The organism is Nostoc sp. TCL26-01, from assembly GCF_013393945.1.
In the GTDB taxonomy this organism is placed as follows: Bacteria; Cyanobacteriota; Cyanobacteriia; order Cyanobacteriales; family Nostocaceae; genus Trichormus.
This window is the reverse complement of record NZ_CP040297.1, coordinates 5,686,863-5,744,533: the sequence shown is the minus strand read 5'-3', so window position 1 is coordinate 5,744,533 and position 57,671 is coordinate 5,686,863. Positions and strand designations below refer to the sequence as shown.

Annotated in this window: 47 protein-coding genes and 1 pseudogene (2 of these 48 cut by a window edge); 26 read left to right on the top strand and 22 right to left on the bottom strand. The window is 41.3% G+C overall.

Annotation, left to right across the window (positions count from 1 at the left end; all coding sequences use genetic code 11):
* Both FD725_RS24815 and FD725_RS24810 read right to left on the bottom strand, forming a co-directional pair.
* Positions 1 to 1,351, bottom strand: partial view of an NAD(P)H-hydrate dehydratase gene (locus FD725_RS24815; protein WP_179050611.1) — the 5' portion only. It extends 200 nt beyond the left edge of the window; 1,351 of the gene's 1,551 nt are visible here — the first part of the coding sequence; the start codon lies at positions 1,349 to 1,351; its stop codon lies beyond the left edge, outside the window.
* Positions 1,352 to 1,506: 155 nt separating this feature from the next.
* Positions 1,507 to 3,159: a Ppx/GppA phosphatase family protein gene (locus tag FD725_RS24810; RefSeq protein WP_179050610.1), complete on the bottom strand. Its 1,653-nt coding sequence runs from the start codon at positions 3,157 to 3,159 to the stop codon at positions 1,507 to 1,509.
* 383 nt (positions 3,160 to 3,542) lie between these two features.
* Here FD725_RS24810 and FD725_RS24805 point away from each other — a divergent pair, with 383 nt between their 5' ends.
* Positions 3,543 to 4,424: a 4-hydroxybenzoate solanesyltransferase gene (locus tag FD725_RS24805; RefSeq protein ID WP_179050609.1), complete on the top strand. Its 882-nt coding sequence runs from the start codon at positions 3,543 to 3,545 to the stop codon at positions 4,422 to 4,424.
* A gap of 384 nt (positions 4,425 to 4,808) precedes the next feature.
* Positions 4,809 to 5,387 (top strand): hypothetical protein, encoded by a 579-nt coding sequence (locus tag FD725_RS24800; protein ID WP_179050608.1) that lies wholly within the window; start codon positions 4,809 to 4,811, stop codon positions 5,385 to 5,387.
* Positions 5,388 to 5,459: 72 nt separating this feature from the next.
* Here the strand turns inward: FD725_RS24800 and FD725_RS24795 are convergent, their stop codons facing one another.
* Positions 5,460 to 6,842: a cytochrome P450 gene (locus tag FD725_RS24795; protein ID WP_179050607.1), complete on the bottom strand. Its 1,383-nt coding sequence runs from the start codon at positions 6,840 to 6,842 to the stop codon at positions 5,460 to 5,462.
* A gap of 105 nt (positions 6,843 to 6,947) precedes the next feature.
* Positions 6,948 to 7,478, bottom strand: a pseudogene (nuoB, locus tag FD725_RS24790) (NADH-quinone oxidoreductase subunit NuoB); the annotation flags it as partial.
* A 465-nt stretch (positions 7,479 to 7,943) separates the two neighbouring features.
* Here nuoB and FD725_RS24785 point away from each other — a divergent pair.
* The 3 genes from FD725_RS24785 to FD725_RS24775 all read left to right on the top strand — a co-directional run bounded on the left by FD725_RS24785 (position 7,944) and on the right by FD725_RS24775 (position 13,096).
* Entirely contained in the window at positions 7,944 to 11,591 is a 3,648-nt protein-coding gene (locus FD725_RS24785; RefSeq protein ID WP_179050606.1) for an NB-ARC domain-containing protein, read from the top strand.
* Positions 11,592 to 11,644: 53 nt separating this feature from the next.
* Positions 11,645 to 12,217: a DUF1802 family protein gene (locus FD725_RS24780; protein ID WP_179050605.1), complete on the top strand. Its 573-nt coding sequence runs from the start codon at positions 11,645 to 11,647 to the stop codon at positions 12,215 to 12,217.
* Positions 12,218 to 12,829: 612 nt separating this feature from the next.
* Entirely contained in the window at positions 12,830 to 13,096 is a 267-nt protein-coding gene (locus FD725_RS24775) for a hypothetical protein (protein WP_179051682.1), read from the top strand.
* Positions 13,097 to 13,182: 86 nt separating this feature from the next.
* On the opposite strand, the gene ggt is transcribed toward FD725_RS24775, so the two are convergent.
* Entirely contained in the window at positions 13,183 to 14,955 is a 1,773-nt protein-coding gene (ggt, locus tag FD725_RS24770; RefSeq protein ID WP_179051681.1) for a gamma-glutamyltransferase, read from the bottom strand.
* 392 nt (positions 14,956 to 15,347) lie between these two features.
* Here ggt and FD725_RS24765 point away from each other — a divergent pair, with 392 nt between their 5' ends.
* The 3 genes from FD725_RS24765 to FD725_RS24755 are packed head-to-tail and all read left to right on the top strand — an operon-like array spanning position 15,348 to position 19,115.
* The gene (locus tag FD725_RS24765; protein ID WP_218653137.1) at positions 15,348 to 17,399 is read left to right on the top strand and encodes a sensor histidine kinase; all 2,052 of its coding nucleotides are present in this window, start codon (positions 15,348 to 15,350) and stop codon (positions 17,397 to 17,399) included.
* Between the two features lie 5 nt (positions 17,400 to 17,404).
* Complete coding sequence (locus FD725_RS24760) at positions 17,405 to 18,109, top strand: hypothetical protein (RefSeq protein WP_218653136.1); 705 nt, start codon at positions 17,405 to 17,407, stop codon at positions 18,107 to 18,109.
* Positions 18,093 to 19,115, top strand: coding sequence for a ComEC/Rec2 family competence protein (locus tag FD725_RS24755; protein WP_218653135.1), 1,023 nt, complete (start codon positions 18,093 to 18,095; stop codon positions 19,113 to 19,115). The genes FD725_RS24760 and FD725_RS24755 overlap by 17 nt, the downstream gene beginning before the upstream one ends.
* On the opposite strand, the gene tilS is transcribed toward FD725_RS24755, so the two are convergent.
* The 4 genes from tilS to FD725_RS24735 form a co-directional block, all read right to left on the bottom strand.
* A complete protein-coding gene (tilS, locus tag FD725_RS24750; protein WP_179050604.1) occupies positions 19,112 to 20,092 on the bottom strand; it encodes a tRNA lysidine(34) synthetase TilS in 981 nt (326 codons plus the stop codon). The genes FD725_RS24755 and tilS overlap by 4 nt on opposite strands.
* A 31-nt stretch (positions 20,093 to 20,123) precedes the next feature.
* On the bottom strand, positions 20,124 to 20,435 hold the full coding sequence (locus FD725_RS24745; protein ID WP_179050603.1) for a KGK domain-containing protein: 312 nt from the start codon (positions 20,433 to 20,435) through the stop codon (positions 20,124 to 20,126).
* Between the two features lie 640 nt (positions 20,436 to 21,075).
* Positions 21,076 to 21,339, bottom strand: coding sequence for a helix-turn-helix transcriptional regulator (locus tag FD725_RS24740; RefSeq protein ID WP_179050602.1), 264 nt, complete (start codon positions 21,337 to 21,339; stop codon positions 21,076 to 21,078).
* Between the two features lie 144 nt (positions 21,340 to 21,483).
* Positions 21,484 to 22,293 carry a hypothetical protein gene (locus tag FD725_RS24735; protein WP_179050601.1) on the bottom strand — a complete coding sequence of 270 codons (810 nt, stop codon included), beginning with the start codon at positions 22,291 to 22,293 and terminating at the stop codon, positions 21,484 to 21,486.
* Positions 22,294 to 22,952: 659 nt separating this feature from the next.
* Here FD725_RS24735 and FD725_RS24730 point away from each other — a divergent pair.
* Positions 22,953 to 23,747: a segregation/condensation protein A gene (locus tag FD725_RS24730; RefSeq protein WP_179050600.1), complete on the top strand. Its 795-nt coding sequence runs from the start codon at positions 22,953 to 22,955 to the stop codon at positions 23,745 to 23,747.
* Positions 23,748 to 23,948: 201 nt separating this feature from the next.
* Here the strand turns inward: FD725_RS24730 and FD725_RS24725 are convergent, their stop codons facing one another.
* Positions 23,949 to 24,746 carry an MlaE family lipid ABC transporter permease subunit gene (locus FD725_RS24725; protein ID WP_179050599.1) on the bottom strand — a complete coding sequence of 266 codons (798 nt, stop codon included), beginning with the start codon at positions 24,744 to 24,746 and terminating at the stop codon, positions 23,949 to 23,951.
* 530 nt (positions 24,747 to 25,276) lie between these two features.
* On the opposite strand from FD725_RS24725, the gene FD725_RS24720 reads away from it, so the two are divergent.
* The 4 genes from FD725_RS24720 to FD725_RS24705 all read left to right on the top strand — a co-directional run bounded on the left by FD725_RS24720 (position 25,277) and on the right by FD725_RS24705 (position 27,599).
* Positions 25,277 to 25,573, top strand: a complete 297-nt coding sequence (locus FD725_RS24720) for a hypothetical protein (protein WP_179050598.1) — start codon at positions 25,277 to 25,279, stop codon at positions 25,571 to 25,573.
* Between the two features lie 231 nt (positions 25,574 to 25,804).
* Positions 25,805 to 26,626 carry a signal peptide peptidase SppA gene (gene sppA, locus FD725_RS24715; RefSeq protein ID WP_179050597.1) on the top strand — a complete coding sequence of 274 codons (822 nt, stop codon included), beginning with the start codon at positions 25,805 to 25,807 and terminating at the stop codon, positions 26,624 to 26,626.
* Positions 26,627 to 26,811: 185 nt separating this feature from the next.
* Positions 26,812 to 27,234 (top strand): chorismate mutase, encoded by a 423-nt coding sequence (gene aroH, locus FD725_RS24710; protein WP_179050596.1) that lies wholly within the window; start codon positions 26,812 to 26,814, stop codon positions 27,232 to 27,234.
* A gap of 119 nt (positions 27,235 to 27,353) precedes the next feature.
* Positions 27,354 to 27,599: a hypothetical protein gene (locus FD725_RS24705; protein ID WP_179050595.1), complete on the top strand. Its 246-nt coding sequence runs from the start codon at positions 27,354 to 27,356 to the stop codon at positions 27,597 to 27,599.
* 238 nt (positions 27,600 to 27,837) lie between these two features.
* On the opposite strand, the gene FD725_RS24700 is transcribed toward FD725_RS24705, so the two are convergent.
* From FD725_RS24700 to crtR, 3 genes are all read right to left on the bottom strand, one after another.
* Positions 27,838 to 28,179 carry a hypothetical protein gene (locus FD725_RS24700; protein WP_179050594.1) on the bottom strand — a complete coding sequence of 114 codons (342 nt, stop codon included), beginning with the start codon at positions 28,177 to 28,179 and terminating at the stop codon, positions 27,838 to 27,840.
* Positions 28,180 to 28,188: 9 nt separating this feature from the next.
* Positions 28,189 to 28,554, bottom strand: a complete 366-nt coding sequence (locus FD725_RS24695) for a papain fold toxin domain-containing protein (protein WP_179050593.1) — start codon at positions 28,552 to 28,554, stop codon at positions 28,189 to 28,191.
* A 77-nt stretch (positions 28,555 to 28,631) separates the two neighbouring features.
* Positions 28,632 to 29,522, bottom strand: a complete 891-nt coding sequence (gene crtR / locus FD725_RS24690; protein ID WP_179050592.1) for a beta-carotene hydroxylase — start codon at positions 29,520 to 29,522, stop codon at positions 28,632 to 28,634.
* A gap of 113 nt (positions 29,523 to 29,635) precedes the next feature.
* On the opposite strand from crtR, the gene FD725_RS32720 reads away from it, so the two are divergent.
* Both FD725_RS32720 and pyk read left to right on the top strand, forming a co-directional pair.
* Positions 29,636 to 29,761, top strand: coding sequence for a hypothetical protein (locus FD725_RS32720; RefSeq protein WP_256871744.1), 126 nt, complete (start codon positions 29,636 to 29,638; stop codon positions 29,759 to 29,761).
* A gap of 132 nt (positions 29,762 to 29,893) precedes the next feature.
* On the top strand, positions 29,894 to 31,663 hold the full coding sequence (gene pyk / locus FD725_RS24685) for a pyruvate kinase (RefSeq protein WP_179050591.1): 1,770 nt from the start codon (positions 29,894 to 29,896) through the stop codon (positions 31,661 to 31,663).
* A 285-nt stretch (positions 31,664 to 31,948) separates the two neighbouring features.
* Here the strand turns inward: pyk and queF are convergent, their stop codons facing one another.
* From queF to FD725_RS24660, 5 genes are all read right to left on the bottom strand, one after another.
* A complete protein-coding gene (gene queF / locus FD725_RS24680) occupies positions 31,949 to 32,359 on the bottom strand; it encodes a preQ(1) synthase (protein ID WP_179050590.1) in 411 nt (136 codons plus the stop codon).
* 19 nt (positions 32,360 to 32,378) lie between these two features.
* A complete protein-coding gene (locus FD725_RS24675) occupies positions 32,379 to 34,466 on the bottom strand; it encodes a TonB-dependent siderophore receptor (protein ID WP_179050589.1) in 2,088 nt (695 codons plus the stop codon).
* Positions 34,467 to 34,665: 199 nt separating this feature from the next.
* Positions 34,666 to 35,001 (bottom strand): cytochrome c6 PetJ, encoded by a 336-nt coding sequence (petJ, locus tag FD725_RS24670; RefSeq protein WP_179050588.1) that lies wholly within the window; start codon positions 34,999 to 35,001, stop codon positions 34,666 to 34,668.
* Between the two features lie 306 nt (positions 35,002 to 35,307).
* Positions 35,308 to 35,802 (bottom strand): GNAT family N-acetyltransferase, encoded by a 495-nt coding sequence (locus FD725_RS24665; RefSeq protein WP_179050587.1) that lies wholly within the window; start codon positions 35,800 to 35,802, stop codon positions 35,308 to 35,310.
* Between the two features lie 451 nt (positions 35,803 to 36,253).
* Positions 36,254 to 37,420, bottom strand: a complete 1,167-nt coding sequence (locus FD725_RS24660) for an RpoD/SigA family RNA polymerase sigma factor (protein ID WP_179050586.1) — start codon at positions 37,418 to 37,420, stop codon at positions 36,254 to 36,256.
* Between the two features lie 778 nt (positions 37,421 to 38,198).
* On the opposite strand from FD725_RS24660, the gene priA reads away from it, so the two are divergent.
* From priA to FD725_RS24640, 4 genes are all read left to right on the top strand, one after another.
* Positions 38,199 to 40,808, top strand: a complete 2,610-nt coding sequence (gene priA, locus FD725_RS24655) for a primosomal protein N' (RefSeq protein ID WP_179050585.1) — start codon at positions 38,199 to 38,201, stop codon at positions 40,806 to 40,808.
* 34 nt (positions 40,809 to 40,842) lie between these two features.
* Positions 40,843 to 42,129, top strand: a complete 1,287-nt coding sequence (locus FD725_RS24650; protein ID WP_179050584.1) for an NAD(P)/FAD-dependent oxidoreductase — start codon at positions 40,843 to 40,845, stop codon at positions 42,127 to 42,129.
* A gap of 390 nt (positions 42,130 to 42,519) precedes the next feature.
* The gene (locus FD725_RS24645) at positions 42,520 to 43,479 is read left to right on the top strand and encodes a YegS/Rv2252/BmrU family lipid kinase (protein WP_179050583.1); all 960 of its coding nucleotides are present in this window, start codon (positions 42,520 to 42,522) and stop codon (positions 43,477 to 43,479) included.
* Between the two features lie 28 nt (positions 43,480 to 43,507).
* Positions 43,508 to 45,067: a metallophosphoesterase gene (locus FD725_RS24640; RefSeq protein ID WP_179050582.1), complete on the top strand. Its 1,560-nt coding sequence runs from the start codon at positions 43,508 to 43,510 to the stop codon at positions 45,065 to 45,067.
* A gap of 33 nt (positions 45,068 to 45,100) precedes the next feature.
* On the opposite strand, the gene FD725_RS24635 is transcribed toward FD725_RS24640, so the two are convergent.
* The gene (locus tag FD725_RS24635; protein ID WP_179050581.1) at positions 45,101 to 46,393 is read right to left on the bottom strand and encodes a glycoside hydrolase family 10 protein; all 1,293 of its coding nucleotides are present in this window, start codon (positions 46,391 to 46,393) and stop codon (positions 45,101 to 45,103) included.
* Positions 46,394 to 47,842: 1,449 nt separating this feature from the next.
* On the opposite strand from FD725_RS24635, the gene FD725_RS24630 reads away from it, so the two are divergent.
* From FD725_RS24630 to FD725_RS24610, 5 genes are all read left to right on the top strand, one after another.
* Positions 47,843 to 49,507: an MBL fold metallo-hydrolase gene (locus tag FD725_RS24630; RefSeq protein ID WP_179050580.1), complete on the top strand. Its 1,665-nt coding sequence runs from the start codon at positions 47,843 to 47,845 to the stop codon at positions 49,505 to 49,507.
* Positions 49,508 to 49,784: 277 nt separating this feature from the next.
* Positions 49,785 to 50,375: a ParA family protein gene (locus FD725_RS24625; RefSeq protein WP_179050579.1), complete on the top strand. Its 591-nt coding sequence runs from the start codon at positions 49,785 to 49,787 to the stop codon at positions 50,373 to 50,375.
* Positions 50,376 to 50,538: 163 nt separating this feature from the next.
* Positions 50,539 to 50,811, top strand: a complete 273-nt coding sequence (locus tag FD725_RS24620) for a CopG family transcriptional regulator (RefSeq protein WP_179050578.1) — start codon at positions 50,539 to 50,541, stop codon at positions 50,809 to 50,811.
* A 60-nt stretch (positions 50,812 to 50,871) separates the two neighbouring features.
* Positions 50,872 to 51,726, top strand: a complete 855-nt coding sequence (locus FD725_RS24615) for a MerR family transcriptional regulator (RefSeq protein ID WP_179050577.1) — start codon at positions 50,872 to 50,874, stop codon at positions 51,724 to 51,726.
* Between the two features lie 128 nt (positions 51,727 to 51,854).
* Positions 51,855 to 52,571 carry a DUF4386 family protein gene (locus FD725_RS24610; protein ID WP_179050576.1) on the top strand — a complete coding sequence of 239 codons (717 nt, stop codon included), beginning with the start codon at positions 51,855 to 51,857 and terminating at the stop codon, positions 52,569 to 52,571.
* A 128-nt stretch (positions 52,572 to 52,699) separates the two neighbouring features.
* Here FD725_RS24610 and FD725_RS24605 read toward each other — a convergent pair whose 3' ends face one another.
* Positions 52,700 to 53,218 (bottom strand): hypothetical protein, encoded by a 519-nt coding sequence (locus FD725_RS24605; RefSeq protein WP_179050575.1) that lies wholly within the window; start codon positions 53,216 to 53,218, stop codon positions 52,700 to 52,702.
* Positions 53,219 to 53,715: 497 nt separating this feature from the next.
* Between FD725_RS24605 and FD725_RS24600 the strand changes: the two genes are divergently transcribed.
* Positions 53,716 to 55,167, top strand: a complete 1,452-nt coding sequence (locus FD725_RS24600) for an integrase (RefSeq protein WP_179050574.1) — start codon at positions 53,716 to 53,718, stop codon at positions 55,165 to 55,167.
* Between the two features lie 171 nt (positions 55,168 to 55,338).
* Here FD725_RS24600 and FD725_RS24595 read toward each other — a convergent pair whose 3' ends face one another.
* Positions 55,339 to 55,647 (bottom strand): hypothetical protein, encoded by a 309-nt coding sequence (locus FD725_RS24595; protein WP_179050573.1) that lies wholly within the window; start codon positions 55,645 to 55,647, stop codon positions 55,339 to 55,341.
* Between the two features lie 369 nt (positions 55,648 to 56,016).
* On the opposite strand from FD725_RS24595, the gene FD725_RS24590 reads away from it, so the two are divergent.
* On the top strand, positions 56,017 to 56,325 hold the full coding sequence (locus FD725_RS24590; RefSeq protein WP_179050572.1) for an RNA-binding protein: 309 nt from the start codon (positions 56,017 to 56,019) through the stop codon (positions 56,323 to 56,325).
* A gap of 407 nt (positions 56,326 to 56,732) precedes the next feature.
* Here FD725_RS24590 and FD725_RS24585 read toward each other — a convergent pair whose 3' ends face one another.
* A protein-coding gene (locus FD725_RS24585; protein ID WP_179050571.1) for an SUMF1/EgtB/PvdO family nonheme iron enzyme crosses the window boundary here: on the bottom strand, positions 56,733 to 57,671 show its 3' portion. The gene runs 855 nt beyond the window's last position; the window shows 939 of its 1,794 coding nt (coding positions 856-1,794); the start codon falls outside the window, past its right edge; its stop codon occupies positions 56,733 to 56,735.

Sequence of the window (57,671 nt, the reverse complement as noted above, 5' to 3'; positions counted from 1 at the left end):
CACTACCACCACGGGCTAAAGCTGGGGTACTTTCAGGATTAATCCACACTGAACCCTGGGGGTTAGCGATGGCAGTTCTTGCACCTTTAAGTAAAACTACTGCTCTACTTTGAGCTGCGGCTTCCCTGACTGCGGCGATTCTCTCGTCTTTGGCATCGGGGATATCAGGAAATAGGCGTTGAAATTCACCGGTGTGGGGTGTGAGTACGGTGGTAGCTGGACGTTTTTGTAATGTGGTGCTTGCTCCCATCTGGGCTAAAATATTCAAAGCATCGGCATCGAGGATTAATGGGCGATCGCTGGCGATGACTTGTTGGACTACATTTGTTGCATCTTGAGTTAATCCAGGGCCAATGGCGATCGCACTAAAAGAATTTAAGTCTGTCTTCTCTGGTAATTGTAATTGAGCGATCGCTCCTGTGGCCGTCTCTGGGCAACCAATAACCAACGCCTCTGGCAAATGAGACACTAAAAGATGTTTCAGTGATTCGGGGACAGCAATTGACAACATCCCCACACCGCTACCTCTAGCACCCAAAGCCGTTAAAATTGCCCCACCAGCATAACGTCGGGAACCGCAAATTAACAGCAAATGTCCTTCTTTATACTTATGGGTGACTGGAGGACGAGGTAAAGGCAAAGTAGCCAGCGCTGTTGCTGGTGTAATGCGTTTAACTTGTGGTGCGTCTTGAAGAACAGCTTGCACATCAGCTAGGGGAATATCAAAATCAATTAACTCAGCTTGACCAATATAATCTAAAGCCTGATCTTGTAATAATCCTACTTTCCATAAACCCAAACAAAGAGTATGGGTGGCACGAATTGCCGTTCCTAAAACTGCACCTGTATCGGTGTGCAAACCTGAAGGTAAATCAATACTAATAATCGGTTTTTGCCACTGATTAAACTGATTAATTGCTGAGGCGATGGGATCAGTCAGTGTTCTTTCTAAACCAAAGCCAAACAACCCATCAATTAAAACATCACAATCTGGTAATTGGGCAATATTTTGCTCACAAGTAATTCCCAAACTCTTGGCATATTGTAAATGTTGTGATGTTAAATCTTTGAACTTATGAAAAGGGGCATAAATCCAAACATCATACCCACAAAAGTGTAATTCCCGCGCCACAACTAACGCATCACCACCATTGTGTCCGGGGCCGACAAGGATACCAACACGCACAGAGGATGGAGGCAGCAGAGATTGAATACGTTTAGCAATTAATCCCGCTACTTTTTCCATTAAAGCTGCTACGGGCATTCCAGCTGCAAAGATGCGCGCTTCAATGTCGCGCATTTGTGCAGCAGTCACCACAAGTTGAGAAATGTGTTCTTGTTTTGCTAGCATTGTTTTCATTCTCATATGACTCCGCCAACAAAAATCAAATATAGGAATCTGATTTGATTACCAGGCCCTGTTGGGGCGGGTGTAAACAGTGAACAGTGAACGTTTATTAACTGATAACTGATAACTGATAACTGTTTACACCCTTAATCAATATTCTATGAAAAATTAGCAATGCTAGATTTTTCTAAAATTGCTAATACCTTCACACCAAACTCTTCCTCAAACACTGCTTTTTTGTAATCTAAACTCCAGAGTTCTAGGGTACAGTCATCATTGAGTTTAGATGGATAAATCAGCAAATTGAATTGCTGGAAGTGGGGATAATAATCACATTTGATTTGAGCGATCGCTCCAATTTGTCTTCTATCCAAGGCTACTGCTAGTCTTAATATCGCACTTAATTGACTCACTACTTGGCGATGTTCTTTACTCAACAAGTTGCGATAATTTTCGTGCTTTTTCTTGGGTGGTGATTTGCGATGATAACGGGCAATGTTGGCAATAATTTCGATTTCGGTTTCGTTATAGCCGAGTAATTCACCATTGCGAATCAGATAATATGAATGCTTATGGTGAGATGAATGGCTGACATGATGACCGCAGTTGTGTAAAATAGCCGCAGCCCAAAGTAACTGCCGTTCGTTACCTCCCCAGTGGTGGAGTAAGCCTTGAGTTTGATCAAATAAACTTAGCGCAAATGCCGCAACGCGATCGCTATACTCTAAATTAACTTGATACTTACTAGCTTGCTTAATCACGCTGCGTTGGCGGATAGAACTTTGGAAGCGCAGCTTATCTTCAATTAAGCCGTGACTTAACATCCAGTCTACAATCACCCCTTCCCGTAAGGCACGACCACAGACTGTCAAGGATTCTACAGCCAATAAAGTCATAGCTTCTTGCAGAATCACTGCTCCAGCCAGGATAACTTCTGCGCGCTTTTCTGGCATTCCTGGTATGGCTGCTCTTTCAGCGTTAGTCATTCTCCGCAGCCGTTGTACCCACTCTTGCAATTCTGGGAGGGTGAATTGATATCCATTGAGAGTAGAAGGGACTGTAGCCGATTTTTCTCGCGCTTGCATCATGGCGATGGTTTCAATTGTGCCAGATGTGCCGATTAAACGGGGAGATTCGTCAAGCTTTAAGTTAGTTTGAATTTCTTCTACAGAACGTTCCAGCATCCCCCGTGCATAGGCTTTCAGGTAGAGAAACTCGGTATCATCGATGGGATCGGTGCTGATTAATTCACTTGTTAGTCGGACTGCACCGACTTTTGTACTGGTAAGACTACGGGGTTCTTGACTATCACCCAAAATTAATTCTGTGGAACCCCCCCCAATATCAATAATAATGTGGGGTTGGTTATGAAATTCCATCCCCGACAGCACACCCAAGTAGATCCTTCGCGCTTCTTCTTGTCCAGAAATCAAGTCAACGCTTAAACCCAACTCCGTCTCTATCTGCTGCAAAAAATCTTTACCATTGGGTGCTTCTCGCACCGCACTAGTTGCCACAGCAATGATGGTTTCCACATTAGCTATTTTGGCAGCTACTTGAAAACGTTTCAAGGTAGCGATCGCTTTTGCCATCACCTCTGGTTTTAACTCCCCAGTGGTAATATTGCGATCGCCCAACCTCACAGTTTCTTTTTCCTTGGTAATAATGCTAAAAGCCGGTAGCGTCGGGTCAATCTTTACTACCACCATATGTAGAGAATTTGTTCCCATGTCAATGGCAGCAATAATCCGGTGTTGCTGAACTGGTTGAGTACTGACACTCTCCCAGCTAGCCGAAACTAAACTTAGCATCTAGTGTTCTCTCTGTATTCAGGAAGGATGGAATAAAGATCATGTATCGGGGTAGTTGGCACTGATACTTGTTGCAACACACTTAATTTTTCGGTTGACCGTAGTCAAAACCACTTAATCTAAGTATATTCACCCTGCTGTTTACAATTTTAGTGACTATTTGATTAAATTTATGTAAACTTGCCACTGAAGATTGTGTTTTTACAAATATCAAATAAAGTTATTCTATAGATGTAAATATATGTGAAGTGGGTAATGGGGATTGGGGATTGGGTAATGGGGACTGGGGATTGGGTAATGGGTAAGAGTTTTACCAATAACTAATGACCAATGACTAATGACTATTGACCAATGACTATTGACTATTGACTATTGACTAAATCATGACAAGTACATCAAAACTCAATCAAGAACCAGTGTTACTAACTATTATCCGGCTTTTGCGTTGGCATAAACCGGAAGGTCGGTTAATTTTAATGATTCCGGCTCTTTGGGCTATTTTTTTAGCGGCGGGGGGGAAACCGCCTTTGCCGTTGGTGGGTGTAATTATCTTGGGGACACTGGCGACAAGTGCGGCTGGATGTGTGGTGAATGATTTGTGGGATCGGGATATTGATCCAGAAGTTGAGAGAACCCGCGATCGCCCTTTAGCTGCTCGTACCTTGTCGATTAAAGTAGGGATTGTAGTGGGGATTGTGGCGCTATTTTGTGCAGCGATTTTAGCATATTACCTTAATCCTTTGAGCTTCTGGTTATCTGTGGCAGCCGTGCCGGTCATTTTGCTCTATCCTGGGGCAAAGCGAGTCTTTCCTGTACCGCAATTGGTGTTGTCGATGGCGTGGGGATTTGCGGTTTTGATTAGTTGGAGTGCAGTGACACAAAATCTTTCTCAACCGACTTGGCTATTGTGGGGGGCTACTGTACTGTGGACATTGGGATTTGATACAGTTTATGCTATGAGCGATCGCGCAGATGATCGGCGCATTGGTGTTAAGTCTAGTGCCTTGTTTTTTGGCGATTATGCTGCGTTAGCTATTAGTATTTTCTTTGCTGGCACAGTTGGTTTACTCGCTTGGTTAGGTATTTCTCTCCATCTCACATTGCCTTTTTGGATTAATTTAGTCATTGCTGCTGTTGGTTGGATTTGGCAGATTTGGCGTTTAATCAAACCACAAATACCTCATACTGCTTATGGAGAAATGTTTCGCCAAAATGTTTGGATTGGTTTTATTTTACTAGCAGGAATGATCATTGGTTCTCTTTAATTAAAGCGTCGATATAGCGTTTCTCTCTTTAGTGAAGTAGATTTCGTTGAGTTTAGAGGCTAGAGGTTAGAGGCTTTTTGCTGATTTTAAAAATAGGCGATCGCTAATACCATTTCACGTTAATCATGATACACATAAATTATGTAAAGACGTTACATTGCAACGTCTCTACTGTTTCAGATTTAAAGGAAATTGGTATAAGGTATGATATTCACTTACGGCTTTTGACTAAATAGTTAGATTTCCTTCATCAAAAATTTACTGCTACTTCGTATTTCTGCTGAGAAGACAAAGTTTTCATCAAAATATTCCGCAACACCTCCGCAATATTACGAATATAGTTTATTAGTTGGGTATGTAGCGATAAAAGTTAAACCCAACCCGATGAAGCGATCGCACCTTGTCAAAATCACCATGATTGTTCTATTCTCCCTTAGTAGTGTTGGTGTTGTCGGGGGAAGTTTCTTTCTCAGAAAAGCATTTAGTAGCAACAGCCAGTCAAAGATAGTCACGGAAACGTCGCGTTACGGAGAAATTCGCCATCAACTTTGGTTAAGCCAAGATGAAATTCAACATTTCCCCAGTGAAATTACTGCTGATACTCAAAACGTGCGTATCGCCTACTCTCCAGAAAATTCCCCAACTGGGGGTTACTTTCAAGCCAGACTGAAAAAGTCACCAGCACAAATTCAAAAATTACTCACCCAATACCGCAAACAGGCTAAACATCAGTATCGAGGTGGTGATACTAACAATCATGCCAATTTACCTAACGGTGTACCAACTACTTTTTTCTACACCAGTGACTCTGAAACGGAATCTTTTCCACCTGCTTATGAAATTTTAGTCCTGAATGCCCAAGATCAGGGTACACCAGGTTTTAAATGGAATCACGGCAACAGTTACGGCGTAGCCATTGATAGTTCAGCATCGGAAATTGTTTATTGGGCTGAAAAATGGTAATACTCTTAAATTCATGTAGAGACGTAGCACTGCTACGTCTCTACTAAAAATCAATTGATGGGTGAAATTATATTAATATTTCTCCTTCACCATTAACCGCACACCCCCAGGTGGCGCAAATACTATGCCACGACGCACAGGTTTAAGATAGGTTTTATCTAATAATTCCAGTGAATAATGCGAGAGGATATTAGCCAAAACTAACTTCATTTCAAACAGAGCAAAAGCCATACCCAAACAGCGACGATTTCCGCCACCAAAAGGCATAAATTCGTAAGCCGAAAATTGACGTTCTAGAAACCGTTCTGGTCTAAATTTCTTAGGTTCTGGATAGATATCTGGGCGATGATGTGCTAAGTAAATACAAACTGAAATCATCATGCCTTTTGGTAAATTGTATCCCATGAATTGCATGGGAGCTTTGAGAATGCGCGGGAAACTAAAGAAACCAATGGGAGTAATGCGTAAAGTTTCTGAACACACAGCATTTAAATAAGGTAATTGAGTAATTGCTGTGGGATCTGCATGAGCTATATCGATAGAATTGAGTTCTTGGAGTAATTTTTCGCGGACTTCGGGAACATAATGCACCCAATATAACGCCCAAGATAAAGCGATCGCTGTAGTTTCATGACCAGCAAACAGCATCGTCATCAACTCATCCCGTAATTCTACATCAGTCATGGGTTGACCGTTTTCATCACGGGCAGACAATAACAAACTCAGAATATCTTCACTAGTATTTTCTGTTTGCTGGCGACGTTCTCGAATTTCCTGGTAAATCAACTCATCCAGCTGCTGTCTGCGGCGGATAAACCTACCCCAAGGACTCCAAGCACCTAAATCTCGTTGTAAGGACTGGAAAAATAGAAAAATTGCACTGATAGGTGTATTAAAAGTATCCAACATCTCAATTAAAACTTGCTTGATTTGTTGGTAACGCTCTCCTTCCTTTAAGCCAAACACAGTTTTTAAAATGACTTGCAGAGAAATTTCCTGCATACTAGAACGAGCTACGAAAGGTTTGCCAATACTCCATTGACTAGTAACTTGCTCAGTAATATCACCGATAGTATGTCCATAAGCCCGCATCCTTTCACCGTGGAATGGGGGCATTAACAGTTTACGCTGTTGTAAATGGCGATCGCCATCCAGCAAAATTAAAGAATTAGCACCCACCAAAGGTTGCACTACATAATTTCCTGCACCTGAGTCAAATAACTGAGCATCAGCCGTAAATAGTTCTTGAATTGCTTGAGGATTACTAATAACTACTTGTGTAGGAAAGCTAGCAAATTTAGCAGTGTAAATATCGCCATAACGCTGTTGTGTTTCTTCAAGAGTATCAACTGGGTTGAGAATTGCTCTAATTGTTTGTAACCAGCTCGCTTTTTTGTCGCCATCTGGCAATTTAGTCACAATTTGATTGGCAGAATTTTCTTGGAAAGTAACCATTAGTAACTCCTTTTAAAACATGAGAGCAAGAGAAAATAAGAGTGAGGGGTGCAGGGGAGAAGAAGAAATGCTAATGACTAATGACTATTGACTATTGACTAATGACTTTTTCAGGTATTGTCCATCCAGAATGGTTTCTACTATCTGCATCTGGTGAGTAGTACTATAGTAACGGTGAATTTGTTGTATTTGCTGCCGTTCTTGGATACTCTCATTAGCAATTTTCTTTCTGAGTTTAATAATTGCATCGATGACAGCTTCCGGTCTGGGTGGACAACCGGGTATGTAAACATCCACCGGAATTAACTTATCAACACCGCGCACAGCCGAGGGAGAGTCAACACTAAACATTCCCCCTGTAATTGTGCAGGCTCCCATGGCTATGACATACTTAGGTTCAGGTATTTGTTCGTAAAGTCTGACCAGATTTGGCGCATACTTCATGGTAATTGTGCCGGCGGTAATCAATAAATCTGCTTGTCGGGGAGTGGCGCGGGGAATCATTCCGTACCGTTCCATATCAAAGCGGGAAGCATAAGCCGCCATAAACTCCATAAAACAGCAGGCTGTACCAAACATGAGTGGATACAGACTAGACATTTTCACCCAGTTATAAATATCATCCACCGTTGTGATACCATTTCACTTTAATAATGATACAAATACGTGAGTCCGTCAGTCCGTCAGGGATTGTAAATCCCTGTCTCATAGCTAAAGTCCTCTCAAGAGGACTGAATATCAGAGTCCATTTTAATGGACTTAAGCTATGAGACCACCGTTTTAACGGTGGGCGGACAATACCCAACGAGTAAGCTATATGTATCAGGATTTTTGTGAATTGGTATGAGAATAAAATTTTCTGAAAGTTGTTGTGTTACCTGGGGAGGTTCCACCGGATTAATAATTGAGTTTGTCATAATTAGGGAATTGAGGATAAAGACAGAAATATTTGATTGATAACTATAGTTTCTGGCGACTGTGATAACTGCACCAGTCAAGATAAAGGCGTTAAGGTGCTAACTTAAGATGAAGCGTTAAGATAGCTATCTAGTCTGAAAATCGGTAAAATATATCTCAATTTGGCGTTGGTCTTGTAATCCGATGGAATTGCACAAGCAAAGACGCAAGCGTGGTGTTATTCTCAGTCTCTCAGGATTTAAGAAAGTCCAAGAGGCTAGATATCAGCTAGAAATTTTAGAAAATGATGGCACTAAATTTACCATCGAAGAACTGAGTTACCGCACTCAACTAGCTCCTTTTACAGTTTCCAAAGTTCTAGCACGAGCAGAAGGCGTTGACAAACAAACCCTAGAATGCTTCTTTAGAGCCTTGAGTTTAGACTTAACCCCAGAAGATTATGTAAAAGCTGGGAAAGAGACAAACGGACAAGGAGAGAGTATTTGCATAAGTTCTTCCTCCCCATCTCCCCCTCTCCCCCTCTCCCCCTCCCATACCGACTGGGGTGAAGTTGTAGATGTCTCAGTTTTTTTCGGGCGTACAGAGGAAGTTAGTAAACTAGAGTATTGGATGATTAATGAGCATTGCCGGTTGGTAGCATTGCTGGGAATGGGGGGAATTGGTAAGTCTTCTCTTTCGGTAAAATTGGCACAGCAGATTCAAGGACAGTTTGAGTTTGTGATTTGGCGTAGTCTGCGTAACAGTCCGCCTTTGGGGGAATTACTGGGAAATTTGCTGTCTGTGTTTGCTGATGGTCAACCTGTCAAGTTATCAGAGAATGTTGATGAGCTAATCTCACAATTCATGGCTAATTTAAGATCGCATCGTTGTCTAATCATTTTAGATAACATGGAGTCTATCTTAGCAAGCGGTAACGACAGCCTACACCAACGTGCGGGCAGTTATCAAGTGGGTTATGAAGATTACGGAAATCTCCTCAAGCAAATCGGTGAAACAGTCCATCAAAGCTGTGTAGTTCTGACAAGTCGAGAAAAACCCCAAGAAGTCGCTGCTTTAGAAGGTGAGACTTTGCCAGTGCGGTCAATGCAACTGAGTGGTTTGAGTGCGATCGCTGCTGTACAATTAATTAGCAGCAAAAGTTTTTTCTGTGGTTCCCATACTGACTGGCACAATTTAGTTACACACTATGCAGGTAATCCCCTAGCTTTAAAAATTGTTGCTACCACTATTCAAGAATTATTTGCTGGGAATATTGCTGAATTCTTCGCTCATGGCTCCACTGTATTTGGCAGTATTTACGATTTATTAGCACAACAATTTCTGCGACTTTCGCCATTAGAAAAAGACTTGATATACTGGTTGGCAATTAACCGCGAACCTATCACCTTATCAGAGTTACGTGATGATTTAGTATTGCCAGTTTCCTCCATGCAACTCTTGGAAGCATTAGATTCCCTCACTAAAAGAAGTCTGATTGAAAGGAAATCTCTGTCAGCAACTCCTGTCAATTTCACTCTACAACCAGTAGTGATGGAATATGTCACAGGCGAGTTAATTCAGCAGATTTGTACAGAAATCTTCTCAAACGCACCCACAAAAAATCTATTTAATAGCCACGCCTTAATTAAAGCCACAGCCCAAGATTATATCCGCATCGCTCAAAGTAAACTCATCCTGCAACCAATAATTGAACATCTCTTACAAACTCTCCGCACCAAACAAGCTATAGCCACGCGACTCACACAAATTTTACAAACAATCAAAACCCCCATATCCTCAACATCTCCCCATCCTGAACTAGAACCTGGATATATAGGTGGAAATATCCTCAATCTTCTGTGTCATCTGCAAACAGATTTAACTGGCTATGACTTTTCTGATTTAACAATTTGGCAAGCTTACTTGCAAGATACTCCCCTCAGAAAGGTCAACTTTTCCCATGCAGATTTATCTAAATCTGTCTTTGCTAAAACCTTCTCCAATATTATTACTGTGGCTTTTAGTCCAGATAGTAAAATTTTGGCAACTGGTCATTTTAATGGTTACTTAATTCTTTGGGATATTATTACTTGCCAGCAATTAATCGAATTTCAGGCACACATCGGTTTTGTTTGGTGTGTCAGTTTTAGTCCAGATGGTAATACTTTGGCGACTGTAGGTCAAGATGGCACAATTAAGCTGTGGGATGTAAAAACTGGGCAGTATTTAAAAACTTTTGTAGGACATCAAGGTGGTGTTATTTGTGTTATTTTCACTCATGATGGTCAGAAATTAATTAGTAGCAGTACTGACTGTAGTATCAGAGTTTGGGATATTCACACAGGTCAATGTACACAAATTTTAGCAGGGCATAATCATCGAGTTTGGTCTGTGGCGTTGAGTCCCCAAGGAGATATTCTGGCTAGTGGGAGCGAAGATAAAACAGCAAAACTTTGGGATTTAGCCACAGGTACTTGCATCAATACCTTACAAGGACATACAGACTGGCTCAAATCCATCGCGTTCAACTCATTGGGGATACTTGCTAGTGGTAGCTTAGATCAAACGATTAGACTGTGGGATATAAATGACGGTGTTTGTGTTGGTATTTTAGCTGGACATGGCAATGGCATACTAGCGATCGCCTTTATCAACGATCATACTCTAGCCAGTTGTAGTATCGATTGTACAATTCGTATCTGGGATATTACTAGTTTACAATGCGTGAAAACCTTTCCAGGGCACGCTAATTCTGTGAATGCGATCGCTGCCAATCCCCAAGGGACAATTCTCGCCACTGGCGCAGATGATTTCTCACTGAAACTCTGGGATATCCTGACTGGAGAGTGTTTGCGGAGTTTCAAGGGGAGAAGTAACTGGGTAAAATCCGTAGCATGGTGTCCCCAAACTGAGAACAGCAGCCTCATCGCCAGTGGCAATGAAGACCGGACAGTGAGATTATGGGATCTAGAAGGCAGAAGTCGCATTTTATACGGTCATACAGATATCATTTTTGCTGTAGACTTTGCTCCTGATGGACGCACTCTTGCCAGTGCTAGCGCTGATACCACAGTGAGATTGTGGGATGTGGCTACGGGTCAGTGTACCAGAGTTTTGCATGGTCATTTGGGGATGGTGACAGGATTGGCTTACAGTCCTGATGGCAAGTTTTTAGCCAGTACCAGCTACGACAGCACCAGTAGATTGTGGGATGCAGCCACAGGACAACTTTTAGCCTCTTTCCCTGTACACTTGGGTATGTCCGTTGCCTTTAGTCCAGACAGTACAAAGCTAGTATTTGGCGGTTTTGATGACACAGTGAGAGTTTGGGACATCACCACCGGAGAATGTTATGGAATTTTCACAGGTGACAATTGGGTTTGGTGGGTGACATTTAGTCCCGATGGAAGGACTTTAGCAACTGGTAGCAGTGTCGAGAGAATCATTAAACTGTGGGATATAGAGACAGGCGAATGTCTCCAGACATTGCAAGGTCATGATGATATGCTGTGGGCGATCGCTTTTAGTCCAGATGGAAGTATCCTTGTTAGTACCAGTAGTGATCAGACCATCAAACTCTGGGATATAGCTACAGGCACTTGTATAGCCACCTTACAAGGACACAATACTTGGGTGATGTGCGCTACCTTTAACTCAGAAGGTAATATTTTAGTCGCCGGTGATGGCTACGCTGCTATCAAGCTTTGGGATTTGTCAACAAAGCAATGTATCAAAACTCTCAAAGCCGAACAGATTTATGACCAAATGAATATCTATGGAGTCACAGGTTTAACAACAGCACAGAAATCAGCATTGCTAACTTTAGGTGCGAATTGTTTTTCATCAATATAGAAGAAAGCCAGGGAAATGCAACCCTGTCTATTACAGCAAAAGGACGAGTCAACATGGAATTGACAACAACAGTGCATACTCTTAAAGAATGGGCAATTGCTATCAATGCTTTGGAAAGTGGACAAACAATTATGTTACTGCGTAAAGGCGGTATTCGTGAACAGCAAGGACGTTTCCAAGTTGCCCATCAGCAGGTTTTACTTTATCCTACCTATGAACATCAACAGCCTTGTTTACTCAAGCCAAACTATGCTGATCTGGTACAGCCTGTAACATCTGGTTGGCATCCAGAAACAGTTCGTATTGGCAGTTGGGCGAGTATCACCGATATATTACCAATTAATCAGGAGTCAATTGTCAACGCCTTATTATCATTTCATATTTGGAATCATAATTTTATTCGCGATCGCCTCAAGTGGAAACCACAACAGCCATTACTTGTTCTCTTACTCAGGACTTACAAATTACCCCAAGTACAAGAAATTCCCTATCGTTCACAATACGGTGGGTGTAAATCATGGATTGATATCGCTTCACCCATGCAACTCTCAAGTTCCCAGCCAGTTCTATCTGACTCTGACTACAGAAACATAGTAGAACAAATTCGGGCGATCGCCCAATCATAGAGTAATCCGATTTGATTTCTGAATGACTCGTAGAGGTAAGGGACTGGGGACTGGGAAGAAAGAATAAAGGTGTACTGAGTTTTGTATGCGTAAGCGCAGGCTTCGCCAACAAAAATCAAATATGAGTCCTATAGCAATTCTTGATCATATGAAGTACTGAAGTACAGTCTAGCCTCTAATTTCTAGCCCTGAAGCTCAACGAGCAACACATAATTAATTTTTATCCTATCCGATGTCTAAAGGGACAAAAAGAGAATTCTTTCTACCAATTCCCAATCCCTAATCCCCGATCCCCACCCTATTTCGCAATCAAACTTAAAATACTCATTAAATAGTAACTCTTGATACATACACTTACAAAAACCGCATATACCATTAAAAAAATCTAAATCTCAGATTAAAACCAAGTACAAACATTTATCAGTCTGATTGTCCAGGGCAAACTATGATAAGCAATCTAAATATCTTTTATTTAATTAAGTAATTGTACCATTTTAGATTGTAGACAAGTTGACATAACCTAAGAAAACAAAAATTATCCCACAAGGGTGATGCAACTGTTGACAAAAGTTTGCCAATATGCAGTATATGCTTAATGCAAAGGAGTTTGCTATGCCTCGACAAATGTGCTGGATATCCAAGACTAGCGGTGACGGGGACAAAATGTTATATCTGCAAACAGCGCCTAGTCAACCTTGGCGACCCTACACAGCTTTTCCCCAGTATTCAGTACCCGATTATCCTATACCAGGCGGCTCCAAAGGTTGGGCAACTTATCAAAAATTATTAAAATCAGGCTGGACACTAGTACCAAGTGCCAGGGCTAATGAATTTGGTAGCAGTGTTTATGCAGAATCTTCGGTGGTTAATGGGTATTAGTCAATGGTCAATGGTCAATAGTCAATAGTCAATAGTCATTGGTCATTCGACTTCCGACTTCCGACTTCCGACTTCCACTTCCCACTCTAATAACCTCTAGCTGAACCTTCACCACGGGGGTCAGCTGCACCTTCTAGATTACCATCTTGAGTAATGGCGATCGCATTCACATTACCCCAGGGACTGATTTCTTTAACATTGTGTCCTCGTCGGCGTAAGTCTTGCACAGTCAGATGATCAAAACCCCATGATTCTAATCGCAACTCATCGGGTAACCACTGGTGATGGATGCGAGGAACAGACACGGCTGCACCTGTATCCATATCGTATACCAGCACATTTAAGATCACTTGTAATACTTGAGTGATGATGGTGCTACCGCCTGGTGCGCCTACGACCATCCGCAGATGACCATTTTCTGTAACAATAGTAGGAGTCATGCTGGATAGAGGAGTCTTAAGGGGTGCGATCGCATTAGCTTCACTACCCACAAGTCCAAATACATTTGCCACTCCTGGTGCAGAGGCGAAATCGTCCATCTCATCGTTAAGTAAAATACCAGTTCCCGATGCCACTACCCCAGAACCAAAGCCATAGTTGACTGTAAAAGTCAAGCTAACTGCGTTGCGTTCCTCATCAATGACATTGAGATGACTGGTTTCTGGAGATTCGTAGCGATTTGCATACATCCTGTGGGGAATTTTACCTTCACCAAAGCGTTGTAAAATTTCTGGAGCTATGGGTTTGACTTGTGTCGAGGGTGTAGCCTTGTACAGATGAATTTCAGCGCGGCGTTTGTTGGCGTAACCGGAACTGAGTAATTGTTGTACAGGGATTTTGATAAAATCGGGATCACCTAAATATTGTGAGCGATCGCTATAGGTAATCTTCATCGCTTCTGTCAGCAGATGTAGAACATATGGATGATGCCAACCCCAAGATTTTAAATCTGTGTTACCAATGATGTTTAACATCTGCAATAAAAGGATACCACCCGATGAAGGTGGTGGCATGGAGCAGATTTTAGCTTGACGGAAATTGCCACAAATCGGAATACGCCAAATGGGTTTATAGGCTTTGAGGTCTGCTAAGGTAATTAAACCATCATTCTTGGCCATATCAGCTGCGATCGCCTGAGCAATACTACCTGTGTAGAAGCTGCGAGGATTTTGGGCAATAATTTTTAAAGTCCGTGCCAAATCACGCTGCACCAACCTTTCCCCAGGTTGATAGAATTCACCATTGCGAGTAAAAATCTCTCTGGCAGCTGGATTACTCAGAATAGCTTGCTTGCGACTCTCATAAACTTGGATAGAACGCCAAGTTGGCTTTTGACTAAGCACAAAACCATCTTCAGCCAGAGCGATCGCAGGTTTTACCACCTCAGCCCAAGGTAGTTTACCATAACGGCGTTGGACTTCATACATTCCTGCCACCGTCCCTGGTGTCCCCACAGCTAGATACCCATTCACACTAGCACCAGGACGCACCTTACCTTGAGCATCCAGATACATATTTCTCGTAGCTTGTAAAGGTGCGCGTTCCCGAAAATCTAAAGCTTTAATTTCACCAGTTTTCTGTAACCGCATCAATAAAAACCCACCACCACCAATTCCGGCGGAAAACGGCTCAACAACAGAAATAGCCAAAGTTGTGGCTACTGCGGCATCAACTGCATTCCCACCCTGACTTAAAATCCTAATTCCCGTATCACTCGCCAAAGGATGAGCAGATACTACCATCCCCTTTTTGCTACGTAAAGGTAAAGTGATAGTAGCTGAAACTACCTGACTGTAACCAAGCAACCCCAGAGAAAAGACGGTAAATACAACCCACCTAGACTTAGCAATCATCCGCATCTTCAAACCTTTGGCTTTAATCAAATCCCCTTGTTAATAGTATCCAGTGATCTTGGACTTGAGCGATCGCCCCGCCCGGAAAAGGATCAATAGTGCGTCAACCCAGCCATACCAATAATTTTTTTATACTGACGCACCCTAAATTTTGCATATTTTTATTTACAAAGAAGTAAGTGAACATTTGCGATCGCTCAAAGATAGGGTCTTGCTTGCTAGGCTAAAGCGGAAGATTTAAAATTTAGGTAGATAATCAAGGCTAAATAGTCTCTATGCCTCACTCCACTATGTCAACTCTTTATACTTGCTGACTATTGGCCTTAGATAAGACTAGAGTTTATTGGTACAGCGAATTAAATTAATCAAGTAAAAATTATTGAGATTGTAGCTAAATAATGATGCATTTTAAGTTTTCACCAAAAATTCTGCAAAGGCTGGGAGAAGAACTCGTTCCAAATCCAGACCAAGGAATCATTGAATTGGTTAAGAACTCTTATGATGCTGATGCTACTGAATGCACAGTAGAACTTATCAAAACTAGTGCCATAGGTGGCTCGATTATTATTTCCGATAACGGTGTTGGTATGGATAAAGATGCCATTAGCGAGGGATGGCTAGTGCTAGGCCGATCAAAAAAAGCTAACCGTGAAGTTACTCAATTAGGTCGCTTACCTGTAGGTAATAAAGGATTAGGTAGGTTAGCGGCTCTACAGATGGGTTCTCAAGTATTCTTAAAAACTAGACCTAAAGATGAACCAGGAATTGAATATTCTTTAACAATTAATTGGGATGATTTTCAGGAAGCTGATGTAGTAGAAGATGTTCCTTTTGATGTCCAAAAAAGTAGTACGAATCAACGGCAGGGAACTGATATTATCGTCAGCAATATTAAAAATATATTTAATAAACGTGATCTTCAAAGATTAGCTAGGGAACTTTTACTCCTAGCAGATCCATTTGACAATCATGCAGGTTTTCGCCTGAAACTTATTGCTCCAGAATTTTCGGAAATTGAAAAACAAGTAAACAATGCTTACTTTGATGATGCCGAATATCATTTGCAAGCTAGTATAAATGAACTCGGAATTGCTGAAGTAAATTTGCTGGACTGGCAGAATAACGTAATTTTTCAGGCCAAACATAGTGATATTTCTCAAGAGCTTTACAAAACACCTGCAACAAAATTTGAACTGTGGGTATTCTTTCTAAATCCTCAAACTTTTTCAGCGAGAAAAACTTCTGTTTCTTTCACACAAGTTAGAGAATGGCTTGGTCAAGTAGGGAATGTTCGTCTATACCATCGAGGTTTGCGGGTAAAACCCTATGGAGATCAAGACGATGATTGGTTGAATTTAAATTATGCACGAGCAAGAAATCCAGAGGTTCGTCCTTCAACAAAAACAGTTATTGGTAGAGTAATTGTTAATGACCCTGAAGATATGTTACTTCAGAAAACTGATCGGCTTGGTTTTATTGAAAATGAAGCTTTTTTAGAGTTAAAACGCTTCGCAATTGATGTGTTGGAATGGATGGCGAAAGAAAGGCTTAAAGTTACTGAAACGCAAAGACAAAGGGTTAAGCAACAAGTTCCTCGTGATATTACACAAGCTAAAGCCAGGATTGAAGAAGTTATTGAAGCAGAAGTTCCTCAAGAATCTCGTCCTAAAGTCTTAGAAGCTGTTCAGCAATATGAAAATGTAACAGAAAATCAAACTAAAGTATTACGTGATGACCTTCAACTCTATCGTAGTCTAGCTACCGCCGGAACAACCGCAGCAGTTTTCGCTCATGAATCTGGCAAACCCGTGACTGCAATTGAAATAATAGCTAGGATAATAGAAACAAAAGCTAAAGAGTTTATGGGAGAAAAATATGAACAATATTTAGGAGAACCAGTTAAAAAGCTTTCTCAAGTAAGTAAGTCATTGCTACGCTTTTCTAATTTTCCGTTGCACCTTTTGAAACGAGAAAAACGTCGTTCAGGTGTTGTAGATGTTCATAAAGTTATTGATGACATCGTTGAACTTTTTCAAAGTTTTTTTGATGAAGGTAACATTCAAGTTATTAAAGAAAAAGTTGATACGCAACCTTGTATTTATGGGAGTGATGCTTTATTAGAAGCAATTATTACAAATCTTTTAACCAATGTTATCAATGTTTTTAACATTGCAGGTGGACGCATAGAAGAACGTCAAGTAGTTATTAGAACTGCAATTCAAGGAAGTAATCTAATAATTAAGGTTTTAGATAATGGTTCAGGAATCCTGAATATAAAAATAGACGAAATTTGGCTACCTGGTAAAACCACTAGGGAAGGTGGTACAGGTTTAGGATTGACGATTGTGAAAGATTCTGTAACTGATCTAGGAGGCTCGGTAGATGTAATTCCAAAGAGTGAATTAGGTGGAGCCGAATTTATTGTAGAATTAACACTTATTAGAGAGTAATTTTTATGAGCATGACAGCAGCTTTCATTAAGAAAAAAATAGCAATAATTGATGACGATAAAGACCTAGCAGAATTAACAGCTTTGCAAGTAGACGCAGCAGGATATGAGCCATATTTATTAGAAGACGATAGACATTTTTATCAAGTCAGTGACTTGGTATCTCTGATTAAAGAAAATACTCAATGTGCTGTGTGTGATCACCGATTGATGAAGTCTGGATTTGCTAACTTTTATGGAGCAGAATTAGTTGCAAATTTATATGATTTGAAATTTCCATCATTGTTAATAACTCAGTATACAGAAATGGATACATCTTTTTCGATTAGAAAATGGAGACATAAAATACCTGTACTACTGAGTCGAGACAAAGCTGATGCTTCAAGCATTGCTAAGGGAATAGAAGATTGTAACTTAGAACTTTCGGGTAAAATACCGAGTACTAGAAAACCTCGTAGAACGATAGTTAGGATTACTAATATTGATGAAGAATCTCATGAACGTGTTATAGATGCCTTTGTTCCAAGTTGGAATCCCTATAAGGCTGTTCGTTTTCCAGCTTCTCTGATTCCAGAAAATATTAGAGTTGTATTAAAACCAAATATCCGTTTATTTGCTCACGTAAACACAGGAGCAGAAAAATCTGATGATCTGTATTTTGAAAAATTTGAATTAGCATCTGAACCAGATGAAGATGATGGACTCGCCTGAACTGATTATTTTAGATGTTGGACATGGAAATTGTGCGTTAATTAGAGATGTAAATGATGTAATGGTTATTGACTGTCCACCTGGTGGTACTTTGGCAGGAACTCTTGAACATCTAGCTATTAAAGAAATTTTACATATCCTCATTTCTCATACTGATGCAGATCATATTGCAGGTATAATTGACATACTTTCAAATGAAGATATCAAAGTTCACAATGTACATATCAACCCTGATGCAAGTAAAAAAAGTGACATTTGGACAGATGTACGTATTGCTTTGCAAGATGCGCGTAAACGTTCTGGGCTTCGATTTTCATCAGAATTGACAACAACAAAAACAGGAAGTTTGAACATTGGTTCAGTTGAAATAGAAATTCTTGCACCAACACCTGAATTAATTTCTGGTGGTGCTGGCTCAACAGATTTACAAAGAAGGCGATTAACCTCCAATTCAATATCAGCTGTTGTCGGTATAGTTCACGGTTCTCACAGAGTGGCTATATTAGCAGCAGATATTGATAATGTAGGTTTTGACAATTTGATTCAGGATCAAAATAACTTGAGTGCTGACATACTTGTTTTTCCTCATCATGGTGGAAAACCAGGAGGTGCAGATCCTAAAATATTTGCCGAGCAATTTTGTACGGTTGTCCAACCAAAGTTAATCATATTCTCTATTGATCGGAATCGTTTTAGTAATCCCCGTATAGAAATAGTAGAGGGTATTATTTCTTCAGTTCCAAATGCTCATATTTTATGCACTCAATTATCCAAACAATGTACTACTACTCTTCCTAGTTCAACGCCGACACATTTAAATACACTTCCTGCTAGAGGTCTTAATAGTAATAGCTGTTGTGGAGGAACTATTACTATTAAAATAAATGGTAGCAAGACAAATTATGCTGAGATGGCTTTACATAAAGATTTTATTATTAATCAAGTAACTAGCCCAATATGTCGAAAGTTTTTGCCTATCCTTAAACCTGATAGTAAACCCAATTAACTGAATCCCCTTGTTAATAGTATCCAGTGATCTTGGACTTGAGCGATCGCCCCACCCGGAAAAGGATCAGTTTGCGAGCGATTGGGGGCTATAATTAAAGCCGTTAATTTCTCAATCTGCTCAAAATTAGGCGCATCAGCCAGTATTTGTTGCAATACTTGCCGCATCACCCGACGCTGTAGTGCTAACGGTGCTGTTTGCAATACCCGACGATTAATCCGCATCTCCTTGTCCCACTCTACCGCCGCTTTGTGTAACTCTTGGGCTGCTTGTTCTAGATATTCAACTTCTGCTTGCAATAATTCAGCAGTTTGGGCGATCGCTAACTCTGCTTGGGGGTTAAAATTTGCTTGTAAATAGGGGATTAATTCTTGTCGGATGCGGTTACGAGCATATTTTAAGTCTTGATTAGTAGAATCTTGCCAAATTGGTAAATTATACTCTTGACAAAATTGCTCTGTCTGTTTACGATTCACGTCTAACAATGGACGTACTAGGGAAATATTTGTACTTAAAGAACGTTGCCAAGTCAAAGCTTGTAAACCATCAGCACCAGTACCACGGATTAAATTGTAGAGGAGAGTTTCAGCGCGATCGCTTGCAGTGTGACCTGTAACGATATATTGGTAATTATGTGCTTGAGCGATCGCAATCATTGCTTGATAGCGCCAATCACGAGCCGTAGCTTCGCTATTTACAGGTGTTTGTGCCGTCTCTAAATAAAAAGACACACCCCAACTTTGAGCTAAATTTTCCACATGACGAGCATTAGCTTGAGAGTCAGCGCGCCAACAATGATCACAATGAGCAATACCTAAATCCCATCCCCATTTTGGTTGTAAATCCAACAATAATTTAATTAAACATAGAGAATCTTGTCCACCAGAAACCGCGACTAATAGCCGTTGGTGGCGCTCAAATAAATGGCGCGATCGGATGGTACGATGTATTTTCGCGTGTAGAGCAGTCCACACCATTTTGAGCTTTTAAATTATTTTCCCCATATTCTCAAAGAGTATCAAATTGCTGAAGCTTTTCCGCAATTTCGTCTAATGGTGATAACGGTTCATCAGGACAGAATTCTAGTGCTAACCTGACTTTACCTTTTTTCCATCCCTGAGCGCTAAATTTTAAAACTTCACAGTTTATCCCTTGATGATACAAATTAGCCTCAGTTGTTCCTTCTGTACCAATAAACTCCTTAATTGCTGTAATCAAATCGCGGACTTTAAACGTGTTAGCAATATCTAATTTTTTAAAAGTATCTGCTTCTATTGATACAACTTCATCATGATTTAGCCTCTCAAATCCATCTCCCATAAGAATCTCCTGTCACCAAATCTATAGTCTCCTTCCACCGATATGACACCTCATCCGCAATAAAATCATGATTGTTTGGATTTACGGGACTAGAGACTAGTACCGCAAGACGGAATTTGTAATACTCGCCAAAGGCGAGAAGCAAGCTACGTAATACCCTACGGGTTAGCCGTAAGGCTTTCTCGGAGAGTAGGCTTGCGCCTACGTAATTAGCTTTTTACAACAGTTTCAGACATTTTCAATGGGTGGCTTATTTACACCGCACTGTACTAGTATTGATTACTCAGCACTCCCCACTCAGCACTCAGCACTCAAAAGGCAGGAATTACGCAGAGAGATGAAGACAAGACCTTGTTGAGGTTGAGTTAAGAGTAACGAGTTAGGATACTGACTCGCAACTCAAAACTCAGCACTCATTGTCAATGGGAAAAATTAGTCACGCACCATCACTAACAGTTGATAATTGTTAATCTGCTTAAGTTTGACGTTGATGGGATTTACGCTAGAGGTTCACACTGAGGAAAATGCGTGAGGAGAAAACAATCTGTAAACCGTCACAATGAGTTTCGCTGTATTACCAGACAGAATTCATTACGGTGAGAGATGCACTCAATAGCGTATGCTACGCGCCATTGATGTTTCAATCGTTCTGGTTTGGTAGAGAACAGCAATTAACGTCATTTAAGCAGACTTTACCCCACTGTAAAGCCCATCTAACAAGAGCCACGCGGTTTTCCGTGTGTGTTTTGTCGAGAATGTTGCTGATGTGGTTATCAACAGTGCGTTTGCTAATTTCCAGTTTTACTGCAATGTCTTGGTTAGTTAAGCCAGCGGCCACTAAGTCGATGATTTGCAGTTCTCTGTCTGACAGACTAACAGGGGTCTGAGACTCGCCACCAGCCATGTGCTATTCCTTCCTCCCTTGGTATATGTACTTATCACCTTCTTAATTCTAGAAGATTCTTATGGTTGTAGGCGTTTCCAGTGTTAGCTGCAATACGATTGACAATATTTTTTTATTTTTGAGAATTAAACGGGAGCAAAGCCCCTACTTGGCATATCCTGTTTCACGTAAAAACTTGCGTAATTGGGCAAAATATTGGGCTTTGTCGCTTTTTCTGTAAACTTGCTGCACTCTTCGCCAACCATCTTGGCCTTGCCCTAAAAGATATTTATCAGCTAGATATGCTGCCAAAAAGCCCTTACCATCATCTTGTTGCTTGATTTTGTTGTATTCTTTCCATAACTCTGAGGCGTGATTAGCAATTAATTTAGGATAGCGGCGGGTAACATCCACCATTTTGCCTTGACGATACTGCCAAATTTGTAGAGGATAGGCAGAAGCAGCATAGGAAGTAAAAGCATAAGCAAAGCGATCGTCTCGACTATCAAACTCTGGGATGCCATCTTTGTCTAAATCTTGCAGTCGATAGCCACCATTACCCCATTCTTGGCGCATGGATTTATATTGCCCAGAGGTGCGATCGTAGCGGTAAATTAAGGAATAGACGCAACAATGCGCCCCACCTGTAAAAAAATCGGCAATTACTTCTGGTTCTTTATCACCATCTAAGTTTAGTACTGGTATCTTGTCTGTGAACAACCCACCAATAGGTTTGTCATATTCATTTTCTTGAGATAACTTTTGGTCTAAGACAGTTTTACCAGCCCGAATAATTTGCAACCGCACATTTTTGTACTGATACTCTTCTGGTTTGTCAAAAGATATCTCAGCCCGGATATTACCTAATTGCCCAGTAATAGTTTCTGCTTTAGCAGTGTCGGTAATTACAGATGTAGCGCCCACAATAGCTAAACTGACGAGAAGTTGATTGATGAGTTTACGAAAAGGTTTCATTTTCTTAAGATGCGGTATGGAGAGAATTAAAGGTGGGACGAGAAGACAAGGAGAAAAGTGGCAATCCTTTTTCTTTATCCACTCATCTCCTGCCTTTATTTATACAACACCATACCAGGGATGAATATCCGAAAATAAGCGGGACTGATTTACTGTTAGATACTGATTTTGGGGTTATGACTTTGTTTTTCAGACTGTTTTTTCATGACAGAACCACAGATTTTTAAGTATAAAATATATTTTTTACTAAGAGGACGTTGGAAAAGTCTGTTTCTTTGTCATGTTGAATGCAGCGTAGCGGAATGAAACATCTCGGTCTGTGCCACAAAACCTAGATTCTTCCTGACTCGGAGCGTAAGGAAGAATGACATTTTTATACCTACTGAAACTTTTCCAACACCCTCTAAACCCGAATTGATCACAAGATTTATTAAACACAGGTTTTCGCCTTGTTCAAAGGTTGTAGGGGCGGGTTCACAGAAATTATTAATGATTAACGATAATCTGAATGAACCCGCCCCTACCGCTTGTGAGAAATGCGGGAAAACTTTGGTTGAATTTTCTTGCCATCTGGGAAAACTAGTGTACCCTATCTTGTAAATGTTGCTTTGATGTGACTGTATACTTGAGCAAAAAAATTTACACAATCGGAAATCAGAATGGATGCTTCCGAGCTATTAGAAACAATTACACTGCTGATTGAGCAAGCCGAACGAGGAGAAATAGACCCTTGGGATGTCCAAGTAATTGAGGTAATTGATCGTTATTTGGAACTCATGACACCAAAGACAACTGCTAGAGGTTATGAAACTGACTTGTCACAATCTGGTCAAGCTTTTTTATCAGCTTCCATGCTCGTTTTATTTAAAGCAAATACCTTAATGCAGTTGTCAACAGCTGAAGATTTACTAGAAAATGTCGAGGATGATGCACTAGTAGAAAGCGGAGACGGACTATTTCATCAAGCGCGTTTACCCCTGGAGCGAGTTTTACGCCGTCGCCCTGCTGCAATGCCACCACCAAAACGCCGTGTAACGCTACAGGAACTGATTGAACAGTTACAAGTCATGGCGAACCAGCTAAAACTGGTGCAAAAAGTCAGTAAACCGGAACGTCCCAAACGTCAGCCGAGTATCAAAACCATGCGTGAGGCGCTAGAGTTAGCCCACCAGGAAAATTTGACGGAAGTGGCTGGGGAATTGGAACAAGTGTTGCATTGTTCAGCAAAAGAACTGCTTTTAGAGCAAAATTACCTAAATTTAGAGCAGCTTGTACATTTGTGGACTCAGACTAAACCAGCAGATCAAAAGGCCTCGGCTCATCACTCAGAACACGGTGACTTAGTTAGTGTTTTTTGGGCTTTATTGCTCCTGTCAGCACAATCAAAAGTAGAGCTATTTCAAGAGGAATTTTACCAAGAAATTCAGATACGCTTGGTGATGGGTAATGGGTAATGGGTAATGGGGATTGGGGATTGGGGATTGGGGATGGGTAATGGGGGATGACTAATATACATCTGGTGAAAATGAATGTAGAGACGTTGCAGTGCAACGTCTCTACAAGGATGTCGGGCAACGCAAAATTAATTTCTGGATATGACCAACGACCAATGACTATTGACTATTGACCAATGACTATTGACCATTGACCATTTCTCATATCCCCTGTACAAATCCACTACCAGTGCCTTGAAACATTACCCATGAGAGGAAAAAGTTGCTAATAAAAATAATCAGCAAGGCGGTGACGACAGCAGTTGTCGTTGATTGTCCTACACCTTTGGCTCCTCCTGTGGTTGTTAAACCCCAACTGCAACCAATAATGGCGATTAATAACCCAAAACAGCTAGCTTTGATTAAAGCGCTACAAATATCCCAGACTTCTAGTAGGTTGCGGGCAGAATCTAAAAATACGGTGTCGGAAATGCCATAGAGATTGGTGGCGATGACTAATCCCCCTAGCAACCCTGTGACTAAAGACAAGAGGGTTAAAATTGGCAGCATTAAGCAACAAGCCAATAGACGAGGAATAACTAAATAATCAATTGGGTCAGTTCTCAACATCAACATGGCATCAATTTGTTCGCTGACTCGCATTGTGCCAATTTCTGCGGCAAAGGCAGAACCAACGCGCCCTGCTAATATGACTGCTGTCAAGACTGGCGAAAGTTCCCGCGTTAGTGCTACGGCTAAAACTCCGCCGACAAGATTCCCTGCACCAAAGTTGATAAATTCCCGCGCTACCTGAATTGTAAATACTGCGCCTACAAAAACAGCTGTCAATAGGGCAATGAATAAAGAATCAGGCCCGACTGCTGCCATTTGCTCCTTGGTATTGCGCCAGTGGATTTTGCCTCTCAACAGGTGAACTATGGCTTGTCCACCGAGAAAAATTGCTGCCAGCAATCGCTGACCCCATGTTCCTAAGCTGGATTTGGATGTAGTTTCACTCAATGTTTTGTAGCTAACTCGGTAACTGATTTAATAGTCAATGGTCAATGGTTATTAGTCAATGGTCAATGGTCATTAGTCAATGGTCAATGGTCATTAGTCAATGGTCAATGGTCATTAGTTATTGGTAAAACTCCTACTCATTACCCATTACCTATTACCCATTACCCATTACTCCCTCACTCAGCACGGGCTAAACGCCCCGCTTCCGCTAACAGCACTCAGCACTCAGCACTCCCTCACTTTTTTAGTCTCTTTATCTTTCCTTAACTTGGCTTAATAAAATTCTCAGGAAATATAGCTTTGCATGAACAGGCTCAATCAGGTGATGTGCAAATTTTTTGAGAAAATAAGTCTTATTTAATCAGGGTTTCCGAGATTTTTATCTTTTTTTGAGTCTTGGGTACTTGTGTAACAGGTGACTACTTAATTTAATGAAAACTTAAGATTTTTGACAAGTTGTCTGTTATGGAGCGATCGCTCGTATTCTATTAAGAGAACTCTTGTTCACCTAGTCTCGGAGCTTGTCTGGAATGAATATTTTTACTAATTTCCTGCGTTCTCTGCTACTCACCATCATTTTTAGCTTTGTTGCTCCCTTGTTCTTAATGGGTTGTATGTTATTGCTTCTGTCGGCTGGTAGTCATGTTTCTTTGTTGCAAGGGGTGACTGAGGTAATTGTCGCACGAGTGTTGAATTTTCTCGTCATTTTTGGTAGTGGCTCTGCTTTGCATGGCATTCTGGTGATTAGTCTGACTTGTAGCTTTGTAGGAGCGCTATTCGATACTTATGTTTACTACCGTTATCAAATTTTACGGTTAGATTCTTGATAACTCCAAACTCAATGATGTAATTTTTGACTCAAAGACGATTTTTTATCAGTATAAAAATGTTCTAGTTGTCGATTATATAAATACTTAATATTCGTGAGAAATTTGGGTAAAATACTATTTTTTAGAGACAAAGTATCCAACACTTATCAATCTTCTTACCTTATTCACGTCATCTGGCCGATAAACATCTTATATTTAAAGTATTATCAGGTTTTTAGTTAGTTACTCATGGTTTGGCCTTTTAAGTCAAAGTTTCGTAAACAAATTGCGCGAATTGAAATTACTGGTGCGATCGCCAGTGGAACTCGCAAACGAGTGCTGGAAGCTTTAAAAACTGTTGAAGAAAAAAAGTTTCCGGCATTACTGCTACGTATCGATAGTCCTGGCGGCACAGTGGGAGATTCTCAAGAAATCTACAGCGCTCTCAAACGTCTACGGGAAAAAATTAAAATTGTTGCCAGCTTTGGTAACATCTCCGCTTCCGGTGGTGTTTACATCGGCATGGGAGCAGAACACATTATAGCTAACCCTGGAACAATTACAGGTAGTATTGGTGTCATCCTGCGGGGAAACAATTTGGAGCGCTTGTTAGAAAAAGTTGGTGTTTCCTTCAAGGTAATTAAGTCTGGCCCTTATAAGGATATCTTGGCATTCGACCGAGAACTCACCGAACCAGAAGAAACCATTTTGCAGGAACTGATTGACACAAGTTACCAGCAATTTGTCCAAACTGTAGCAGAGGCAAGGTCTTTGGCTGTAGAAACAGTGAAAAGTTTTGCTGATGGACGCATTTTTACTGGACAGCAAGCATTAGAATTGGGAGTTGTAGATCGTCTGGGAACTGAAGAAGAAGCCCGGCGTTGGACAGCAGAGTTGGTTGGTCTTGACCCTGAAAAAACCCCTTGCTATACCTTAGAAGAAAAAAAACCTTTACTAAGTCGAGTTTTACCAGGTAGTCGTCAAGTCTCCTCCCGATTAGGTGCAGGAATTGAATGGCTAGAGTTTGAAATGTCTACTAGTGGTTTGCCACTGTGGTTATATAGACCGTAATTAGTGAGTGAGGGAGTGAGGGAGTGCTGAGTGCTGTTAGCGGAAGCGGGGCGTTTAGCCCGTGCTGAGTAAATTTTCACTCTGTTTCTAATGACTAATGACCAATGACTATTGACTATTGACTATTGACCATTGACTATTGACTATTGACTATTGACCAATGACTAATTAAGGAGGATTTTGGCGTGGAGTGGCGATTGCAGGCGATTCGTGGAGCAACAACCGTTTCGGAAAATACAGTGGAAGCAATGCGAGAAGCGGTGACAGAACTACTAGATGAACTGGAAAGACGAAATCAAATCCCACCAGAAGACATGATTAGTGTGACGTTTTCTGTAACACGAGATTTGGATGCAATTTTTCCGGCGGCGATCGCTAGACCACGTCCCGGTTGGGATAATGTGGCTATGCTAGATGTGCAGCAAATGCACGTCCAAGGTAGTTTACCGCACTGCATTCGCTTTTTAATCCACGCCCACTTGCCAGCCTCCGTCCCGGTTTATCACATTTATCTGCGCGAAGCCAAAAAGTTACGTCCTGACTGGAGTTTTCCCCAACCCTTACAAGTAGTGCAGCCAGTAGTAGAGTCAAAACACCAATATACCTAGAAAAGCAGCTAGGACTTACGCACTCAACCAATAAACCCTTCTGAGGGTGGTCAATAGTCAATAGTCAATGGTCAATGGTCAAAATCAAGTTTTTTTGGACTGTTGACCTTTGTTCAATTATGGAAGAACATACAGTATCTTCACGACAAGAACTAGCTCAATACATTAGAGCCATGCGAGAAGACTTATTAGCTAACCCTGATGAATGGGAAAATATCACGCTGGATTCATACCTGGAAGCGCTAGCAGCTTACGTTCAAGATATCAATAATTTGTCGAAAAATATTCAGATTCAACTTGATACTGAGCAGCCGAGTTGGCAGTTATTTGCCGATTTACTGGCTGGTGCTGCTATCTATGAGTAGCTAAATATAGGGAATAGGTTACAGGTTACAGGAAATAACTTGTGTAATTAATTCTGTCTGATTACTTATCAAGAAATTATTCTGACTCACACGCTCTACTAACCCGGATTTCTCATCAGACTTATTAAACTGAGGTTTTCTCTTTGTCCAAAGATTGTAGGGGCGGGTTCATTAAGATCATTGTTAATCATTAATCATTTCTGTAAACCCGCCCCTACCGCTTGTGAGAAATGCGGGACTAACTATTACTTGTTACTTTGTGTTGAATTTCACCTCTCTGCTCTGTTTGAGTGAATTCGTCGAAAAGTTGGAAAAACTTTTCTAAAGCGGTTTGTTCATCATGAGAAAAAAATAAAATAATTTGATCCCAAGTCTGATTAGAGGTCAAATTAAATTTCTGCTGAATCCAGTATTGAAATTGAGTAAATTGCCCTTCTTGTTGTGTTTGAGGGATTCCCATTTGACGGCGAGCAAAGCAGTAACCCGCTAAAAAAGTGCGGAGGTTGGAGACGGAAGCTTTTCCTAAATACATCACAGGGCGTTTTTGGATGTTGTGAATAAGATCATACAAATCAACCATTTCTCTAACTTAAAATTTTGTTTCAGTTATTTGAAAGTTGCCGCCTAAATCTTGAGCAGCGCAATAAAGGTTATTTATCCAGTCTACTCTGAAGATGCCTTCTGGGTGGATGTTATCAAATATAAGTTCTTGCCGATCAATTTCCACTGCGATCGCTTCATGTCTTCCGTTGATGGAAATGTTTTGTCGCAGGTGTTCGTGATAGATGTTACAGAAGGGATCTTCTGTACTACCTGTAAACAGACTAACCTGTTTACCAGAAATATTTTGAGATATGAGAAATTGACGTATGGCAATAGCACAAGGAACACATTCAAAAATCTGAAACTGTTTGGCAATACGACTCAATTGACTACGAAGGCTGACATTGGGCATGATGCTGTTTTGTTAAATAGCTATCACCAGTATTAAAAATAGTGTGATGCTAACTGAAATTCCTTGATACTCGCATTCTATTCTTGATGATGATGAAATCTAATTCCTAAAAAGATGTCGTAAACAAATTCCCAAAAGTCTTTTTTCTGCAACAATCCTGAAGTTTGATAACAGCCTTTCTCATCTAAAAGCGGTTTCATCAGATAGTAAGCAGGCTGATAGTTATACCAGGGAATTGAAGGCCATAAGTGATGAATCAGGTGATAATTTTGTCCCAAAATCAGGATGTTGAGTAGTTTTCCTGGGTAGACACGGGCATTTTTCCAGCGATCGCGTTCTACAAAGGGACGGTGTGGTAGATAATCAAAAAATAGTCCTAAGGCGATGCCGACAATAAAGGCTGGGATAAACCAAAAATTGAGAATATAACCTAAAAAGTGGTGTTGAACTGCAATATACACAATTGTCACAACAATCAAGCGACTGATAAACCACTCTAGTAACTCGTATTTTCGCCACAATTGACGCTGGAAGAAAAATACTTCATGGTATAAAAACCGTACAGCAATTAACCACAATGGCCCACCTGTGGAAACGTAATGATCTGGGTCATCTTTGGGGTGGTTTACATGACCGTGATGTTGCAAATGTACCCGTGTGAATACGGGAAAGGCAAAAGCTAATATCAAAGCACTGCAATGCCCTAACATGGCATTAATCACCCTGTTGCGGTGGGCAGATTGATGACAAGCATCATGAATCACTGTCCCGGAACAATGCAAGGCTAAGGTATTAATCCCAAAGCACAGCCAGTGTGGCCATTGCCACAGCCAATAACCAAAGTTGGAAAGCACCAACATGGATACAGAGGCAAAAAACAGCAGCATTGTCGGGTTAAAATCACCAGGAGGCGCTAACAATTCCTTGGGTGGGATTTTTAATGGCTGTTGTACCTCCAATGTGAGCATTACTATCTCCTTACTTCATCAAACATTACGAATATACGACAAAGATGAGGGGATAATAAAGATTTGTAAAGTTTTGTATTGGGAGATTTATCTGAATCTATGCTGATCAGCAGATGAATAGCGCTATGATTCGAGACGAGACTCAAGTCTTTGCTGATCATGTAGGGTGTGCTATCCGCACAACGAATAATTTTGATGTCAGAAATTCTCTGTCTACAGCAGGATGGAACCCAGATTAGTGTACGATATCTAGTCTGTTTGACAGTTTCATAACATCTCTCATTGTTTGAGTCACGGATACAGTAGTGACGGAAAACTCAATGCCCTTAATTTAGTATGACTTACTAGATAGCTCCCTAGAATCAGCCCCTATGCAATTAAGAGATTCTGTACGCCGGACAAAAATTGTCGCTACGATTGGCCCTGCTACTAGCAGCCCGGAAATGCTCAAGGCCATCATTGAAGCGGGTGCAACAACGCTGCGACTCAACTTTTCCCACGGGACTCATGCCGATCATCAGCGTAGCATTCGCTTAATTCGGCAAACCGCTTTTGAACTAAATCAGCCAGTGGCAATTCTCCAAGACTTGCAAGGGCCAAAAATTCGCTTGGGAAAATTTGAAAATGGCTCGATAATGTTGGCAAAAGGCGATCGCTTCACCTTGACAAATCGCCCAGTTATCGGTAGTCAAGAAATTAGCTGTGTCACCTACGACTATTTGGCAGAAGAAGTTCCCACCGGGGCCAAAATCCTCCTCGATGATGGTCGAGTAGAAATGGTAGTGGAGGAAATCAACCGCGACAAGGGTGATTTACATTGTCGTGTGACAGTAGCTGGTAAGTTATCTAATAACAAAGGTGTCAACTTTCCTGGTGTTTACCTGTCAATCAAAGCCATGACCGACAAAGATCGCGAGGATCTGATGTTCGGTTTAGACCAGGGTGTAGACTGGGTAGCACTTTCCTTTGTGCGCAATCCCCAGGATATTATCGAAATTAAAGAACTAATTTCTAGCACAGGTAAGCAAGTACCGGTCGTTGCTAAAATTGAAAAACACGAAGCGATCGAACAAATGGAAGCAGTTCTCGCTTTGTGTGATGGGGTAATGGTTGCCAGAGGCGACTTAGGGGTAGAACTACCAGCTGAAGATGTCCCCGTGCTACAAAAACGCTTAATTGCCACAGCTAACCGCTTGGGAATTCCCATCATCACTGCTACCCAAATGTTAGACAGTATGGTGAGTAACCCCCGTCCCACCCGTGCGGAGGTGTCAGACGTAGCCAACGCCATTTTAGACGGTACAGATGCAGTCATGCTGTCTAATGAAACTGCCGTGGGTAGCTATGCCGTAGAAGCAGTGGCCACAATGGCGAGAATTGCCGAACGCATTGAGCAAGAAGAAGCCAGTGCTGTAAAATTACGGCAATTACGAGATAATCGTCGTTCCATTCCCAATGCCATTAGCCAAGCCGTAGGTCAAATTGCTGAACAGTTGGGAGCAGCAGCAATTATGACTCTCACCCAAACAGGTGCGACAGCCCGCAACGTTTCTAAGTTCCGTCCCCAAACACCCATTTTGGCAGTGACACCCCACGTGAATGTGGCACGACAGCTACAGTTAGTTTGGGGAGTCAAACCTCTACTGGTGTTAGAATTACCCTCCGCAGGTCAAACTTTCCAAGCTGCTATCAATGTCGCTCAAGAGCATAATTTGCTGTTTGAAGGGGATTTGGTAGTCATGACGGCTGGTACACTCCAAGGTGTCTCTGGCTCTACAGATTTGATTAAAGTAGAAGTAGTCACAGCTGTACTTGGTCAAGGAATTGGGCTAGGACAAGGCTTAGTCAGTGGCCGGGCTAGAGTGGCTCACACGGGGATGGATGCTAGCAATTTTAGCTCTGGAGATATTTTGGTTGTCTCGCGGACAGGTGCAGATTTTGTCGAAGCAATTCGCAAAGCCGGTGGAATTATTACAGAAGATGAAAGTCTCACCAGCCACGCCGCAGTGATTGGTTTACGTCTTGGTGTACCAGTAATTGTTGGTGTGAAGAAAGCCACACAGGTAATTCGTGATGGGGCAATTCTGACAATGGATTTGCAACGGGGCTTAGTTTACTCTGGAGCAGTGGGAACACCTTAAATCAGTTATCAGTTAACGGTGATATGGTGGGGGACTTAACCCGAATTTCTCACGAAATTTATAAAACCGAAGTCCAGAGGCTGTAGGGGCGGGTTAACAAGATATTCATGAATGATTGAAGCATATTTGTGAACCCGCCCCTACCGTTTTGTGAGAAATGCAGATTAAACCAAATTATCTTGACTGATAACTGTTTTTCGTAATTGCTAATTTGTCATAGATATCTGGTAAGAATAATTGTAGAGACGTTGCACTGCAACGTCTCTACAAGGATTTCGGGCTTATCTACTTCTGATGTCGTACTTCCACCACGGTATGAACATTGCCACGGGGAGTAAAATCAGCCTTGACTGTTACCTCAATTGGGTCACAAGCAGCCACAAAATCATCGAGAATTTGGTTAGCAGATTCTTCGTGAGAAATGTAGCGATCGCGGTAACTGTTAATATACAGCTTGAGTGCCTTTAACTCTACCACTCGCTCATCAGGAACGTAGGTAATATAAATTGTGGCAAAGTCAGGATAGCCGGAAAATGGACACTTACAAGTAAATTCCGGCAGACTAATACTAATATCATAGCGCCTACCCACACGCGGATTGGGAAACGTAAGCAGTTCCCCCTCCGCAATATAACGTTCGCCATACTTCATTTCTTGGCTGGACTCAGATGCAGTGTCAGGTGAAGAACTACTCATAAGTTACGGAGATGATTTTCTAAATACTCGAAGTTAAACCTAGACGAAAAGTAAACCCAGGACTATAGATGCGATTTACTCGCTCGTATTGTTCACCTAGTAAATTTTCTAAGTAAACACTCAACCCCAAAGTTGGAGATAAAGGTATACGTCCACTCAAATCTAAATTAACAAAAGATGGCGCAAAATCTGTAGGCGTTTCCCCTGTTCTGTTAAAAAATGCTCTCCGCGCACCGCTATTGTAAGTTAAATACAAATTAGCTTGCCAACCAGAATTTTGATAACCAATACCAGTTTGCAACACAGAATAGGGAATCAAACCTAATTGTAAACCTCTTTCCGAACCTGTTTTGATTTGGGCATCTGTGTAAGTGTAGTTGAGAAAAGTTGACCAATTTCTTGCCACTTTTAATTGTAATGCTGCTTCTAAACCATTGGTATCGACTAATCCAATATTCGCCCATCTACCAGCAATAACTCCTAAGCGATTATCTATACTGCTGCCAAAATAGGTAAATTGTCCTGTTAACTTTTCGGAAAACTTGACATCTATGCCCGCAGTCCAAGAAGAACCTGTTTCTGGTTCTAAATCTGGGTTCGGTTCCCAACCATGAACTGTATCATAAACATATAATTGATCTAAGCCAGGATTGCGTTGTCCTCCAGCCCAACTACCACGCATAGCTACTACTGGTGTGATAGCATAACGTAAACCAGCACTGGGATTGAGATAATTACCAAATTGACCATCAAAGCTTTGTCTCAACCCTAAATCTAGCTGAAAATTCTGACTTAAATTCCAAGTATTGACGGCAAATAAAGCAGTGTTTAACACACTTCTATTTTCAGTTTCGTTATTGCCAATTCTATTAGGACTAGAACTTAAAACATCACCGTTTAAGTCAGTATTTTTTAAATCTAATCCCCACCGTAACTTATTATTAGCGCTAATTTTCCAGTCATGATCAATTCTCGCTGTCAGTTGTTGTGTGTCTAAAATACCTGTACGGTAGAAATTGCCTGTCGGGCCATAGGTGCTGAAATAATCTTGATTATAACCTAGCGTGGTTGTGAGGTTAGAACTTTCTCCATTACCAAGTTTAGTTTTCCAAGATAAGCCAATATTTAAACCATCATGGTCTAATCTATCTCTTTGTAAGGGAAATCCAAAATAAATTAAACCTCTACGACTGCTGAGTTTAGTAACATCTAAATTTAACGAGTTTTTCTGATCTAAATCCAAGCCAATACTACCAAAATAAGTACTAGTTGCTGTGTCTGCATTGGATAAGAAACCTTGAGAATCTCGATTTGCTGCACCTACAGGCACACGATAACGATTATCGCTAAAAAATCTTTCAAAACTAAAGTTATATCTAGCCGCACCAACTGCGCCACCATAACTAAACTGTTGATTATTTAAACTCAACGAACCAAATTCCACACTACCCGTTAATTTGGGTTTGCCATAGCCTTCTTTAGTGATGATATTAACAACTCCCCCAAAAGCAGAGGAACCATACAAAGCAGAGTTAACACCACTAGATAATTCGACTCGTTCAATCGATTCGACAGGGATACTATTTAAGTCAGTTCCACCATGATATGTGTTGACATCATTATTAATTCGTCTGCCATTGATGAGAAATACAGACTGATTAATTGAGGCTCCCCGGTAGTATGTACCTGTGTGAATATCTGCACCATGTCCAACATCATTAATTGCAAAACCAGGCATTCTTTTTAAAATATCAGCAACGCTGGTAGCACCTTGTTTTTTAATTTCTGCTTGATCAATAATGTAGGTAGGACTTGATTCAGGTAAGCTTTCTGGTTCAGCGATCGCTTCTAGGTTAATATCTGCATTATCCTCGCCAGATGGTTCTATTTCTGGTTGTTGTTTTGACGGATTTTCGGGACTTAATTCATTCGGTAAAGATTGTTGAGTTAATAATTCTGCGCTAGTATTGGGTAAATCAATTTCGTTCAAATGTAGAATATTAGCATTAACTTTTTGTTGATGAATTTCTGTATCGCTACCTAAAACAGGAAATGTTATCAGTAAACTAGGAAAAGCTACTGATAACCACAATAAACTCTTTTTCACTTTAATCTCACACCAAGTAATAACAGCACCTAAGTAGCATTGTTACTGTTGGTAGAAAATTATGTCAAAAGACACGTTGTCATATTTTTAGACTCGCTCTAAAATTCCTTTGTGTCTATGTGGTAAAAAGATGATTTATTTAACCACAAAGGCACAAAGACACAGAGATAAAGCTGGGTAGCGATGGTCTAAGATATATCTATTTCCAATCTTTATCTGCTTGCTCTAGCACATAAGCTGCGACATCTTCAATTTGAGCAGGTTTCAAACGGCCGTTGAAAGCAGGCATAGCATTCTTACCATTTGTTACTTGAGCAATAATGGCTTCTGCTGAATACATACCGTACTTTTCTAAAGCATCTTTCTTCAGGTTTTTTGCAGCTTGTACTAAATTCTTGCCTCCAGCATGACAAGAAGCGCAATTTGCACTAAATACTTTAGCTCCACTGACGCTGTCTGCGGCGAAGGCTGGACTACTGAAGGCAAAGGTGAAGAGTGCAATGCCTAACAGGACTAAGGAAAAAATCTTTCTCATTTTGTGTTCTCTCTTTAACCAAGGCTAATGTAGCCCAATATCTTCCTGCACAATTGTCGGCTCAATGAATTACCTTCGTCAAAAGACAGGCTGTCAAACTTGAATAGGCAATAGGCAATAGGCAATAGGGAACAGGGAACAGGGAACAGGGAACAGGGAACAAGCAATAGGCAATAGGCAATAGGGAACAAGCAATAGTTCTATACTCAGCACTCACTACTCATTACTCCCGGTTACTGAGCGCAGTCGAAGTACACTCCCTATACTCTCTTACTCCCCTAGCCTCTAGCCTCTAGCCCCTAGCCTCTAGCCCCTAGCCCCTAACTGACTAATTCCTTCTTCGGTGACGCGGCAGATTCGCCAGTCGTCTAAAATGGAGGCTCCCATTTGGCGGTAAAATGCTTGGGCTGATTCATTCCAATCGAGAACACTCCACTCTAACCGCCCACAATTGCGTTCGAGAGCGATTTGGGCTATTTTGCTGAGGAGGGCTTTACCAATGCCGTTTCGTCGATATGCTGGTAAGACAAACAAATCTTCTAGATAAATGCCCGGTTTGGTGAGAAAGGTTGAGTAATTGTAAAAAAATAAGGCGAAACCTACGGCTTGACCTGTATATTCTGCTAAAATCGCTTCAACATATCTGGGAGAGCCAAATAAATGCTCTTGCAATGCCAGAACGTTACCAGTGACAGCATGAGATAGTTTTTCGTATTCCGCTAGTCCCTTAATTAAGTCAAATAGTGTTTGGCTATCGGATGGTTCGGCAAAACGCACAATCAAATCATTACCTACAGTCATGAGCCAATAGTCTATAGTCTACAGTCAATAGTTTATAGGTAAGAAGTGAATAGGGAATAGGGAATAGGGAATAGGGAATGGGTAGGTGTTGGCTATGGCAATAAAAATGAAACACTAGTCCTATAGCTAAACAAAAATACACTCTTTAAGTTTAGGTATGGGGCATAGAGCAAAGTAAAAATATGGTGGAAATTAATTTTGCTCAATTTAGTTAACTAAATGGTGGTTCAATAAATGTGGTCAGGTTTGTGGTGTTATACCAATTCAAAATTCGTCTTGAAAAGTTTGCTCAACGCGGGAAACCCGCGCACGCAACTTTCCGCAAAATTAAGAAAGTGAGAGTTGGTATAGGTTTCAGGATTTGCATCTGCGTCATGTTTTTCGGGAAATGGTGTTGGTGCTAGCCTCAAATACAGCATGGCGCTTGTAGGACAGTAATTACGAATTACTTCTATATCAACCAACCTTTGAGGCGTTTGGCTATGTGGGGACGGCGTAATTTTCGCATGGCTTTGCTTTGAATTTGTCGGACTCGTTCGCGGGATAAGTTGAACATATTGCCGACTTCCTCCAGGGTACATGGTTCGCTGGTGGTTAAACCGTAGCGGAGAGAAATTACGTCTTTTTCTCTGGGAGTGAGAACATCACCTAAAACTTCCCATATCTCCTGACGCATCATGTTTTCGTTCATTTTTGCTTCTGGAGACAGGTTGTCTTCATCTTCCAACAAATCCATCAGTTCGGTGTCTTCTTCTTTCCCGACACGGTGGTTGAGAGACAGTGCTTGTCGCCGGAGTTGTTGGAGTTGACGTAGTTGGGGAACGCTAACTTCCAACGCTTCTGCCATTTCGGCTTCGGTGGGGTTGCGGCTAAATTTTTGTTTGAGTTCTCGTTGGGCTTTTTTGAGTTTGTTAAGTTTTTCAACAATGTGGATGGGTAGACGGATAGTTCTGGCATCGTTAGCGATCGCTCTAGTAATCGCTTGTCTAATCCACCAGTAAGCATAGGTTGAGAACTTATATCCTTTATCGGGATCAAATTTTTCTGTTGCCCGATTTAATCCCATTGCGCCTTCTTGAATCAAATCTAGGAAAGGAACTCCCCGATTTAGATAGCGTTTGGCAATGGAGACAACTAGCCGCAAATTCGAGCGAATCATTTTGCGTTTAGCCACTCGCCCTTGGTATAAACGGGTTTCTAGTTGTTTTTCTGTGGCCTCAAATTGAGCTGCTATTTGTGCTTTAGTTGGTAACTGCCCTAATTCTAATTGCAAAGCCGCTTGGGCATCTTTATATTCTTCTATAAATTTGACTCTTCTGGCTAACTCTACTTCTTCATCTGGTTTTAGCAGTGGGTAGCGTGCCATTTCTTTAAAAAACGCACCTACTGCATCATCATGCTCGGTTTTGTTGTACCCTGAAGGTCGAGCAGCTGCCATTTCATCCCCATCGCGTTCTTCTGAGTCCAAATTTTCGGCAATTGGGGTTTCTTCTAGCACTAATTCCAAATGATCAAGTGGTTGTTCTTCCAGTTCTGGAATATTCTCCAATATTTCCATTGTTCCCAATTCAGCAATGTTCATAGTTTCCTTGAGGGATTGTTGCTTTGTTTGGTACATAATTTAATGACAGCTATTGACTACTGAGCATTTTGTAGTTTACCTATATAAAAATGCACCTACTTTGTAGAAAAATACAGGTTTATGTTAATTACTTTTACCAAGCTCCTATCAACTTTTAGCCCTTGGTTAGGGGTTGATACTAGATAAACTTCTACCCAATATTTAATGTTGCACCCAAATTTTATTTTCCCAGTTTTCCACAGATATGTTGCTTATTTTTTTATTAATCCTTGAATTTGTCAAACCCCCTCAACCTTTCTCAAACTTAACAACCAGAAAAAATACACGTAAATCTCCCTATGATTTTAATATTTATATACTTTTATAAACTTTCTCTACTTTATCGGTTGAGAGTTATTACAGCAATCATATTATTTGTTGGATGATACTTTTCCGAGTGGGAAAAATTGAACAGTTTAAATTTTCATAAAATTGTTTGTATAAAAGCATCTCACATACATAATCAATTGAGTATCTATCAATAGGGGGAAAACCGCTATTCCCTATTTAGTAGATGAACAAACTATTTCATCAATAGAGAAGGGATTAGTTTTATTTTTTATAGTGTACTTCAAATATTTATTGCACGTATGGTTGGCATAAATTTGTCTAGTAGATTACATAAGAGGAAACTTATCAAGTATTATGGGTGATAAAGGTATTGGGAAATACAATTTAAATCTAGCGAGAGAAAAATTGAAAGACAGCCAGCTAAGTCAAATTTATAGCCATCGTTTAGAGAAATAGGCATATTTATCTTTAAAAATCAAGAACTATGTATATTAATGACATGGGTACGCTCGATTTCATGGTGAATGAAGCTCAGGAATTTTACCGAACCACGACAAATGTGCATCACTATGTTGAAGTATTAGTGGATGTTCCCGGTAATTGTGGACTATTTACCTACCGAGTACCAACTCAGTTAGCAATTAAACCAGGAGATATATTAAGTGTACCTTTTGGGACTCAACAACTAGGAGCGATCGCTATTCGTTTATTAGCAGCACCCAACATAGACATAGCGCCAGAGAAAATCCGGGAAGTAGAGGATGTAGTCACATCAGGATTTTTTGCTAGTAGTTATTGGGAATTATTAAATCGAGTTGCCACATATTATTACACGCCTTTAATGCAAGTAATTCGTGTAGCCTTACCACCAGGATTATTAGGGCGATCGCAACGGCGTATCCGTTTAATTAAAAGACAAAAAGATACCCAAATATTAGCTGACACTAATTTTTTAAGTCCCCCAGCCCAACAAATTCTCAAACTATTACAAGCCCAAGCCATAGGGGATTATAGTTTTGCTTATTTACAACAAAAAGTCAAAGCAACTTACCGAGGTGTACGGGAGTTATTGCGAATTGGTTTAGTAGAAAGCTACTTAGAACCTCCCCAAACCACTCGTCCAAAACTGCAAAAAGCAGTGATATTAATTGACACAATTGATCGAGATTTAACGAACCGCCAAAGGGAGATTTGGGAAGTTCTGCGTAGACGTGGGGGTGAGTTGTGGCAGAGTGAATTATTGCAGATTTGTAGTGCTAGTTCTTCTATCCTCAAGTCGATGGAACAAAAGGGTTACATTGCTATTGAAGAACGAGAAATATTACGCACAGAACAGGGACAAATATTAGACGCAGACAAACCAAAGTTATTAAATATTGCCCAAACAAATGCCTTAACAACCATCCAAAATCTAGATAGATTTGCTCAAGTATTGTTGCATGGGGTAACAGGTTCCGGGAAAACAGAAGTATATTTACAAGCGATCGCTCCCTTAATCAAGCAAGGTAAATCAGCCTTAGTTTTAGTCCCCGAAATCGGCCTCACACCCCAACTCACAGATCGCTTCCGCGCCCGCTTTGGGAGTAAAATCAGCGTTTATCATAGCGCCCTCTCCGACGGCGAACGTTACGACACCTGGCGACAAATGCTCACAGGCGAACCCCAAATCGTTATCGGTACACGCAGCGCCATCTTCGCACCCTTACCCAACTTAGGCTTAATCATCCTTGACGAAGAACACGACTCTAGTTTCAAACAAGACTCCCCCATCCCCACCTACAACGCCCGCACCGTCGCCCAATGGCGAGCTGAACTAGAAAACTGTCCCTTGGTATTGGGTTCGGCTACACCGTCGTTGGAAAGTTGGGTGAGCATGGGAGCAGGGGAGCAGGGGAGCAGGGGAGCAGAGGAGCAGAGGGAGGTAAGACAATTCTTTACTCCTCAGTCCCCAGTCCCCAGTCCCCATTGCCCCTTATCCCCAGAGGGGGCCCCGAGTTCCCCAGTCCCCAGTCACTACTCCCCCCTCCCCGAACGCATCAATTCCCGCCCTCTACCTCCGGTAGAAGTTGTGGATATGCGATTGGAGTTGCAACAGGGAAATCGTTCTATATTTAGTCGGTCGTTACAGGAAGCTTTACAACAACTACAACAGACAAAACAAAAGGGGATTTTATTTATTCACCGCCGGGGACATAGCACCTTTGTGTCTTGTCGCAGTTGTGGCTATGTGTTGGAGTGTCCCCATTGTGATGTATCGCTGGCTTATCACCAAACAGAAACGGGTGCGCCGCAATTGTTGCGTTGTCATTACTGTAATTATGTGCGATCGCATCCCCAACATTGTCCAGAATGTAGTTCACCTTACCTGAAATTTTTTGGTAGTGGAACTCAGCGAGTTGCCCAAGAATTAACTCGACAATTTCCAGGGTTAGAATATATCCGCTTTGATAGCGATACTACCCGCAACAAAGGCGCACATCGTACTCTCCTGACTCAGTTTGCCAATGGAGATGCAAATTTATTAGTGGGGACACAAATGTTAACCAAAGGTCTAGATTTACCACAGGTGACATTAGTCGGTGTCGTCGCAGCTGATGGATTGCTGCATTTATCAGATTATCGCGCCAATGAACGCGCATTTCAAACTCTGACGCAAGTGGCAGGAAGGGCTGGAAGAGGAGAAGATCCAGGTAGAGTGATTGTGCAAACTTACACACCAGAACATCCAGTAATTGCCGCAGTCAGACAGCATGACTATCAATCTTTTGTCCAAGCTGAGTTAGCACAGAGACAAGTACTGAATTACCCGCCTTACGGCAGATTAATTTTACTGCGCTTGAGTAGCCTTGATCCTATCCAAGTACAGAATACCGCACAAGCGATCGCCACCGTGTTAAACGCCATCCCAGAATTGGAAATACTAGGCCCAGCACCAGCTGGTGTCATGCGCGTAGCTAACCGTTATCGCTGGCAGATATTGCTCAAGTTTGCTGCCGATGCTTTGCCACAACTACCTGACTGGGACGAAGTGCGCTTACTCTGTGCTGACAGTGTGAGCTTAACGATAGATGTAGATCCGATGAACATTATGTGATGATCACTGTGCGAGATTTTTGAGTAGAGTAATCATGGTCAAAAAAGTAGCGATCGTTGGTGCTGGGCCTTGTGGAGTATTACTAGCACATTATTTGTTACAGCGTGAGGATAAATATCAAGTTGATATTTTTGATTTTCGTAGTGATCCCCGAATTATTGCCTTTGCTAAAACCCGAACATTTCCGATTACTCTGAGTGAAAGAGGAATGTCTGCTTTGCGACAAATATCAGGGTTAGAAGCAGCAGTAAAAGCGATTAGTTTGGTAGTAAAGGGAGGGGTTTTCCACGAAAGTAATGGTAAAGTACGTGTTATTAATAGAAAATATCCTTTGTGGAGTCTAGACCGCACAAATTTAGTAATTACTTTATTAACCGAGTTAACCAGAAAATTTGCCGAAAACCGAGTTAATATTTACTTTAATTATCAATGTACAAAAGTTGATTTCGTCAATCAACAGATAACATTTAAAACCCCTGATTCAGCCACAGAAGTAGACTTTAATTATGACTTGCTAATTGGCGCAGATGGTTCACGTTCAGTAGTTAGAGAGAGTTTTTTCAATACAGACAACTTTGAGTGTGAACAACAGTATACGCCCAATGACTACAAATCTATTTTCTTACCAACCCCAAATCCACAACTAGGATGGCAAAAAGGTAAAGTTCACTCTTGGCGACAAGATGACGGCACAACGATTTTATTAGTCTATCAACTAGACGCAAGCATGAGTGGTGTTGTCCTATTTCCTCATGATAAAAACTCCATTACAGAACTAACTACACAAGCAGCCGTACGCGATTATTTTCAGCATAATTTTCCGGAAATTGGGCAAATTATGCCAGATGCAGAAGCAGAAGAATTTGCCAAGAGAACTGCTGCTAGAGTATTAACAATACGCTGCGATCGCTACCACCAAAATGATAGTGTATTACTAATGGGTGATGCAGCCCACGCTGTCTCACCATCATTAGGACAAGGTTGTAATGCAGCACTGGAAGATGTACTGATTTTTCAGCAAATTCTTGATGAATATCACGATAATTTAGCCCTAGCCCTAGCACAATTTACCATACGTCGCCAAGCAGATGCTCATGCTTTAGTAGAACTGAGTAATTATGGTGTACCTACTTCTAGGAAATTATTTCTAGAATTGTTATTGAGAAATAGCTTAAGTAAGTTTCTCCACCCAATCTGGCCGCGATTCTTTTTACCTTCATTGTTTGAATTAACAGCCGAGAATAAACTTTCCTATTCAGCAATTTTCGATTTATATCAAGATTGGATAGCAAAAGTCAAAAGGGTAATAGGTAATGGGTAAGAAGTTCATTGACTTGTACTGAATTTTTTTAATAATCAAATACTAGTCATACAGCTTTTAATTTCTAGCCTCTAGCCTCATACCATTTCACGTCAATCATGATACACATAAATTATGTAGAGACGTTACAATGCAACGTCTGTTTCTAGAAAACCTCCGCGTTCCTCAGCGTTTTCCTCCGCGTCCCTCTGTCTTGAAAAGTTTCCTACGGAGGGAAACCCTCCTCCAGAACTTTTCGCTGCGTTGAAAACATTGATTCTGTAACTCCTCTAACCGAGAAACCCTATAATTCTCCTATACCTACCGCAAGAAAGAAGCAATATTCGTCAAAAAATGGTAAAAATAGATGTGGTGGGTTAACGATCGCCACTGATTACTTCATCCATACATATGAATCGTTCCGCTTGCCTTATTTTTAACCCAGTTGCCGGTCAGGGTAATCCAGAAGTAGACTTAGCAGAGATTAGAGCCATCTTAGAACCAGCTATTAATCTCGATATTCACTTAACAACAGCAGAAATCGGTGCAGATAAATTAGCACAGGCAGCTGTAGAACGAGGAGTAGATGAAATTATTGCTTCCGGCGGAGATGGTACATTGTCAGCTGCGGCTGTAGCTGTAGCCGGTACTGATATCCCCTTGGGAATTATTTCCCGGGGAACAGCCAACGCTTTCGCCACGGCTTTAGGCATTCCCGACACAATTGATGGTGCTTGTCGCACTATCTTGCAAGGATTTTCTCGCAATGTAGATGTAGCTTATTGTAATGAGCTACCGATGATTTTGTTAGCAGGGATTGGTTTTGAGGCAGAAACCGTCGAAAAAGCAGATAGGGAAGCCAAAAATCGCTTTGGCATCATGGCGTATATCCTCGCAGGCTTTCAAGAATTACGCGAGTTAGAAAATTTTGACGTAGAAATCGAAACCCCAGACAAAATCATCAAAACCACGGCGGCGGCGGTGACAGTGGCCAACGCTGCACCTCCAACCTCAGTTTTAGCCCAAGGGCCAGCAGGGATTATTTACGATGATGGCTTGCTAGATTTAACCATTGTCGCACCAAATAGCAAAGCTGGAGCGATCGCTGCTACCTATCACCTGTTCCAAACCGCATCTTCAGGCAATGCCGCAGAGCGTGATGATATCGGCTATCTGCGAGCTAAACAATTTAAAATTACCACTGATCCACCACAAAAGGTAGTCATTGATGGTGAATTAGTCGGGACAACTCCTGTAGAAGTTAAGTGTGTACCAGGAGCATTAAAAGTTTTCGTCCCCTCAGTGCCAGAAGAGGAACCAGTAGAAAAGCTAGAGGGACTGCCGAATTTGATTATTGAAGTGAAGGAATAGGGGTCTAAGTTTTAGGGAGTAGACAGCATTGAAACTCGTTTCTGATCCAGCGATCGCTAAAAAAATTCGCAAGATGGAGCAACGGGTACGATGGCAAGATCCGTTGATTATAGCACGGCAGATTGACCAAACCCGTTTAGAACTAGAAGATGGGCAAGCAGATGATGAGGAATTTTCGTTTTTAGTCGTGGGTGATAGTGGTTCTGGAAGACACAAAGGACATAATCCCCAACGTCAAGTAGCTGAACTAATGTTGCCTCATCATCATGAATGCCGTTTTATGCTGCATACAGGTGATGTAATTTATCTGGTGGGTTCGAGTGAATACTACCAGCAAAATTTCATTGACCCCTATCGTGAGTTTCTGGTGGGAGGAAAGGAAGGTCAAAAGATAGCTTACGACAAAATGGTGTTTAAGCTACCGATTTTACCTGTACCCGGAAATCATGATTACTATCAATTACCTGTGCTTTTAAGTTTACTATCTGTATCAACTTTACCAATTCGCTACTTATTGCGATCGCGTTTAGATATTGATGTCGGTTTACATGGTTCGGGAATTGGGGACGCTTATGCTAAAGCCTTTCTCGACTATCTCCAAGCCTTACAATTACCAGGAGATTTACCCCGTCATTTAGATCAATATTACACAGCCAAGACCGATACAGGCCGTTGTCTAGCTTACAAACCAGGTGACTTTACTCGCTTACCCAATCGCTATTATACTTTTCGTTATGGTGGGATCGATTTTTTTGCTTTGGATTCTAATACATTTAATCATCCAGAACCTCTACCCAACACCAAAGAAGGTGATAGCGATCGCATCATCCTATCCCAGCGTCGGCAAGACTTAGAGCGTGAGAAAATGCAACTAATCGAAACCTCCGCCAAGTTAAATCCCGACAACCTGATCGAAGCTGAACAACTAGACGACTTTCACGGCAAAATATCCCAAATCGAAGAAATTATCGTCGATATCGAAAAGCAACTAACGAGCAATCATCAACCACCACAAACCGACACACAACAACTAGACTGGCTCAAAGAGCGACTAATTGCCTCGTGGAATCATCCACAAGTACGAGGCAGAATCATTTATTTCCACCATCCACCATACGTCACCGAAGCGACAAAATGGCAACAAGCGCAGACATTAGCCATTCGCCGCCGCCTACAAGACGTACTAGATACAGTCGCCGCAGCGATCGGTGATATCAATCAAGGTCGTCCCTTGGTAGACTTAGTATTAAATGGTCATGCCCACTGTTTAGAATATCTGCAAACCTACGACACAGGACACGCCGATGCCAATATGCACTGGATTGTTTGTGGTGGTAGCGGCTATAGCCTACGTCGCCAGCGTACCGAAGGCCCAGATTTAATCGAACAAGATCAAATCATAGCGCGATCGCATCTATTCATCGGTCGCAATGGCCAGGGTGCAGCAAAACGCCGTCCTTATTCTTGTCTGCGGATTGATGTCAAAGCAGGCGAAAGGCCTCACTTTATTGTCCGTCCTTTTGTGTCCGAATGGTATCAGCGTCAGTGGCAGAATCGAGAGTTACCCAAAATCATTGTAGAGACGTAGAGACGTAGCAATGCTACGTCTCTACTAGTTTGGTTATTCAATTCTGGCACGCAAAGCAGGAGCAGGAAACAAAGCTTGAAATCCAGCTTTTCGTTCCTGGAAATCATCTGACGAATAATTCCATAAACTCCCGTAGTAGAAAAAAGCTACCCCCAAACCACGTTCTCGGGTCGCCCGGACTTGAGACTGGATTTGTTGCATTGGTACAGGATTATTGCGTAATCCTGTCATCACCCCAATACCTGTGGGGATAACTCGTTGCGCTTCTTGAATATCTGGACGGGAAATAGTCGAGATGAAACTTTGGAGATTGGGACGATACACCTGCACAATTAGTTCATCGACAATATCCATCCGTATCCAATTCAGCCAGTCTTGCAGTTGAAACCTATAAGCAAAATCATAATAATTGGGAGAAATTGAGAAAATCACATTGGGTTTTCTTGACTTTACCGCTTGGTTAAGCCGAATCATGAATGCTGTGATTTTATCTGCACGCCAATTTACCCACTCCGGATCTTGTGAATTTGCTGGAGGAGGATTCTTCGTTTCTCTTGTGTATAGATCAACAGTGTATCTATCGTAGCCAAACTCATGAGGCAAACTCATGTGATCATCAAACTGAATCCCATCAACATCATATTGAGTTACAGCCTCCACCACGAGATCGGTAATAAATCGCTGCACCTGGGGATGGAAAGGATTAAGCCATACTACCTCACCCGCCGCACTAATAGAAGTTTCTTCACCATTGCGTTTTTGTGTCAACCACTCTGGATGGTTGAGTGCTAGTTCTGAAGTTGGGGGAGCCATAAAACCAAACTCAAACCAAGGAATAGCTAGTAAACCTTGACGATGAGCTTGATTAATGATGTCTGCCAGAATATCATGACCATCTGAGCCACGGAACACAAAAGGTTGAATCCCTTCCCGTCGTGCGACAGCACTAGGATACATCACATAGCCAGAATTCCACATCACAGGGTAGATAGTATTAAAATTCAACTGGCGTAGCTTACTTGTAGCATCCTGGACTTTTCGCCGATCCTTGAGAATATCAAAATCGTTGTTAGTCATCCATACCCCACGAATTTCTTGACGAGGTAACTGAGCAACAACAGGCGGAAGATAATTGACTAGTAATACCGAGACAAACGATATCAAAACTAGCACAGGAAAAACACTCTTAATTAATTTTCGATGACCAGCATCTAAGTGTCTACGCCACCAACCGTGAGGAAAAAAACTCAATCTCATCGATTTGAATGATGCGTTAGCTACCCACACGCGCCATCGCATAAATTTGTAATGGAATTTACTAGCCATACAGTCTACAAACTTTCATGCTTACTAGAGATTTGGTTTATTATTGGTGATTCAATGCGGTGCATCGAAACTTCTGCCTCAACAAAATTGAAGCATACTTAACACAGTAAGTATAGTTGACGCAGCTATTACTAATTAGTGCCTGATGTAATTCTTTCTGTGGAAACTATATTTTTATGACGTTAGACTCGTTAATTACCTAATTAACAACCAGAATATTACTTATTTTAATCGCAATAATAAATACATATAAATTTTCTGTGTTTCTCTGTCACTCAACCTCATGAAAAATTCACAATTTCCGGAAAAATCAATGTTGAGTTTAGGGTGTGTATTTAAAAATATGACAGCTTCAGTTAAGGCGATCGCTTAAGTTTTATATTTTTGTGGAAACTCCAACCAAAATCGATTAGCAGCTAAATCTTTTCCTGTTTTGTCCACAATTTTTTTAGCTATCAGTTTTAATAACTAATACAATATCCGCTTCAATGAGAGATGAAAACCAAATTTTCTGTAGTAGTGTCGCAAGTATAATTTATAAGCTTGAGTCATCTCTTTTTTCGATTTTATCAAACAGAATACATGCGTCAGTCGTCACAATTCAGCATGAATTCTGTACGACTGGTGGATGTAGCTTGCTTCTCGCATGAAGGCGATTATTTGGACTTGCGCCTACTCTTCTGCTGACGGAGACGCTACGCGAACGAGTTCTCCTTTGGAGTAGCCGTAGGGTATGATGAATTAGTATTACAATTTTCCCGCCGTCGAACTCAGATTAATTCTGAGGCTGGTGAGAAGAAGTACTCTCCCGTAGGCTTATGCCTATCTGGCAACGCCAGCGACTTGATATCCTTGTTTAACGCCAACTTCTCCTCCTTTGGGCTTGGTGCTAGACAGGTGACACCAAAAAGTTCTACAATCTAAACTATTGTGGTAATTTTACCTATTGCCCAATCAACCCAAACATAGTAAAAACTTTCTGGCGATTACGCTAGATTTGACAAACGCGCTATTAATATAGGAAAGTCTTTCTGATTGAGTGATAAACCAATGGACGTAAAACTGATTTTAGTTGGTTTAACGGTTTTATTTAGTATTTCGTGCCTATTCTTTGGGACGAAAAATGGCTTTTATGATTCAGATAACTATCATGGCAATGGTTCTGCCCATTGAGAAAAACCCCATTGTTGGCAGCAGATCATCAGGACTACAGTGTAGCTCAGAGGTTAGAGGTACTTGCCTCTTGCCTAGATTTTGGTAATTTTTCGTTACTCAACTTTTACGAACCAGTACGAGTTCGTAAGAGGTGTTCTCCCCAATCAACAATTCACTTGCTCAGGTTTTAGGGGCGCACTATCGAAACTTACCCCTAAGCAATAAAGCCAAAATTCCGGGAAATTCTGGTTTTTGGTACGGATAAATGATGATGAGATTGGAGAGGAAGAGAGGATGAAAGATAATCTATCAGCATACTCTCGGATTGAGCCAGGGGAAACGACAACAGAATTAGAATGTTTGCCCTATAGTGTTCAACACAATGATGAGGGTGTATGTTTATTGGTGCGGATGGGGCCATACCGCATCATTTTGGATTGTGGTTTTGGCGATATTTCCTTCTTGCAGAAAAATTTAAACAAATCCTCTCCACAACGAACTCCACCCTTACCCGCAGATTTGGTGTTAGTGACTCATGCTCATCCAGATCATGCTAGAGGTTTGCTGGCACTACATCAAGCTTTTCCTCGCTTACCCATCTATGCTAGTGAAGTAACTAGCAAGTTGCTGCCCTTAAATTGGTTGGATAAGAAAGATGTGCCGCCTTTTTGTCAAGCATTGCCGTTGCGATCGCCTGTAGAATTGCACGATGGGCTAGTAGTAGAAATCTTTCCCTGCGGACATTTACCGGGAGCAGTGGCAATTCTCATCACCTATACTACAGAAGATCGGGCTTACAAGTTACTCTACACCGGAGATTTTTTCCTCTCCAACTCCCGCCTAGTTGAAGGTTTGCGCTTAGAAGAATTGCGGGGAACAGAATTGAATGTGTTGATTATCGAAGGGACTTACGGTACATCCCGACACCCCCACCGCCGCAACCAAGAAAACCAATTAGCTGAGAGAATTAATCGGGCGATCGCTGATCGTTGTTCTGTATTGTTGCCTACTCCTGCGTTAGGATTAGGACAAGAACTATTGATGTTGCTGCGTTCCCATCACCATTTCACCGGCAGAGATTTAGATATTTGGGTGGATGGGGCTGTGGCTACGGGGTGCGATGCTTATCTAGAACTATTACCCCATCTACCAGCCTCAGTGCAAAACTTCGCTCGTCATCAACCTCTATTTTGGGATGAGCGTGTGCGTCCCCGTGTCCGACGATTACAACCAGAACATCGTAGCACTGTAGGTAAATCGCCCTGTATTGTTCTGACTGATTCCACCGCTAATTTGGAGCAATATTGCCAACCGGAAACTGGGCCTTGGCTAATCTTACTCCCAGAAAAAATTGATATTAGAGTTAATAAAAAATACTCAGCACCCACCACTACCGAAAGCTATCTGATGGCTCAACACAGTGATGGCCCCGGTACTACTCAGCTAATTCATAATTTGCGTCCCCAGCACGTGATTTTTGTTCACGGTTCCCCTGCTTACCTAGCCGATTTAACCAGTTTAGAAGAGTTGCAAAATCGTTATCACATCCATTCACCGGCGGCTGGTACTTTAGTGGAACTACCCATTGGCGATACTTTTTTACAACCAGCCGCACCAGAAACAAATTATGAAGGTGAACTGACAGAATTAGGTACAGTGATTACTGTTACTTTACCCGACGCAATTACTGCCGATCCGCGCTGGCGACAGTTTGCTGATACTGGTTTAATAGAGGCGAGATGGCAAGGTGAAGAACTGGTACTAAGGGGATTAACCCAAAAAGAACTACTCACTCAAAATAGCGATCGCTTTACTTTATCAGATATTGATTGCTGCGGTACTTGCCGTCACCAACGGGGACAACGTTGCTGGAATCCAGTTTCCCCTCTATATAACTTTAAAGTCACTCTAGAAGGCTACTGTCCTGCTTTTGAAAGCTCATCTCAGCCTGAATCTTAAACCAGTCTAATCAAAATTAAGAAAGCCACACATCATATGAGTTTGGGCTTGTCTGCCCTATTTTTTAGCAATTTTCAGTAACTACAATATTTTATACTTTTATGTCTACAGTTTACTGAATTTGTTTTGTATACTTATAGATAGTATGCTTAACAAATGTACACTTACTAAATTAAACATATAAACATCTAAATATTTAGATGTTTGTATAGAATTTAAATGTTTAAATGTTTAGGTATATAGTAGAATCAAAAAATTATTTGCGCTGATCAGAAAAATGATTATCACCGTAGCGGCGTTTAAGGGTGGAGTGGGTAAGTCTACAACGGCACTGCATTTAGCTACATATCTGCAAACCAAAGCTGATACACTGTTAGTAGACGGTGATTTAAACCGTAGTGCGTTAGATTGGTCGAATCGGGGTTGTTTACCCTTTAAGGTAGCTGATGAAAAGCAGGGAGTAAATTTAGCGGGGCTTTATGAGCATATCGTCATTGATACACCAGCCAGACCAGACCCAGCCGAGTTAAAAACTATTGCCAAAGGCTGTGATTTATTGGTAATACCGACTACACCAGATGCGATCGCTTTAGGCGCAACGTTACAAATGATGGAATTACTGAAAAAAATCAAACAAAACTATAAAATTTTACTAACTATTATGCCTCCAAATCCCAATAAAGCGGGAGAAGAGGCGAGAACAACTCTGTTAAATGCAGATTTACCTGTATTTAAATCAGGAATTCGCCGTTTAGCAGTGTTCCAGCGTGCTGCTTTAGAAGGAGTTCCAGTTAATGCTGTCAAAGATGCTTATGCACAAATTGCTTGGCGATGTTATGCGGGGGTGGGAAAGGAAATATTAGACTAATTCGTAATTTGTAATTTACGCCTAATGTGTATTAAAGACGAAAACCCTACATTTATCGTTGTAGAGACGTTGCATTGCAACGTCTCTACCGCACCAGAATCCTCGACATATCGTTGATTTTTGTAATTCACATCAGACGTAATTTGTAATTTGTAATTTAAGTATGAAAAAAACTAGCCGATTTGATGATTTAATTGATGCTGCTCGTAGTCGTCAACAGCGAGATCAACCAGCATCAAATGTAGAGCAAACGACGGCTCAAAGTAAGAGTACAGACCCTGCTTATACTCGAACAACTCTCTACCTACCCAAACAACTACATCGACAGCTAAAAGCCTCAGCAGTGGCGCAGGAACGACAAATGAGTGATATTGTCGCGGAATTGATTGAGCAATGGCTGGTGGGAAAAGAGGCAAATAGTGACACAGAATCCTAGATGGAGACGATTTGAAGAGAAAAGTGCCACAATTCTGTTTGAAGATTTAGTGATAAGCCTGTGTTCAAGATAGGAGATTTTTCCCGGCTAGGACAAGTATCTGTGCGAATGCTGCGCCACTATGATGATCTAGGTTTGCTCAAACCAGCTCATGTTGATCAGTTTACAGATTATCGCTACTATACGATTGAGCAGTTACCTCGACTCAACCGGATCTTAGCTCTCAAGGATTTGGGGCTACCCTTAGAGCAGATTGCTGATTTACTGCGAAAAGATTTGCCTTCAGCACAACTCCAACATCTGCTGCAATCAAAACAGAAAGAACTGCATCAACAACTTCAAGACACTCAAGGACGGCTAAATCGCCTTTCTGCTCGGTTACGTCAACTAGAGCAAGAAGGACAGCCTTCCGCCTATGATGTGATTATCAAGTCTGTGCCTGGGTGTTGCATTGCCTCTGCTCATCAGATTGTGCCTACTGCTGCTGAGATGCCTAAATATCGAGGGATGTTGATTCGGCAACTCTACGCTTGGTTGAAAGAGCAAAATATTGTGCCGATTGGCTGTGAGATTGTCCTGTATCACATCTCAGAGTATACAGAAACGAACATTGACATGGAGTTTACGATCGCTATTCCGGAACCCATTCAACCAACTTGGGACACTGGACAAACGGGGATTACTGTTCGCCAATTGCCAGCGATCGCTCAAGTTGCTAGTGTTGTTCATAGTGGGATGATTCGCAACATTACCCAGGCGATTATAGCTCTCTTTACTTGGATTGGTACAAATGGTTATACCACGAGTGGAGCAATTCGAGAAATTCATTTGTTTGGGGCAGAAACGCTGCGAGTGCGAGATCAGCCGGTGGTGGTGGAACTGCAAGTCCCAATTGAACCGTTTGAGTCTAATTAAGATAGCAGAATATCTAATCGACCTTTTTTGAATTCCCCATTCAGCGTTCCGTAGAGAAGGGGTTGACTCTCACATAATGAGAGACTCTACCTTTAGCACAGGTGATTCCTGTACTAAGTGAAACTATCATGTCAGAACAAAACGTCTTGTCTCCAAAACCTCTGCATCTCATCGCTGGTTGGGTTCTGGTTGTTGAAAGTCTGCTGCTCTTTGTCCCTGTTGCTATTTTAGGACAGGCGATCAACTGGCCCCAAAGTTTGGGTGATCCAGCAGATGTAATGCTACCACTTTTAGTTCAAAATGCAGCAGCAGTTAGGCTTGGTTACTTCATCTATCTGGCTTACTCGATGCTTTTTTGGGTAGCTGCTTTGTTAACGATGCAAGTTTTAAGCCACGGAAAATCTTATTCTCTCTGGCTACGCATTGCGGCTGGGTTTGGTGTAGCTTCTACTATTGCTCGTTGTTTAGGTATTATTCGCTGGCTCGTTGCCATGCCCGCTTTAGCAACAGTTTATACCAATCCAGCAACATCTAGCCAAACTCGTGAGGCGATCGCTGTTGTATATCAAGTTCTCAACAACTATGCTGGCTCAGTCGGGGAAGTGCTAGGTGTGAGCTTATTTGCAGCTATCTGGTTAGCGATGGTGTCGTTGACGATTTTGCAAACTCGAATAGTATCTCGCTGGTTAGGATTCTTGGGCTTAGTATCAGCAACGCTGTTGGTTTTTCAATTAGCTGAGTTGTTGGGAATCGATTTGGGTGCATTCATCACTGTATCGGTGAGTGTTCAACAACTCTGGTTTTTGGTGATGGGCATTGTCTTGTTGCGTTGGCGATCTATTTAACTTACCTGGGTATGGTATTATGAGCATCTGAAGCGATTATTTTGAAAAAAGGTTTTGTAGGGCGATCGCCTGTGAAATAGCAAAGGCAAACATCCGATCAACCTACACTGCTGTTTGGATGTTCTTGATTAAAGTACAATATCCTCACCTTTTTCGGTAAAGCGCACGTCTTTAATTTTCCACTGAGGATTACTAGTTAAGGTTTTGCGGAGGCTACCAAAGAGAACAAATTGTTCACAGCTAGATAATGATGCGAATTGCCTTCTAGACTGAGGGGAGAGTCGTAAGTCTACTGTGGCAATGCCATTTCTAACTCTGACACGATAACCAGATAAGTTAAAGTCGGCGGTGTCTTGTGCTGCGATAATTTTACCCACGGTATTAGTGACTGGTTCGGCGGCGGGGACAGCAACTTGTAGTGGAAGTAATTCTTGACACTGTACATCACTGGTATACAACGTGACGTTAACTGTTTTACCAGAAATTGCTTTAGGCTCAGTGTTATTGGTTTTAGCTCTGAGTTGAGCCATGCTAGGCGATGGGGCTGGAGATATGGTATTTTGGGTTGTGGTGGGAGGTGTACTACAGTTGGTGAGGCTGGCAGCGATCGCTACTATCATCAAAGAGAAAAGGGGCTTGTTACTCATAATTCATCACATTTCTTGTGTATCTTTCTCTTAACTCCAGTATATTTGGCATCTATTCCGTATAAATTTACCCGATTTTATGATGATTCTGACCATTAACTATTGACTTTTGACAAAGCTAGGACGTACCCCGGATTTCTCCCCAGACTTATTAAACTGATGTTTTCTCTTTGTCCAAAGATTGTAGGGGCGGGTTCATTAAGATCATTGTTAATCATTAATCATTTCTGTAAACCCGCCCCTACCGCTTGTGAGAAATGCGGGTTACGCACTCAACAAATAAACCCTTCGGAGGGTGGTCAATAGTCGATAGTCAATGGGAGCCAGCCGCTTGCGGGGGTTTCCCCCGTTGTGCGGACTGGCGTTCAAAATCAAGTTTTTTTGGACTATTGACTATTGACAAAAAAGCCAGAAAATTTAGTGATACTGCGTAAGTCCTTTACTTCTTGGCTATTATTGGCTATCTTCAAAACCAAGACAGCGCTTCATTAAAGCCTATGCCTTATACCTTTGACCCGCGAAAATCAGCATGGGATGGTACACCAATTGAGCAATGGGAACCGTCGAAATGGAAACAATGGAAAGGGAAACAAGCTGATGAACCAGCTAAAATAGAGCGTGAATATCTACGAATTAAGCACGCTATTCACCAGGCTAACGCAGCATTAAGTCTAGATAGAGTCAAGATTAGACTCAAACTTACCAGTGCCAAAAGTATCGGCTTACAAGGCACTTTCCCGTGTAAACCGGGGGATGTTGGTAAACAAGGTAGTCCGAATAAACAATATACGATTTCCTGTGGGTTTGCTGCTAGTGATGCTGGGGTAAAAATGGCAGTATTAAAAGCACGGGAATTAGATTTGTCGTTAATTACGAAGCAGTTTCAGTGGACACCAGAGTTACTAGGTAAGCAAGCACAAAAAATAGAAGTTATTCATGATATTAATTCTGGCAAACTAATTAGCGAATTGATTCAAGAATATGAGCGTGAGTTTTGGAAAACTCATGAACAAAATCGCCGAGGAATTAGGACTTGGGAAACTCATTATATTAGACATCTGAAAAAGTTACCCCAAGATGTACCCATGTCTGCTCAAGCTTTAGAAATAGCTTTAGAAAAGACTCAACCCAATACATCATCTAGATTTTTTCTGGTATGGCAATTAAAGAAATTCTGTGAATTTTGCGGTATTGATGATTTTAAAACAATTCACGCCTATGCTACTCCTAAACCTCATCCCACTATCCGCAAGATACCTACAGATGAGGAGATTATCCAAGGTTTTACTAAGATTGGTTTGCCTTTATCAGTATACACAAGTAAAGAAAACATTACACAACCAGAACAATGGCAATGGGCTTATGGAATGTTAGCTACCTATGGCTTAAGACCTCATGAATTATTTGCCGTAGATATAGCAGCATTTATCAATCCAGCAAATACTTTTCATCTAGTAAATTTAAATCCCCGCCTCACCGATGGGACTAAAACTGGTGAACGTAGCTGTGGAATTCCGCCACTACATCCCCATTGGGTAGATTTATTCAAGTTAAAAGATATTAGGTTTCCTCACAACGAAGGAAAACTGAATAATAAAACAGCAAAACTTTACATCAAATTTAGAACTGCTGATACAGGCTTTAGACCTTATGATTTACGTCATGCTTATGCTATTCGTGGTCATCGTTTACGAGTTCCTATCAAGACGATGGCAGATTACATGGGTCATACAGTCCAAGAACATACTAAAACATATCAAAGATGGATGAATGAAGATACGAATTTAGCAATTTATCAAGAGGTAGTCATCCATCGACAAGGAACTACAAAAGAAGCGATGAAGGAAAGAATTAATGAGTTAGAAGCTGAGAATTTAGCTCTTAAGGCTGAAAATGCTACACTCAGAAGCTTGTTAGTTCAGCATCAATTGGGTGAATTATTGATTTAAACGAGAATTTCTGGGGTTAGCGCTAGCTTATCGGAGGTATCGCTTTTCAGATAGAGTAAAAAGGCTGCTATAGATACTCAATTTATGAAGGTAAAATATCCATAGCAGACTTTGTTGTACTTTTACTAGTCACATCCACGAAGATATCTTAAATACTAGAAATAAAAAGTCTTAGTTTTCTTGCTCTACACTAGCGACGGTAGAGTGAGATTTCCCCTGGATGCTCGTCACACAAAAATTAATATGGTCACGAATAGCCTTTTCATAGACGAGAGTCTGCTTTGTGCGTATCCCGATAGGCTGATATATCAAGTTAATTTCCGGAAATTCGCACCAATACATCAAAAAAACGTCTCTGGCAGGAGTAATAATTTCATAATTATTTTCTTGTCTTTTTTTCTTCAGTTTACAATTATTTAGTTGTAATTTCTGTCTAAATAATTTCTCAAACTCTGGAATGACATCCGCAGCGATTTTCATACTTTATACACGTTAAAACGTGCTAATTACGCAAACAATATCAGATCATGCCGCTTAGTATAACACTCTAGCTACCTATGATATTTTTTTACCTCAAGCTGAGATTATAGGACTTACGCACTTAAACCATCAACACTCTTAATATATTTAATTTCTGATGATACTTAGCTATAAATTGCTCATATGACTTTATGTGACGCTTTTTTGTGTTTCCTCCCCAAAACTGACCTAATATGCAATGATGGGAGGCGAGAGTTATTTCGGTTAACAGCTTTTGTTTTTAGTATTGACAGGTATTTTGTTTTTGGTATTTACAAACTTTTCTCCGAAACATAAATCTCTACACATTTATCATTTCGGAGACAATCTATGTCAGTTTACGTAGGCAATCTTTCTTACGATGTTACAGAAGAGAGCTTGAATGCTGTGTTTGCAGAATATGGTTCTGTGAAGCGTGTTCAACTACCTACAGACCGTGAAACAGGTCGTGTACGCGGCTTTGGTTTTGTGGAAATGGGTTCTGATGCAGAAGAAACAGCTGCTATCGAAGCTCTTGATGGTGCTGAGTGGATGGGACGCGACTTGAAAGTGAACAAGGCTAAACCCAAAGAAGATAGAGGTTCCTTTGGTGGTGGCGGTAACCGTGGTGGTGGATACGGCGGACGTAACCGTTACTAAGTTGTTGTTCAATAAATTAATTTGATTTAGTGGAGGCTCAAGTATTTCTGCTTGAGCCTTTTTTGCGCGGAATTTGCACTAGGCGTTGAAAAACTATGAATGTGCGTTGTATTTTGATTGATGATGTCATCGAGTATTGTATGTGTTGTCAACCATATTGTAGAGACGTTGCAAGGCAACGTCTCTACAGGATCATCATGGTGTACAATATGATTATTGGGTGTGACATTTTTATTGATATTGATGATGTGTTTGGGTTTAAAAAATATTTGTGGTGAGTTTTAGTAAGCATCAAAATAGGTTTTGATGTGAAATACCCAAATAAAAAAATCGTTCCGCCAGAGGCGGAGGGAAAAATAAAGAAGTGTAAAGAGCAAGAGGGCAAAAGGGCAAAGGGCAAGGAGTCCTCACTCGGAAACTAGAACGACGCGAAAACCGAAACCGCTGTAGCGGTTGACGGCTGAACTCCTGAGACGGTTCGCACTGCGACAGACCACTGGGCTGAAGTTCCAAGAACCACCATGCAGCAGACGAATACTATTATCATTCTCAAGCCACGCACTATCATTTATGGGTGCGCCATTGTAATAATCATGCCAGTGGTCTTGACACCATTCCCAAACATTGCCGTGCATATCGTGTAAACCAAAGGCATTGGGCGGAAAAGCGTCTACAGGAGTTGTTTGTTGACGATATTTTCCTTTTGGCGCAGAACTATAAGTATAGTTACCATCGTAGTTAACTAAATCAGTGGTAATTGTTTCCCCAAAATAAAATGGCGTAGTAGTCCCTGCACGACAAGCGTATTCCCATTCTGCTTCACTAGGTAGTCTATACTTACGCCCTGTCTTTTGACTAAGTTTGTTACAAAACTCTACCGCATCATTCCAACTCACTTGTTCTACTGGTCGTTTCTCACCTTTAAAGTTAGAAGGATTAGCCCCCATAATCGCTTGATACTGGGCTTGAGTAACTTCATATTTCCCCATAAAGAATCCAGGGACTGTTACCTGATGCTGAGAACTTTCATCTGCACGTCTTCCCACTTCCTCTGCTGATGAACCCATCGTAAATGTTCCCCCTGGTATCTGTACCATTTCCAAGGTGACACCATTCCCCAATTGTTCAACCAAATATTTTGCTTCCCTGTTGCTGCGGTTAGTAATGCTTCCTTGTGAATTTACCGTCACCACTTCAAACTGAAAGATTTGTAATGGATTTTTTTCAATTGTAGATGTTCCCTTAATAGAACTTTCAGGAGTATCAATAGGGAGTGGCAAATTTACTTGACGTTCCCATCTCAATCGGTCAATTCTTTTAATTGCGTCAATCGCATCCATATCTGA

Excerpts from the sequence above, each read along its gene's own strand:
- FD725_RS24660 (WP_179050586.1), bottom strand. The coding sequence starts at position 37,420 with ATGTACCAAACAAAGCAACAATCCCTCAAGGAAACTATGAACATTGCT.
- crtR (WP_179050592.1), bottom strand. The coding sequence starts at position 29,522 with ATGCTCACATTGGAGGTACAACAGCCATTAAAAATCCCACCCAAGGAA.
- FD725_RS24645 (WP_179050583.1), top strand. The coding sequence starts at position 42,520 with ATGAATCGTTCCGCTTGCCTTATTTTTAACCCAGTTGCCGGTCAGGGT.
- FD725_RS24625 (WP_179050579.1), top strand. The coding sequence starts at position 49,785 with ATGATTATCACCGTAGCGGCGTTTAAGGGTGGAGTGGGTAAGTCTACA.
- FD725_RS24700 (WP_179050594.1), bottom strand. The coding sequence starts at position 28,179 with ATGGTTGATTTGTATGATCTTATTCACAACATCCAAAAACGCCCTGTG.
- FD725_RS24605 (WP_179050575.1), bottom strand. The coding sequence starts at position 53,218 with ATGAGTAACAAGCCCCTTTTCTCTTTGATGATAGTAGCGATCGCTGCC.
- FD725_RS24695 (WP_179050593.1), bottom strand. The coding sequence starts at position 28,554 with ATGCCCAATGTCAGCCTTCGTAGTCAATTGAGTCGTATTGCCAAACAG.
- FD725_RS24730 (WP_179050600.1), top strand. The coding sequence starts at position 22,953 with ATGGATGCTTCCGAGCTATTAGAAACAATTACACTGCTGATTGAGCAA.
- FD725_RS24630 (WP_179050580.1), top strand. The coding sequence starts at position 47,843 with ATGAAAGATAATCTATCAGCATACTCTCGGATTGAGCCAGGGGAAACG.
- priA (WP_179050585.1), top strand. The coding sequence starts at position 38,199 with ATGTATATTAATGACATGGGTACGCTCGATTTCATGGTGAATGAAGCT.
- tilS (WP_179050604.1), bottom strand. The coding sequence starts at position 20,092 with ATGGTGTGGACTGCTCTACACGCGAAAATACATCGTACCATCCGATCG.
- FD725_RS24785 (WP_179050606.1), top strand. The coding sequence starts at position 7,944 with ATGGAATTGCACAAGCAAAGACGCAAGCGTGGTGTTATTCTCAGTCTC.
- FD725_RS24620 (WP_179050578.1), top strand. The coding sequence starts at position 50,539 with ATGAAAAAAACTAGCCGATTTGATGATTTAATTGATGCTGCTCGTAGT.
- FD725_RS24800 (WP_179050608.1), top strand. The coding sequence starts at position 4,809 with ATGAAGCGATCGCACCTTGTCAAAATCACCATGATTGTTCTATTCTCC.
- FD725_RS24795 (WP_179050607.1), bottom strand. The coding sequence starts at position 6,842 with ATGGTTACTTTCCAAGAAAATTCTGCCAATCAAATTGTGACTAAATTG.
- FD725_RS24600 (WP_179050574.1), top strand. The coding sequence starts at position 53,716 with ATGCCTTATACCTTTGACCCGCGAAAATCAGCATGGGATGGTACACCA.
- ggt (WP_179051681.1), bottom strand. The coding sequence starts at position 14,955 with ATGCGGATGATTGCTAAGTCTAGGTGGGTTGTATTTACCGTCTTTTCT.
- FD725_RS24755 (WP_218653135.1), top strand. The coding sequence starts at position 18,093 with ATGATGGACTCGCCTGAACTGATTATTTTAGATGTTGGACATGGAAAT.
- FD725_RS24635 (WP_179050581.1), bottom strand. The coding sequence starts at position 46,393 with ATGGCTAGTAAATTCCATTACAAATTTATGCGATGGCGCGTGTGGGTA.
- queF (WP_179050590.1), bottom strand. The coding sequence starts at position 32,359 with ATGAGTAGTTCTTCACCTGACACTGCATCTGAGTCCAGCCAAGAAATG.
- FD725_RS24720 (WP_179050598.1), top strand. The coding sequence starts at position 25,277 with ATGAATATTTTTACTAATTTCCTGCGTTCTCTGCTACTCACCATCATT.
- FD725_RS24765 (WP_218653137.1), top strand. The coding sequence starts at position 15,348 with ATGATGCATTTTAAGTTTTCACCAAAAATTCTGCAAAGGCTGGGAGAA.
- petJ (WP_179050588.1), bottom strand. The coding sequence starts at position 35,001 with ATGAGAAAGATTTTTTCCTTAGTCCTGTTAGGCATTGCACTCTTCACC.
- FD725_RS24735 (WP_179050601.1), bottom strand. The coding sequence starts at position 22,293 with ATGAAACCTTTTCGTAAACTCATCAATCAACTTCTCGTCAGTTTAGCT.
- FD725_RS24610 (WP_179050576.1), top strand. The coding sequence starts at position 51,855 with ATGTCAGAACAAAACGTCTTGTCTCCAAAACCTCTGCATCTCATCGCT.
- FD725_RS24665 (WP_179050587.1), bottom strand. The coding sequence starts at position 35,802 with ATGACTGTAGGTAATGATTTGATTGTGCGTTTTGCCGAACCATCCGAT.
- FD725_RS24805 (WP_179050609.1), top strand. The coding sequence starts at position 3,543 with ATGACAAGTACATCAAAACTCAATCAAGAACCAGTGTTACTAACTATT.
- FD725_RS24740 (WP_179050602.1), bottom strand. The coding sequence starts at position 21,339 with ATGGCTGGTGGCGAGTCTCAGACCCCTGTTAGTCTGTCAGACAGAGAA.
- FD725_RS24590 (WP_179050572.1), top strand. The coding sequence starts at position 56,017 with ATGTCAGTTTACGTAGGCAATCTTTCTTACGATGTTACAGAAGAGAGC.
- FD725_RS24760 (WP_218653136.1), top strand. The coding sequence starts at position 17,405 with ATGAGCATGACAGCAGCTTTCATTAAGAAAAAAATAGCAATAATTGAT.
- FD725_RS24810 (WP_179050610.1), bottom strand. The coding sequence starts at position 3,159 with ATGCTAAGTTTAGTTTCGGCTAGCTGGGAGAGTGTCAGTACTCAACCA.
- FD725_RS24595 (WP_179050573.1), bottom strand. The coding sequence starts at position 55,647 with ATGAAAATCGCTGCGGATGTCATTCCAGAGTTTGAGAAATTATTTAGA.
- FD725_RS24775 (WP_179051682.1), top strand. The coding sequence starts at position 12,830 with ATGCCTCGACAAATGTGCTGGATATCCAAGACTAGCGGTGACGGGGAC.
- FD725_RS24745 (WP_179050603.1), bottom strand. The coding sequence starts at position 20,435 with ATGGGAGATGGATTTGAGAGGCTAAATCATGATGAAGTTGTATCAATA.
- FD725_RS24650 (WP_179050584.1), top strand. The coding sequence starts at position 40,843 with ATGGTCAAAAAAGTAGCGATCGTTGGTGCTGGGCCTTGTGGAGTATTA.
- sppA (WP_179050597.1), top strand. The coding sequence starts at position 25,805 with ATGGTTTGGCCTTTTAAGTCAAAGTTTCGTAAACAAATTGCGCGAATT.
- pyk (WP_179050591.1), top strand. The coding sequence starts at position 29,894 with ATGCAATTAAGAGATTCTGTACGCCGGACAAAAATTGTCGCTACGATT.
- FD725_RS24780 (WP_179050605.1), top strand. The coding sequence starts at position 11,645 with ATGGAATTGACAACAACAGTGCATACTCTTAAAGAATGGGCAATTGCT.
- FD725_RS24705 (WP_179050595.1), top strand. The coding sequence starts at position 27,354 with ATGGAAGAACATACAGTATCTTCACGACAAGAACTAGCTCAATACATT.
- FD725_RS32720 (WP_256871744.1), top strand. The coding sequence starts at position 29,636 with ATGAATAGCGCTATGATTCGAGACGAGACTCAAGTCTTTGCTGATCAT.